At 56.6% G+C, this 42,735-nt stretch carries 37 protein-coding genes and 2 tRNA genes; 35 read left to right on the forward strand and 4 right to left on the reverse strand.

Translation table 11 applies throughout. The features are described 5' to 3' along the window. The 3 genes from EGK14_RS17775 to rsmC all read right to left on the reverse strand — a co-directional run bounded on the left by EGK14_RS17775 (position 1) and on the right by rsmC (position 1,484). Positions 1-87: transfer RNA gene (locus EGK14_RS17775), tRNA-Leu, on the reverse strand. A gap of 33 nt (positions 88-120) precedes the next feature. Further along, positions 121-207: transfer RNA gene (locus EGK14_RS17780), tRNA-Leu, on the reverse strand. A gap of 242 nt (positions 208-449) precedes the next feature. Continuing rightward, the gene (gene rsmC / locus EGK14_RS17785; RefSeq protein ID WP_125290431.1) at positions 450-1,484 is read right to left on the reverse strand and encodes a 16S rRNA (guanine(1207)-N(2))-methyltransferase RsmC; all 1,035 of its coding nucleotides are present in this window, start codon (positions 1,482-1,484) and stop codon (positions 450-452) included. A gap of 106 nt (positions 1,485-1,590) precedes the next feature. Here rsmC and EGK14_RS17790 point away from each other — a divergent pair, with 106 nt between their 5' ends. The 12 genes from EGK14_RS17790 (at position 1,591) to tssC (ending at position 14,995) form a co-directional block, all read left to right on the forward strand. Continuing rightward, positions 1,591-2,010, forward strand: a complete 420-nt coding sequence (locus EGK14_RS17790; RefSeq protein WP_125290543.1) for a DNA polymerase III subunit psi — start codon at positions 1,591-1,593, stop codon at positions 2,008-2,010. Continuing rightward, positions 1,973-2,413, forward strand: coding sequence for a ribosomal protein S18-alanine N-acetyltransferase (gene rimI / locus EGK14_RS17795; protein ID WP_125290432.1), 441 nt, complete (start codon positions 1,973-1,975; stop codon positions 2,411-2,413). The genes EGK14_RS17790 and rimI overlap by 38 nt, the downstream gene beginning before the upstream one ends. A 9-nt stretch (positions 2,414-2,422) precedes the next feature. Further along, positions 2,423-3,103 carry a pyrimidine 5'-nucleotidase gene (gene yjjG / locus EGK14_RS17800; protein ID WP_125290433.1) on the forward strand — a complete coding sequence of 227 codons (681 nt, stop codon included), beginning with the start codon at positions 2,423-2,425 and terminating at the stop codon, positions 3,101-3,103. 881 nt (positions 3,104-3,984) lie between these two features. Next, positions 3,985-4,482, forward strand: coding sequence for an SH3 domain-containing protein (locus EGK14_RS17805; protein WP_125290434.1), 498 nt, complete (start codon positions 3,985-3,987; stop codon positions 4,480-4,482). 32 nt (positions 4,483-4,514) lie between these two features. Continuing rightward, a complete protein-coding gene (gene tssJ / locus EGK14_RS17810; RefSeq protein ID WP_199746472.1) occupies positions 4,515-5,006 on the forward strand; it encodes a type VI secretion system lipoprotein TssJ in 492 nt (163 codons plus the stop codon). Positions 5,007-5,030: 24 nt separating this feature from the next. Further along, entirely contained in the window at positions 5,031-6,371 is a 1,341-nt protein-coding gene (gene tssK, locus EGK14_RS17815; protein WP_125290436.1) for a type VI secretion system baseplate subunit TssK, read from the forward strand. Between the two features lie 17 nt (positions 6,372-6,388). After that, complete coding sequence (locus EGK14_RS17820; protein WP_125290437.1) at positions 6,389-7,621, forward strand: DotU family type VI secretion system protein; 1,233 nt, start codon at positions 6,389-6,391, stop codon at positions 7,619-7,621. Between the two features lie 3 nt (positions 7,622-7,624). Further along, positions 7,625-11,221 carry a type VI secretion system membrane subunit TssM gene (gene tssM, locus EGK14_RS17825; protein ID WP_125290438.1) on the forward strand — a complete coding sequence of 1,199 codons (3,597 nt, stop codon included), beginning with the start codon at positions 7,625-7,627 and terminating at the stop codon, positions 11,219-11,221. A 14-nt stretch (positions 11,222-11,235) separates the two neighbouring features. Then, positions 11,236-11,922 (forward strand): type VI secretion system-associated protein TagF, encoded by a 687-nt coding sequence (gene tagF / locus EGK14_RS17830; RefSeq protein WP_125290439.1) that lies wholly within the window; start codon positions 11,236-11,238, stop codon positions 11,920-11,922. A 9-nt stretch (positions 11,923-11,931) separates the two neighbouring features. Next, entirely contained in the window at positions 11,932-12,939 is a 1,008-nt protein-coding gene (gene tssA / locus EGK14_RS17835) for a type VI secretion system protein TssA (protein WP_125290440.1), read from the forward strand. Between the two features lie 26 nt (positions 12,940-12,965). Then, the gene (tssB, locus tag EGK14_RS17840; protein ID WP_199746474.1) at positions 12,966-13,505 is read left to right on the forward strand and encodes a type VI secretion system contractile sheath small subunit; all 540 of its coding nucleotides are present in this window, start codon (positions 12,966-12,968) and stop codon (positions 13,503-13,505) included. Further along, the gene (tssC, locus tag EGK14_RS17845) at positions 13,502-14,995 is read left to right on the forward strand and encodes a type VI secretion system contractile sheath large subunit (protein WP_125290442.1); all 1,494 of its coding nucleotides are present in this window, start codon (positions 13,502-13,504) and stop codon (positions 14,993-14,995) included. Before tssB ends, tssC begins: the two co-directional genes overlap by 4 nt. A gap of 85 nt (positions 14,996-15,080) precedes the next feature. On the opposite strand, the gene EGK14_RS17850 is transcribed toward tssC, so the two are convergent. Then, positions 15,081-15,293: a hypothetical protein gene (locus tag EGK14_RS17850; RefSeq protein WP_125290443.1), complete on the reverse strand. Its 213-nt coding sequence runs from the start codon at positions 15,291-15,293 to the stop codon at positions 15,081-15,083. A gap of 255 nt (positions 15,294-15,548) precedes the next feature. Here EGK14_RS17850 and EGK14_RS17855 point away from each other — a divergent pair, with 255 nt between their 5' ends. The 23 genes from EGK14_RS17855 to EGK14_RS17965 all read left to right on the forward strand — a co-directional run. Continuing rightward, a complete protein-coding gene (locus EGK14_RS17855) occupies positions 15,549-16,031 on the forward strand; it encodes a type VI secretion system tube protein Hcp (protein ID WP_125290444.1) in 483 nt (160 codons plus the stop codon). 60 nt (positions 16,032-16,091) lie between these two features. After that, complete coding sequence (locus tag EGK14_RS17860) at positions 16,092-16,523, forward strand: DUF5675 family protein (protein WP_125290445.1); 432 nt, start codon at positions 16,092-16,094, stop codon at positions 16,521-16,523. 17 nt (positions 16,524-16,540) lie between these two features. Then, complete coding sequence (locus EGK14_RS17865) at positions 16,541-17,263, forward strand: hypothetical protein (RefSeq protein ID WP_125290446.1); 723 nt, start codon at positions 16,541-16,543, stop codon at positions 17,261-17,263. 225 nt (positions 17,264-17,488) lie between these two features. Continuing rightward, positions 17,489-18,358, forward strand: coding sequence for a glucosaminidase domain-containing protein (locus EGK14_RS17870; RefSeq protein WP_125290447.1), 870 nt, complete (start codon positions 17,489-17,491; stop codon positions 18,356-18,358). A gap of 122 nt (positions 18,359-18,480) precedes the next feature. Continuing rightward, positions 18,481-18,738: a hypothetical protein gene (locus EGK14_RS17875; protein ID WP_125290448.1), complete on the forward strand. Its 258-nt coding sequence runs from the start codon at positions 18,481-18,483 to the stop codon at positions 18,736-18,738. A 717-nt stretch (positions 18,739-19,455) separates the two neighbouring features. Further along, a complete protein-coding gene (locus tag EGK14_RS17880; RefSeq protein ID WP_233598531.1) occupies positions 19,456-19,800 on the forward strand; it encodes a hypothetical protein in 345 nt (114 codons plus the stop codon). 206 nt (positions 19,801-20,006) lie between these two features. Then, a complete protein-coding gene (locus tag EGK14_RS17885) occupies positions 20,007-20,858 on the forward strand; it encodes a hypothetical protein (protein WP_125290449.1) in 852 nt (283 codons plus the stop codon). A 122-nt stretch (positions 20,859-20,980) separates the two neighbouring features. Beyond that, positions 20,981-23,017 carry a type VI secretion system-associated FHA domain protein TagH gene (gene tagH, locus EGK14_RS17890; protein WP_125290450.1) on the forward strand — a complete coding sequence of 679 codons (2,037 nt, stop codon included), beginning with the start codon at positions 20,981-20,983 and terminating at the stop codon, positions 23,015-23,017. Next, complete coding sequence (locus tag EGK14_RS17895) at positions 23,017-23,808, forward strand: PP2C family serine/threonine-protein phosphatase (RefSeq protein ID WP_125290545.1); 792 nt, start codon at positions 23,017-23,019, stop codon at positions 23,806-23,808. Before tagH ends, EGK14_RS17895 begins: the two co-directional genes overlap by 1 nt. An 18-nt stretch (positions 23,809-23,826) precedes the next feature. Then, entirely contained in the window at positions 23,827-24,861 is a 1,035-nt protein-coding gene (locus EGK14_RS17900; RefSeq protein WP_125290451.1) for a hypothetical protein, read from the forward strand. Between the two features lie 21 nt (positions 24,862-24,882). After that, positions 24,883-25,692: a type VI secretion system accessory protein TagJ gene (locus EGK14_RS17905; RefSeq protein WP_125290452.1), complete on the forward strand. Its 810-nt coding sequence runs from the start codon at positions 24,883-24,885 to the stop codon at positions 25,690-25,692. Then, positions 25,685-26,236 (forward strand): type VI secretion system baseplate subunit TssE, encoded by a 552-nt coding sequence (gene tssE, locus EGK14_RS17910; protein ID WP_125290453.1) that lies wholly within the window; start codon positions 25,685-25,687, stop codon positions 26,234-26,236. Before EGK14_RS17905 ends, tssE begins: the two co-directional genes overlap by 8 nt. A gap of 2 nt (positions 26,237-26,238) precedes the next feature. Continuing rightward, positions 26,239-28,116 (forward strand): type VI secretion system baseplate subunit TssF, encoded by a 1,878-nt coding sequence (tssF, locus tag EGK14_RS17915; RefSeq protein ID WP_125290454.1) that lies wholly within the window; start codon positions 26,239-26,241, stop codon positions 28,114-28,116. Then, on the forward strand, positions 28,113-29,162 hold the full coding sequence (gene tssG, locus EGK14_RS17920) for a type VI secretion system baseplate subunit TssG (protein WP_125290455.1): 1,050 nt from the start codon (positions 28,113-28,115) through the stop codon (positions 29,160-29,162). The genes tssF and tssG overlap by 4 nt, the downstream gene beginning before the upstream one ends. Before the next feature lie 137 nt (positions 29,163-29,299). Then, positions 29,300-31,909 carry a type VI secretion system ATPase TssH gene (gene tssH, locus EGK14_RS17925; protein WP_125290456.1) on the forward strand — a complete coding sequence of 870 codons (2,610 nt, stop codon included), beginning with the start codon at positions 29,300-29,302 and terminating at the stop codon, positions 31,907-31,909. 25 nt (positions 31,910-31,934) lie between these two features. Next, complete coding sequence (locus EGK14_RS17930; RefSeq protein ID WP_125290457.1) at positions 31,935-33,365, forward strand: serine/threonine-protein kinase; 1,431 nt, start codon at positions 31,935-31,937, stop codon at positions 33,363-33,365. Positions 33,366-33,561: 196 nt separating this feature from the next. Then, a complete protein-coding gene (locus EGK14_RS17935) occupies positions 33,562-33,999 on the forward strand; it encodes a hypothetical protein (protein WP_125290458.1) in 438 nt (145 codons plus the stop codon). Between the two features lie 180 nt (positions 34,000-34,179). Further along, complete coding sequence (locus tag EGK14_RS17940; RefSeq protein WP_233598533.1) at positions 34,180-35,082, forward strand: hypothetical protein; 903 nt, start codon at positions 34,180-34,182, stop codon at positions 35,080-35,082. Between the two features lie 365 nt (positions 35,083-35,447). After that, positions 35,448-35,888, forward strand: a complete 441-nt coding sequence (locus tag EGK14_RS17945; protein WP_125290459.1) for a hypothetical protein — start codon at positions 35,448-35,450, stop codon at positions 35,886-35,888. A gap of 117 nt (positions 35,889-36,005) precedes the next feature. Further along, positions 36,006-36,443, forward strand: coding sequence for a hypothetical protein (locus tag EGK14_RS17950; RefSeq protein WP_125290460.1), 438 nt, complete (start codon positions 36,006-36,008; stop codon positions 36,441-36,443). Positions 36,444-36,844: 401 nt separating this feature from the next. Next, on the forward strand, positions 36,845-38,767 hold the full coding sequence (locus EGK14_RS17955) for a type VI secretion system Vgr family protein (protein ID WP_125290461.1): 1,923 nt from the start codon (positions 36,845-36,847) through the stop codon (positions 38,765-38,767). Next, positions 38,764-39,186, forward strand: coding sequence for a DcrB-related protein (locus EGK14_RS17960; protein WP_125290462.1), 423 nt, complete (start codon positions 38,764-38,766; stop codon positions 39,184-39,186). The genes EGK14_RS17955 and EGK14_RS17960 overlap by 4 nt, the downstream gene beginning before the upstream one ends. A 3-nt stretch (positions 39,187-39,189) precedes the next feature. Further along, positions 39,190-42,735, forward strand: a 3,546-nt coding sequence (locus tag EGK14_RS17965) for a DUF6531 domain-containing protein (RefSeq protein WP_148101257.1), incomplete at its 3' end; no start/stop codon positions are given.

The raw sequence follows: 42,735 nt of genomic DNA on the forward strand, positions 1-42,735 counted from the left end.
TGGTGCGAAGAGAGGGACTTGAACCCTCACGTCCGTAAGAACACTAACACCTGAAGCTAGCGCGTCTACCAATTCCGCCACCTTCGCGCAGATGCTGCGTAATATGAATAACGTGGTTTTTGGTGCGAAGAGAGGGACTTGAACCCTCACGTCCGTAAGGACACTAACACCTGAAGCTAGCGCGTCTACCAATTCCGCCACCTTCGCGTACCGTCAACATAACAACGTTATATTGCAACCACGGAGGCGCATTCTAGAGATTTTCCCCGACACGTCAACAGTTATTTAACGCGGCTGCGGCGATCGCTGCAAAAAGCGTCATCGGGTTGAGGCAGGCAGAGCAATCAGTGCGCAAAAAGCGGCATCTGGCTGGCGGGAAGACGGCAATTACCGTCCGGGAAAAGAAGAGGGCAGCGTCCCACACCGGAAAAGGTGCGGGACGGAATAAATTAGCGCTTCGTTTTGGCCGCGCGTGACCAGACGGCGCGATAGACTTTAAATCGGCCCGTCTGCGCCAGTACTTCGTGGCTGCCGAAGGTTTCATCCAGCACCTGTGCATAAGGCAGGAAGGCGTTGGCGACAATACGCAGTTCGCCGCCCATATTCAGATGTTTAGCCGCGCCGCGGATCAGCGTCTGCGCCGCGTCCAGGCTGGTCTGCATGCCGTCATGGAACGGTGGATTGGAGATAATCAGATCGAAACGTCCCTGCACGTCGGAATAGACGTTGCTGGCGAAGACCTCGCCTTCCAGCTCGTTGGCGGCCAGCGTGGCTTTGCTCGCTTCTACCGCTGCGGCGTTAACGTCGGTCAGCGTCAGACGCACCTTCGGCGAGAAGCGCGCCAGCATAGCGGAAAGCACGCCCGCGCCGCAGCCGATATCCAGCACTTTGCCTTTCATATGCGGCGTCAGCGTGGACAGCAGCAGGTTGCTGCCCGCATCCAGGCCGTCGCGGCTGAACACGCCCGGCAGCGTTTTGATGGTCAGATCGCCCAGCTCGTAATCGTTCCAGTACGCCTTAGCGTCAAATTCTGGCTGCGCATCCAGCCGCCCGTGATAAAGTCCGCAGCGGCGTGCGCTGTCGATCTTATTCAGAGTGGCCCAGCCTTCCACGATATCCGTGGCGCTGCGCACGCCGCTGCGGTTTTCGCCGACGATAAACAGCTCGCTGCCGACCGGCAATAAAGAGAGCAGGTTTTCCAGCTGGAACAGCGCTTCCGGCTTGTTTTTCGGCCAGAAATAGACCAGCGTGTCGCAGTCGGCGACCATTTCCGGCGTCGCCACCAGACCATAAAAGGCATTTTCACCCATCATGCGGCTGAGGATCTGCCAGTGATGATATTGCTGGGTATGTACCCGGCTCAGCGCGGTATCCAGTTGGGCGGGCAGGTCATCCTGCAGATCGCCAGCAAACAGCACGCGGCGTTGAGTAAATTCATCACTGTGGCGCAGTATCACTTCACTGGCCGGGGTAAATGCGGACATCGGTGGCTCCTTACAAATCAGAGCGGCGATTATAGTGGTTTGTTGGCGCAGATTCGATGGGTTTGCTAGCATAGCGTCGCAATTGGGCGACCAGACGGGAAAAATGATGTCTTCCAGACGTGACTGGTTATTACAGCAGATGGGTATTACGCAGTATACGCTGCGGCGTCCGCGCGCCCTGCACGGCGAAGTCTCTGTTTCGCTGCCGGAACAGACCCGGCTGATCATCGTGGCGGAAACGCCGCCGCCGTTAACCGATCCGCTGATCCGCGACGTGCTGGCCGCGCTGCTGATGCGCGAGCATGAGGTGATGGCGCTGACGCCGGAGCAGCTGGCTATGCTGCCCGACGACACGCGCTGCCCCAGCTGGTGCCTGGGCCTGGCCGAGCCGGTCGCGATCGACGGCGCTCAACTCGCTTCGCCCGTACTGGCGGAGCTTTACCATAATGCCGACGCCAAACGCGCGCTCTGGCAGCAGATCACCCATTATGAATCCGATTTCTTTACTGACGCCGCAAGATCTTGACCGCGCTTTCGCCATTGAGCAGCGCAGCCACGCTTTTCCCTGGAGTGAAAAAACCTTTGCCAGCAACCAGGGCGAGCGCTATCTGAACTACCGGCTGGATGTCGGTACGGAAATGGCGGCCTTCGCTATCACGCAAATCGTGCTGGACGAGGCCACGCTGTTTAATCTCGCGGTCGATCCGGCTTTTCAGCGTCGCGGCCTTGGCCGAACGCTGCTGCAACATCTGATCGGCGAACTGGAACAGCGCGGCGTGCTGACGCTGTGGCTGGAAGTTCGCGCCTCGAATCGGGCCGCCATCGCGCTTTATCAGCAGCTCGATTTCAATGAGGTATCGGTACGCCGTAACTATTACCCCACCGCCGGGGGGAAGGAAGATGCCATTATCATGGCGCTAACTATTTAAGGGTAACGAATGCTTAAAGAGTGGGACTGGATATTGTTTGACGCTGACGACACGCTGTTTCACTTTGATGCGTACGCCGGGTTGCAGCGTCTGTTTCAGCAGTATGACGTGGTGTTCTCAGCGGATGATTATCAGGAATACCAGTCGGTTAACAAACCGCTGTGGGTAGAGTATCAGAACGGCGCTATTACCGCGCTTCAGCTACAGCACCAGCGTTTCCAGGGCTGGGCCGACAGGCTGAACGTCACGCCGCTCGATCTCAACAACGGTTTTTTGAGCGCGATGGCCGAGCTTTGCCTGCCGCTGACCGGCGCGGTGAATTTGCTCAACAGCCTGAAGGGTAACGTGAAGATGGGCATCATCACCAACGGCTTTACCGCCCTGCAACAAATCCGCCTGGAGCGCACCGGTTTTCTGGACTATTTCGACCTGCTGGTGATTTCCGAACAGGTCGGTCACGCCAAGCCGCATCCGGCTATCTTCGATCACGCGCTGGAAAAGATGGGCAATCCCTCGCGCGAGCGGGTAATGATGGTAGGCGACAACCCCGATTCAGACATTCTGGGCGGGATGCGCGCCGGGCTGGCGACCTGCTGGCTGAACGCCGATAACCGTCCTTTGCCCGACGGCATAACCCCGACCTGGCAGGTCGCCACGCTACAGGAACTCGAAGAGATTCTGATTGCTTAAGTTTGGCTTTTCCGCAGCAAAAACCTCTCAATTTTTCTTTAGTCAGCGTAAGTAACTGGATGGGACGGAAATAATCGCCTCATCCGATACTTTATTTTTTTTATTTTCTCTCCGAAATTACCTTTCTCCCCTGTATTAAAGTTCAGTGCCAGCACGGACTGAGGCTATATAATATTTAGTTATTTATAATTAGTTTTTTAGTAACTAAATGCAATTGCAGGGTGAAGAAAACATCATCAAAAAGGGGCGCTTTCGGAAAAATGTGCGCCAGAACGGTCAAATTTTGTTTATTTTTTTTACATTAGCAAGGCTAAAGCTTTGCTGTGGCGGGGCATAACGTTGAATAATTGGAAGGACTCTGTAAACTTGCCGAAAAAAGGGAGGGTTAATCCCTGGGTTTTATACGGGCAGCCTGCTTCAGTACTGGCCCGTGCGGTAGCTATGGTGACGCAGAATAAATGACTAATTGGTTCATTTATCTGACGTTATTGTTTTTTTTGTCCGCATAATTGCTACGGACAATCAATAAAGAAAATCTGAAAAAACGGTTACCTGAACGGTTAATTTTCAGACGGATCGAGCACGGCATGCCGCAAAAAATCGCTGAATGTCCAGCTTTAAATGGTGCTATAACACGGTCAGCGCCTGTTTTAATCGCTGGCTTGCTTAATAATTAATCCGCTAACCAGACGTTGCTCTCCCGCTGGCGGGTAAACAGGAACGCTTCGGTTGTGTTAACCATTGTACTAATCGGGCGCGGCAGAGGCTGTTTTTCCACGTGGTGCGGCCAGCCAATAGCTGACTTTTGCTTCAGGCTGCCCGGGCCGCTTCCCGTCGCGCTTTCGCACACGCCTTTTTAAACAGAAATCATGAGGACCCGGGTGAAAATTCGAATTGCACTAAGCCTGCTTTTTGTTCTGACTGTGGCGGGATGTAAGGCGCCGCCGCCGCCAATGACCGACGATACGATCGTTTCCAGCACCGTCGACGGCGTTAAGCTGACCTATCGCCATGCGGTACAGCCGCCGCTCTCTTTCACCCCGGTGAACGAGGAATATCGGGCGCTTTACGCCGCTTCGGTGATGACGCGCCCTGACTTTGGCGGCAAGCTGGTCAGCCATCTGGAAAACGGCAAGCCCTATACCGTGCTCGGCTCGGTTGAAAACAACTGGTTCGCCATCGCCGAAAGCGGAGAAGAGCAGCTGATTGGCTACGTGCCGCTGCGCGCCGTAGTGAAAAGCGATCTTTACGATAAGACTGTAAAAGCCGATGCCCGCCGCAAACGCGTTCGCGCGCCGGCGAAAAAGACCTGCGTTGCGGTGGATGGCGACAGCAAAGCCTGCCAGAACAGCAACAGCGGAACCTGGGTGATCGACTAATCCGGTAGCTAATAATCCAGTAGCTAATAATCATGAACAGAAACGTTTTGCGCCTGAGCTTTCAGGCGCTTTTCCTGATGGCATTCAGCTTGCTGACAGGCTGCACTTCGCACAGCGTACCTTCTCACTACAGCCTGGCGTTCAGGCACCCTTCGCAGATTAATCATGGCGCGCCGCTGAAGGTGCGCGTATTGCTGCTCCGGTCCGACGCCGATTTCCTGTCCGCCGATTTTTATTCGCTGCAAAACAAAACGGGTGCTCTGCTGGGCGGCGCGTTGCTGAACAGCGAACAACTCTTCCTGATGCCCGGAAAAAGCGCCGATACCCTGAGCGGGCCGCTGCCGGCCGAGGCTCGGTATATAGGCGTGCTTGCAGAATACCAGTCGCTCGACGGCAAAAAGTGGCGCCTTGCGCTGCCGTTGCCGTCCGGCGCGGACGCCAGCACGATCTGGCAGCAGACGGACAGCCTGCTGCAGGCCACCCTCGTCGCTAACGACAGCGGACTCCTTGCCGTCAGTCACTGACGCCAGCCTGAAAACGGAAGCCTTATGAACAAAGCAGAAAAAGTGGTCTGGACCGAAGGCATGTTCCTGCGCCCGCATCATTTTCAGCAGGCGGAAAGCTATCAGCAAAGCCTGCTGAATCAGTGGGGCCAGGCGCAGCGACCCTATATGTGGGGCTTTCTCGACTACGAAATTGACGAGGCGCTGCTGCGCCAGGGTAAAGTCGCCCTCAGTTCGGCCAGCGGGCTGCTGCCCGACGGCACCTTCTTCTCGTTCCGTGACGGCAAAAACGGCCCGCCGCCGCTGGCAATACCGGACGGACAGGGCAGTGAAAAAGTGCTGCTGGCGCTGCCCGCGCGCCGCAACGGCCGCGACGAGGTGATCTTCAGCGAAACTGCCGACTCACTGGCGCGCTATATCACGTTTGAGCAAGAGGTAGACGACTGCAACGCGCTGTCGGTCAGCCCGGCCGCCGTGCAGTTCGGCAAGCTGCGCCTGCGCCTGATGCTGGAAAGCGAGCTGAGCGCCGAATGGACGGCGATGGCCGTGGTAAAAGTGCTGGAGAAGCGCAGCAATCAGGTGCGGCTGGAAAGCGGCTATATTCCGCCGATGCTGAACTGCGGCGCCAGCCCGCAGCTTGGCGACTACCTCAACGATATGCCAGGCCTGTTGCAGCAGCGCAGCCAGCAAATCGGCCAGCGGCTCCAGCAGCCGGGGCGTTTCAATACTGCGGATATGGTCGACTTTATGCTGCTGGCGTTGGTTAACCACCATCTGGGCCACGTCAGCCACCTGAAAAATCTGCCGCTGCTGCACCCGGAAACCCTTTTCGCCAGCTGGCTGGCGTTTGCCTGTGAGCTGGCGACCTACACGCCGCAGCGTTTTCCGGACGGTTCGCTGCCGGTTTACGACCATGACGATTTGGCGCGCTGCTTTGGCAGGCTGATGCTGATGCTGCGTCAGGGGCTGTCGCAGGTGCTGGAAGAAAATGCCGTGCAGCTGCCGCTGACCGAACGGTCGCACGGGCTGAACGTGGCGACGGTGCCGACCAGCTCAATGGTGCGCGAGTTTGGCTTTGTGCTGGCGGTGCGCGCCAGCGTGCCTGCCGATACGCTGCTGACCCACTTCCCTGCGCAGATGAAAGTCGCGCCTGTTACAAAAATCCGCGATCTGGTGCAGCTACAGCTGCCGGGTATGATCCTGCGTCCGATGTCGGTCGCGCCGCCGCAGATCCCGTGGCACGCCGGCTACAGCTATTTTGAACTGGATAAGGGCAGCGAGCTTTGGCAGGAAATGGAAAAGTCCGGCACCTTCGCGCTTCATCTCGCCGGCGATTTTCCCGGCCTCGCCATGGAATTCTGGGCCATTCGTAGTCATTCCGCCTGACGTCAGGAGCAAGAGACATGCAGCAACGACAGGCCGCCGCACAGGGCGACATTTTTTCGGGCGCGAGCAGCGTTAACCCGCTGGTTGCGGCGGCAAATCCCCTACTGAATGCAATCCCGCAGATCCGCCACTCGGTGACGCACGCCGATCCTGGCGGACTGCGCCAGCGGCTGATCGATGAAATCCGCCAGTTTGAAATGCACTGCCAGCGCGCCGGGCTGCCTTACGAGGTGATTATCGGCGCGCGCTACTGCCTGTGCACCGCTATTGACGAGGCGGCGGCGCTGACGCCCTGGGGCAGCGCCGCCTGGCCGGGGCAGGGCCTGCTGGTGACCTTTCATAATGAAACCTGGGGCGGCGAGAAGTTTTTCCAACTGCTGGCCAAGCTGTCGCAGAATCCGCGCGAACAGATTGTGCTGCTGGAGCTGATCAACTACTGCCTGCAGCTGGGATTTGAAGGGCGCTATCGCGTGCTGGATAACGGCCGTTCCCAGCTGGAGACGATCAAAAGCCGCCTGCTGCAAATGATCCGTTCGGTGCGCGGCGGCTATCCGCCGCCGCTGTCGCCGCATCCGGAAGATCATCCGGTCACGCGCAGGCTGTGGCGGCCGGTTGTGCCGCTGTGGGCCTGTGCCGCGCTGGTGGGTCTGCTGGCCTGTCTGCTCTACATCCTGCTGAACTGGCGGCTGAGCGACGCGACCAGCCCGGTGCTGGCCTCGGTGTATCAGACCTCGCTGCCGGAAGTAACCATTCACAATCCCGCGCCGCCCGCGCCCGCCGCGCTGAACCTGAAAGCCTTCCTGAAGCCGGAAATCGACGAGGGACTGGTGTCGGTGAAAGACGAAGCGGACCAAAGCGTGGTGACGCTGAAAGGCGACGGCCTGTTTACCTCCGGCTCCACGACCGTGCGCGGCCGCTATGAAGAGGTGCTGGATCGCATTGCTCAGGCGATGAACAACGTCAGCGGCCGCATTCTGGTAATTGGCTATAGCGACAACGTGCCGATCCGCAGCGCCCGCTTCGCCTCTAACTACGAGCTGTCGTTGGCAAGAGCGAAATCGGTGCAGGAACGGCTACAGCAGACGCTGAGCCAGCCCGCGCGCGTGAAGGCGGAAGGGCGCGGTGAAACCAATCCGCTGGTACCGAACACCACCGCTGCCAATCGGGCGCGCAACCGCCGTGTGGATATCACGCTGCTGGTTTCCCCTGACAACACCCGCGCGGAACTGACGTCGCAGCAAGGAAATTAACGGATGATGAATATTCTGTTTGCCATTATGACCAACCGGCTGATGTGGGGCTTTCTCGGCATTACCGCGCTGTCATTCATTATCTGGGTGATCGGGCCGGTTTTCTCTATCGTCGACTCGCGGCCGCTGGAGCCGGAAGTCAATCGCCAGATCAGTATCGCGCTGCTGTATATCGCCTGGGGCCTGAGCAACGTGGTGCCGCGTCTTTACAACGCCTGGCTGAACCGCAAGCTGATGGGTAGCCTGAATCCGGCCACGGAGGAGAACGATCCGAACGTCAAGCGCCTGACCAGCGAAGATCGCGTACTGGCGGAGCGCTTTACCGAAGCCGCCGAGCTGTTGAAAAAAGCGCACTTCAGCCGCGCGGGCAACCGCCGCTGGACGCAGCGCTTCAGCCGTCAGTATCTCTACCAGCTGCCGTGGTATGTGATTATCGGCGCACCCGGCGCGGGGAAAACCACCGCGCTGGCGAATTCCGGCCTGCAGTTTCCGCTGGCCGACCGCTTTGGCAAAGCCGCCCTGCGCGGCATCGGCGGCACGCGCAACTGCGACTGGTGGTTTACCAACGAGGCGGTGCTGCTGGATACGGCGGGTCGCTACACCACGCAGGAGAGCGAGCAGCAGCAGGACGCCAGCGAGTGGAGCAAATTTATCGATCTGCTGCGCAAGTACCGCGGTCGCCAGCCGGTCAACGGCGTGATCGTCACCGTCAGCGTCTCAGACCTGATGACCCAGTCGGCGGAGGCCTCGCGTCAGCAGGCGCTGTCGCTGCGCCAGCGGCTGATGGAGCTGCACGAACAGCTGGGCATTCGCTTTCCGGTTTATATGCTGGTAACCAAAACCGATTTGCTGAAGGGCTTTAACGCCTATTTCAGCAAGTTTGATAAAGCGCAGCGCGATCAGGTCTGGGGCTTCACCTTTCCCTGGGAGCGCGCGAAACAGGCCGATTTCGATCTGCTCGGCGCTTTCACGCAGGAATACGCGCTGCTGCAGCAGCGGCTGGATGCGGGCCTGCCGGATACGCTGATCCAGGAAAGCGATGCCCAAACCCGTGCGGAAAGCTATCTGTTCCCGCAGGAGTTCGCGGCGCTGCGTCCGCTGCTTAACGACTACCTGGAGACGGTATTCAGTCGCTCCAACTTTGAAACGCAGTTTTCGCCGCGCGGTATCTATTTCGCCAGCGGCACCCAGGAAGGCCTGCCGTTCGACCGGGTGATGGGCGAGCTGAGCCGTACGCTTCAGCTGCCAGCGTCCGACAGCGGCAACAGCGGTGCCTGGGATAAGGTGGATAAAGCCGCACCTATTCCCGGCAACAAAGGCCAGAGCTTCTTCTTAAAGGATCTGCTACAAAACGTGATCTTTCAGGAGGCGGGCCTGGCGGGAAGCAACCGCTGGTGGGAGCTGCGTAACCGCGCGGTGCTCTGGTCCGGCTACGTGCTGCTGCTGGGCGCGCTGATCGTCGCCACGCTGCTTTGGAGCACCAGCTACCGCAACAACAAAGCCTGGCTGGCGGAAGTGCAGGCGAAGGTGCCGAAAATTAACGCGCTGGGCCAGGATTTGCAGACGGCCGATCTCTGGTCGCTGTTGCCTTATCTGAACGGCGTGCTGCATCTGCCGGACAGCGCCGATTTTGACCTTAACGATCCGCCGATTACGCGCCGCATGGGGCTGTACCGTGGCGAAGAGGTCAGCGACGCCACCCAGGCGCTTTACCAGAAAGCGCTGAAACAGCTGGTGATGCCGCAGGTGGCGCAGCTTATCACCAGCTGGCTGCGCGCGGATAACGGCAGCGACGCAGACTATAGCTACGAAGCGCTGAAGGCTTACCAGATGCTCTATCAGCCGAAGCACTACGACGGTAAGTTCCTGCATGCGTGGGTGATGCTGAATATCGCCCGCAGCCAGCCGCAGAACGTCACGCAGGCACAGATCAAACAGCTTGACTGGCATCTGGCGCAGCTGCTGGAAACGCAAATCCAGGCATCACCCTATGCAAGGGATGATGCACTGGTAAAGCGCGAGCAGGCGCTCATTAATCAGATGCCGCTGTCACAGCGCGTCTATGGCCGCCTCAAACGCCTGCTGGAACGGGACGACAGCCTGAAGCCGGTTTCCCTGGCGCTGTTGGGCGGCCCGCAGAGCGAGCTGGTCTTTGCGCGCAAGAGCGGTAAATCGATTAGCGAAGGTATTCCGGGCCTGTTTACGCCAGAGGGCTACTGGAACAGCTTCGATAAAAATATCGCTTCCGTCACTAAATCACTGCACGACGACGACCGTTGGGTGCTGAGCGAGACGGTGCAGGACGAAACGCAGCAGCAGACCGATTACGCCGTACGCCAGCTCTATATGAGCGACTATATGCGGCAGTGGGACGGGCTGTTGCAGGATATCCAGCTGAACAACAGCGCAGATCTGTCGCAGCGCATTAACGCGGCACGGTTACTTTCGGGCAATAATTCGCCGCTGCGCAAGCTGGTGATTAATCTCAGCCACTATCTGGTGCTGGACAAGGCCGCGCCGGAAGCCGGCAAGGAAGAGGGAAACAAAGCGCAGGCCAGCAGCACGCTGGAGGCGCTGTTCCATGCCCGCCAGACGGCCACGGCAGCCAGCCAGCAGCAGCAAACGCCGGAGCAGTCAGTAACCGCTCACTTTGCTCCTGTTACCGAGCTGGCGCAGCCGCTGGAGAAGGGCGGGAAAACCATCGCCTTTGATGATTTCCTGCATCAGATTGATGACCTGTATCGCTACCTTACCGCCGTGCAGGATGCCGCCAACAGCGGCATGCCGCCGCCGACCAGCGACGCCATCAGCCGGTTGCAGGCCAGCGCAGGCCGCCTGCCCGGCTCGTTGCAGAACATGTTTACCAGTATGGCCGTTGGCGCCAGCAGCGACACCCAGCGCCGCGATTTAGACAATATCCGCAAGCGCATCAACGTTGAGGTCGGCAGCTTCTGTCGCCAGGCGATTGCCGGACGCTATCCGCTGTCGCATTCGGCGCGTGCGGAAGTGACGCCGGACGATCTGGCGCGCATGTTCGCGCCGGGCAGCGGGCTGATGGACACCTTTTTCCGCGACAACCTGGCGAACAAGGTTGATACCACCCAGGCCAGCTGGCGCTTTATGCCCGGCATCGATGGCAAAACGCTGCCGGGTGGCGAAAGCGTGCTGCGGCCTTTTCAGCAGGCGCAGAGCATTCGTGACGCCTTCTTTGCCAACGGCGCGACCACGCCTTCTTACCGCGTGACGGTGCGTACCGGCCAGATGGATAACGATATTCTGACCATGACGCTGGATGTGGACGGGCAGCTGCTGCAATACAGCCACGGCCCGCAGGCGGTGCAGCTGATGAGCTGGCCCGGCCCCGGCGGCACCAGCCAGGTGCGCATGCAGCTTGGCCTGGCTAACGGCACCACCGCCACGCTGGTCACTAACGGCGCCTGGGCGCTGAACCGGTTCTTCGACCGCGCGCAGCTCTCCGCAGGCGGCAGCAGCCTTAGCCGCCTGGCCTCTTTTAACGTCAGCGGCCATCACGTGACGCTGGAATTTACGCCGAACAGCATTCGTAATCCGTTCCAGCTGCCCGGTTTCGCCTGCCCATGAGCCGGGAGAACAACATGAGTCAGACGCCCGCACTCTGCTGGTATGGAAAGCTGCCGAGCGGCGGCGATTTTTTAAAGCGTCGCTTCCCGGACGCGCTGCTGGCGCAGTGGTCGCACTGGTTTCAGGTCGGGCTGCTGCATCGCCAGGAAAACACCGAGGGCGAACGGCAGTTTGCCGACGCGCCGGTCTGGAACTTTGTGGTGCCGCCGATGCTGGGCGGCCAGCAGATCCAGATGGGTTGCCTGGTACCCTCGCGCGACAGCGTTGGCCGGCTTTATCCGCTTTGCGCGCTGATCACCTTTTCGCCGCAGAGCTGGACGCAGGCGCAGCTGGCGCTGGCGGGCGACTGGTATCAGCAGCTGGGCCGTATCCTGCTGAATGCCGTACGTGAAGGTTGGTCGTCGGCACAGCTCGATGGCGCGCTGCTGGCGCTGAATCTGCCTCGGCCGCAGCAGTCGGCCATTCTTGACGCCATCGGCTACCACCAGCAGCCGGTTACGCTGAGCTGGCGACGCGCGTCGGACTGCTTTGATCCGCAGCACTACACCAGCTTCTGGTGGACGAATCAGGCCGACGGCAAGCCGCTTTATACCCACGTGCACAGCGGCAACTTCACCGGCCAGCTGTTTTCGATGCTGTTCGATCCGGCCGCTGGCGCAAAGCCTGGCCGCCACGGTCTTTATCCGCCGATGTTCGAGTAAGGAACTGCCATGAATCTTGACGAGCTACTAGCCCCCATCAGCAGCGATCGGCCGTGCGGGGAAAACCTGGAATATGACGCCGACTATATGGCGATGGAGCAGGCCAGCGCGGGCAAAGCCGAGCAGCAGTTTGGCGACACTATTATCCCCGCTGAACCGGCGGACTGGAACAAGGTGGCCAGGCTGGCGGGCAGCCTGCTGACGCGCAGCAAAGATCTGCGCGTGATGCTGGCGCTGACCCAGGCCTGGACCCAGCTGCGGGGCTTAAGCGGCTATGCCGACGGCCTGCAGCTGATCAAGCAGTCGCTGCTGCTCTACTGGGAGCCGCTGTGGCCGGTACTGACCGAAGACGGCGACTACGATCCTTTTTACCGTATCAACGCGCTGGCGGCTCTGGGTGATAAGTCAGCGCTTACTACGGCTTTGCGCCAGTCGCTGCTGCTGCGTAACGCCGCCGATCAGCTTTCTCTGCGCGACGCCTGTGCGCTGCTGGACGGCAGCAAAAGCGAGTGCGACGAGTTCCCCGGCGGCCGTGCAAGGCTGCTGGACGAGCTGGCCCGAAGCGAGCAGCCGGGCATTATTGCTATTCGCAGCATAAGTGAGCGGTTACAAACCATTCGCGAAACGCTGATGGAGCACCTGGGCGAAAGCGGCGTGCCGGAAATGGCGCAGCTGCTGAAAACGGTCAATACCGTCGCGCAGGCCTGCGAAATGACCGACGTCAGCGCTCTGCTCCCGCAGACCGCCAGTGAAGAGGTGGAAAGCGCCCCGACGCAGCAGCCGGTCAGGGCGACGCAGACCGACTGGCGCAGCGTGCAGCCCGCATCGCGCGCCGATGCGCAGCTGATGCTGGAAAAGGTGAAACAGTATTTTGTGCAGCACGAACCCAGCCATCCGGCACCGCTGATGATCGACCGCGTACAGCGCATGATCGAGATGGACTTTATGAGCATTATCCGCGACCTGGCGCCGGACGGCGTGCATCAGCTGGAAAACATTTTCGGGCGTCACGACTGAGGCGTCCTGATTAATCGCGCATACCAATGGAGAACATTATGGCTAGTAAATCCAGCGGGCAGAAATTTATCGCCCGTAACCGCGCGCCGCGCGTACAGATCGAGTATGACGTGGAGATCTACGGCGCAGAACGCAAAATCGAGCTGCCTTTTGTGATGGGCGTGATGGCCGATCTGGTCGGCAAGCCGGTCGATAACCTGCCGTCGGTCGACGAACGCAAATTTATGGATATCGACGTCGATAACTTTGACGAGCGCATGAAGGCGCTGAAGCCGCGCGTGGCTTTCCAGGCGCAAAACACGCTGACCGGCGAAGGCAATCTGAATATCGATCTGACCTTCAACAGCATGGAAGATTTTTCGCCGGACGCGGTGGCGCGTAACGTCGAGCCGCTGAACAAGCTGCTGGATGCGCGTACCCAGCTTTCCAACCTGCTGACCTATATGGACGGCAAAAACGGCGCGGAAGAGCTGATTGCCAAAATCCTCAAGGATCCGACGCTGCTGCAATCTCTCAGCCATCTGCCAAAGCAGGATGACGCGGCTAAAGAAGGAGAGCAGGAATGACCAATCCTTCCCAGCTTGAGCAGCAGGGCCAGCAGGCCTGGAGCCAGGATGAATTCAGCTCGCTGCTGAACAAAGAGTTCCGTCCGAAAACCGACTCTGCGCGCACGGCGGTGGAAAGCGCGGTGAAAACTCTGGCGCAGCAGGCGCTGGAAAATACCGTTACCGCTTCTGACGACGCTTACCGCACCATTCAGGCGCTGATCGCCGAGATTGACGAGAAGCTGTCTAAGCAGGTCAACCAGATTATTCATCACGAAGATTTCCAGCAGCTGGAAGGCGCCTGGCGCGGCCTGAGCCATCTGGTGAATAACACTGAAACCGACGAGATGCTGAAAATCCGCTTTATGAGCATCTCGAAGAAAGAGCTGGGCCGCACGCTGAAGCGCTATAAAGGCGTCGGCTGGGATCAAAGCCCAATCTTCAAGAAAATCTACGAAGAAGAGTATGGCCAGTTCGGCGGCGAGCCGTTCGGCTGCCTGGTAGGCGACTACTACTTCGATCACAGCCCGCAGGACGTAGAGCTGCTGGGCGAGATGGCGCGTATCGGCGCGGCTTCACACTGCCCGTTTATCACCGGCACCGCGCCGGAAGTGATGCAGATGGAGTCCTGGCAGGAGCTGGCAAACCCGCGCGACCTGACCAAAATCTTCCAGAACAGCGAGTACGCCGCCTGGCGCAGCCTGCGTGAATCGGAAGATGCGCGCTACCTGGGCCTGGTGATGCCGCGCTTCCTGTCGCGTCTGCCTTACGGCATCCGCAGCAATCCGGTCGACAGCTTCGACTTTGAGGAAGAAACCGAAGGCGCGAACCACGGCAACTACACATGGGCGAACGCCGCTTACGCAATGGCGGCCAATATCAACCGTTCTTTCAAAGAGTTTGGCTGGTGTACGGCGATCCGTGGCGTGGAGTCCGGCGGCGCGGTGGAAAATCTGCCTTGCCACACTTTCCCGAGCGACGACGGCGGCGTGGACATGAAGTGCCCGACCGAAATCGCCATCAGCGACCGTCGTGAAGCCGAGCTGGCGAAAAACGGCTTTATGCCGCTGGTACACCGCAAAAACTCCGATTTCGCCGCCTTTATCGGCGCGCAGTCGCTGCAGAAGCCGACCGAGTATCACGATCCGGACGCTACCGCCAACGCACGTCTGGCCGCGCGCCTGCCGTACCTGTTCGCCTGCTGCCGCTTTGCGCATTATCTTAAGTGCATCGTGCGCGACAAGATCGGTTCCTTCCGCGAGCGCGAAGAGATGGAGCGCTGGCTGAACGACTGGGTGATGAACTACGTGGATGGCGATCCGGCCAACTCCTCACAGGAAACCAAATCCCGCAAGCCGCTGGCTTCCGCCGAGGTGCTGGTGGAAGAGCTGGAAGATAACCCGGGCTACTACGCCGCGAAATTCTTCCTGCGTCCGCACTACCAGCTGGAAGGCCTCACCGTGTCGCTGCGTCTGGTCTCTAAGCTGCCCTCGCTGAAAAGCGATGACTAAAGGCTGAAGGGAGAGTTTACCGCTGGCTCCTGACAGAAGGTAAGTCGGGATCCCCTTACAAGCTGATTAATTAAAGCTAAAGCGGTCAACGCGCTTTTTTGGCCGCTTTCCTTATCAAAAAATAGAAGCCCAGGCAGAGCGCGGTGAACAGCAGTTCACCCGAAAGAAAGCCTGAGGCGTTTATATCAAAATTTTCATAGCGGGCTACCAGCCAGATGCCGCTGGCAAGCGTGAACAGAGCATAGATGGACAGCGCTAAAAAAATAACGCTGAGTAATGACAAAAAAGTTTTTTTCATTATTTAACGATGACCTTTTAAGTGCAGCGCCATGTGATAAGTCTCTAATTTATATCTGCCAATGCTATCTGTAAATTTAATTTACTCCGCCGGGATGCTCTCTTCCCGGGAAAATAAATTTACTTCCTGGCGACGGGTTAAAAGATTTCTGTACGGTCGGCTGAAAGATCGTCGGAAAAAAGACAAAAAGCATGCCTTTTTGTCTGTCGCTGCTTTGTCAAAAGCAAAATGTCCATCAATAAAGAGTAGAAAATAATGGCTATTGATATGTTTATGAAGGTTGACGGTGTAACCGGTGAGTCTAAAGACTCTAACCACAAAGGCTGGACCGATATCACTTCTTTCTCCTGGGGTGCCTCTCAGCCAGGCAACATGTCTGTTGGCGGCGGCGGCGGTGCCGGTAAAGTTAACTTTAATGACCTGCACGTTGAAGCGCTAATCGATAAATCTACCACCGCGCTGCTGAAGAACTGTGCAAGCGGCAAGCACATCGCCAAAGTTGAGCTGTCCGTATGTAAAGCTGGCGGCACTCAGGTTGAATACAGCCGCATTACGCTGGAAGACGTGCTGGTGACTAACGTGCAGTATGTTGGTGCTGATAATGGCGATACCGTAGGCATGAGCTACTCCTTCCAGGCTTCCAAAGTGAAGCAGCAGTACTGGGAGCAGAGTGCTTCCGGCGGTAAAGGCGCAGAAAGCAGCGCTGGCTGGAACATCAAAGAAAATAAAGAAGCTTAATGTTGTAGCAGTCCCCTCGCTGAGGGGATTGCATTATCATGATTAGAGAAGGGTTATTTTATGCAGGGAACCATTCTGGTTAAAAGGATACTACAAACCGAAAATTCAACAATTTCACGTTATAGTATCCCGGGAACAAAAATTTCTGGCTATATGTTAGAGAGACCGGGACCTGATACAACAACACCCAATAAAAGATTAAGAATTCCGGAAGGGGTTTATAACCTTAAATGGCATCAAACGGCTAAAGGATCGATAAGGGCATATAGTCCTGTCCCACTATTATATAACTCAGCTGTTCCTGTAACGCGTTATGTTTTAATACATAATGGTAACAAACCACAGCATACCGATGGATGCCTTCTGATTGGTAGTTCAAAAGCCGTAGATTTTGTCGGAGGGAGTGTTGGAAAGCTAAAAGAGCTAAAAACATTTTTGCAAAAAAACGGAATTGAAAACTTCAAAGTGATAATAAGCTCACAATATGAATAAATAATAAAGGACAAGTTATGAAAAAAATGATGCTATCAGTGGCAGGTATTTTCTTATTATGTTCCATGTTTTTTAGTGCAAACGCTTTTGCTGCTGCTCAAAAAAATATAACAGGTGTATTACAAGCTTACTGGTTTCCACAGTGGACAGATGAAGGAAAATCAAAACCCCCACTTATTATGATGCGTTTTTTTGAAACTGATGGCAAGGGCAATCAAACGTATTACCTTTACGATTTAAAAGAAAAAAATGGTGTGAAAGACTATTTTAACGTAGAGGAAACAGAGAAGTTCATTAAGAGTAATTTCAAAAATACTCCTGAAGAGTTTTTTAGATTTAAAGAGGGTCACACTGAACAGGTTGGTGTTTTATCGATCTCTAATCAGATGGTTATAGCTGAGTGTGATAATAAAAAAAACTACGCAAAATTTGATTCTTTCAAGCCGGTTTTAGGACGTGACTTTGATATAAAAAAATTAGAATTAAATTCTGGTTGTGATCCAGAGCCTTATTCAGTGATGTTCACGATTAAAGAAGGGCATGATGATGTTTTCCTTAAGTCAAAGCCTTTAATAACAAGTCAGAACGTTGTTAGTAAACCCATTTCTCAGCCGCTGGTAAAAATAAAAACTATTGATGACCAGTGGGTTAAAGTTGCTCTATACGATGCATCCCTGCCAGGCTCTCGTTCAAAAACTGAAGGCTACGTTAAATTTAGCGATCTGGATTTGGTTAACTGAAGTAAGGCAGGTAAATAACTCCCATAAGAAAAGGAGTGTGATTTTTTCCTTATGACAGATATGCCACTTAGGCATGCGAAAAGTGTTCCTCCCGGCAAAAGACATTAATTGCTCAGAAGAAGGAATACCTGCTGCTAAAAGCCGAGTTTTTCATGAAAGAAATCACTCAGTATTTCCCTCCGTTTTAACGTTAATTGGACAAATCTCTTTAATTAAGGAAATATTATGCGTTGGAAATTAACGGCCGCCGTGGGAAAAGGGCAGCCAAACCATCGTGATGATGTAAAAAAGGTGCAGGTTCTGTTAAACCGTGCAGCGCATGAGGATCACAGTGCAATCCTGCATGAAGACGGTCTGTTTGGCCCTAAAACCCAGGCAAGAATAGAAGAGTTCCAACGTAATCAGGTGCATCTTTCGCATGCGGATGGCGTGGTCAACCGCAACGGGCCCACTTACGGCACGCTTAACGCTGGTGGCAGGCCTGCTCAGCCGCATACGGCATCTGTACCGCGCCCGGCGGCACCCGCCGCGGCTGCTCATGTCGTTGAGCCTGATAGTGGACTGGCGAAATTACTGCAACAGCGGGCGGCTCAGCGTCCGGCTAACCGCAAAGTTGTCTGGTTTAATCGTGCCTTACCTGCAGCCATTAACGTTAAAGCACGCTGGGGCGTACCGATAGCGGTGACTCTTGCTCAGGGCGCGCTTGAGTCCTCTTGGGGCACGCACGCACCGGGCAATATTTTCTTTGGGGTAAAAGGGAAATCTCCGGACGGCAAGTCCATCAACGTGACCACCCATGAAAACTATGGCGGCAAGTCAACGGTAATCCAGGATGGTTTTCGGTCTTATGATACTCTCGAGCAGTCTGCGGATGACTACGGCCGCTTTCTGGCAAGCAACCAGCGCTATGCGGGGGCATTTGCTTATCGTAATGACCCGGAGAAGTTTATTCATGTCGTGGCGAAGGCTGGTTATGCGACCGATCCGCACTATGAGAAAAAAATCCTGAGCATCATTCGTGTTAACGGCTTGAAAGATTATGATGCGCCTGATGTGGCCACCTCTGCCACATTCCAGAACGCCCTTCATCAATAAATTACTCCTGCAGGTAAAATATGATAGTTAACACAAACGTAAAATCTCTTTTGCTCGCGTCCTTACTGGCAGTAGCCGGTTGTGCGACTGCCACCCCTGAGCCGGTAAGCAATCCGGTTATCATGCAGGTAAAAACTACGGTAGAAAAAGAGAAGCTGGTTACTAACCCTGCCTGTACGGACTATCTTCTGACCAAAAGTGCCCAGCCGGGCGTTGATCTGGTAGAAGTGATGGAAAAACACGGCGGCGCCTGCCCGGGCGATGCGCAGGTCCAGCATCGGTTATTCAGCGTTTATGTCGATCAAAAAACCAAACAGATGGCCAGCGATAAAGACGATCCGGAAGAGGGTAACCTGAAGCTTCTTTCTCCTGCTGGCTGAGTACGATTCCTGCTTGCGAAATGAGAGTGATAACATCATTGATACATAAGGTAAAAATGGAAAATCTTATAACAGTGGTTTTACTCCTCTCATTCCTTTCAGGATTGTCGACTTTTCTGCTGCTGATTTACCACGACGTCTCACGGAGAGAAATACACCGCAAAAATAACGTCGCATTTTGCTGAAGGGAACCTTTCCTGCGATGACGTAACTTTTGATTCAAAGAGTAATAAAACCGGAAAAGGTATTTCCCTTAAGGGGAAAACGGTAAATGTTAACTGCCCTAATGTCTGTAGTTTTGAGGGTTACGAATTTAAGAATGGTCTCTATAAATACTATTTTGTAGCAGGCAATAATGGCCTTTGGGAACTTGATCTATTTAAAAGCGGTAGGTGGTCTCATCAGATAAAGGTAAAGTGGAATAGCGTTAATGGATCTATTTTAATGAAAGTGATTCTGATTGCTAAGATATTATAAAGAAGGTTATACTTTCTGAAAGCGTACAATGCTAAATGGAAAATTATTCCTTTTTAATTTCACCTGAAATAGAGAAAAAATGATTTCTGAACTGAAATATTACAAAACTCATCTTTGAAAGATATAGCATCTATGTGTACAGAGTATGATAAGATAAAATCAGAATAAAAACTAAATTAAACTTTCTTGCGATCGTCCTGATTAAAATTACACCAGCTCTATTATTAATAAAGAAATATAATGAAAAATTTAAAGTCTTTTCTTTTTGCTTTACTCCCAGTGATAAGTTTTCACACCGTGGCCACCAGCACGGCAGAGTCAGCAGTCATACAGGTTGAAAATACCGTCGAGAAAAATAAGCTGGTTCCCGATGCGGCCTGTGTGAATTATTTGATAACAGAAGACGCTGAGCCTGGTCTGGATTTGGTTGATGTAGTAGAGAAGCACGGCGGTAACTGTCCGGGCGATCCCGAAACACAGCCCCGGCTATTTAGCGTCTATGTCGATCAGAAAACAAAACAGATGATCAGCGATAAAGACGATCCGGTAGAGGGTGATTTTACCCTTTTGGTACCGGATAAATAAAAAAACATCTTATTGCGGTTTCTGCCTTTTGAGAATAAAACCAGGGCCAGCATGCCGCTGATATTTTTATCCGTAAGGTAGAAATCTGTCAGCAATCTTAGCCAGACGAATGGCCTGCTGACACCATAATTTAACGGGTTATGCATTGACACGTGAAGGCAATATCATGCTTCTCGCTATGCCTTAATTTTTTACCGGAACTCAGTATGAAACGCCTTTTACTCTCGCTTGCCTTATTAACCAATGTCGCCGTCGCCAGTCCGCATCTGGTTAAGGCAGAGGCTGATACGTTCGCGCCTGAACTGGCGCAAAAAGCCCTGTCGCTGGATATCGCTGGCGCAGAGCCGTTCGGCCAGCAGACCTTTGCCGTACGGGACAGCGGCCATTTACTGGGCGTGATGGTGCCGGGCAAAGGTCTGCTGCGGGCCGATATGAACGCCTGTTTTATTGGCTGGTCGCGCGATGGTGAAAGCCTGGTAAACCTGGTGCCGACCATCGGCTTTAACCGTTTTGACGGTGAAGCCTGCGAAGACGTGAAGGGCGTGGGCGTGATTTCCTCCCCTGGCGACCGCGAGATCAGGATCGCCGTGATCTATACCGCCACTACGCTGGTAGAAACCTCGCTGGCCGCGGTGGTGCTGGCGTACGATCCGCACTCCCACTCGTTGCTGGTAGATAATGCGCTGTCGCAAAAAGTGAATAATGCCTCAATGGACAGCGTACCGAAAATCCGCCGTTTTTATGCGGCGCATCCAGCCAATACGGCCACTTTTGACAGCAAAAAATATCTGGCCCGTATTACGGCCTGGTGCGAAGAAGGCAATGTGGACTGCGATGATGTCACGCTTGATTCCAGGAGCAAGCTCAGCGGCAAAAGCATATTGCTGCAGGGCAAAACCGTTAATGTTAACTGCCCGGACGTCTGCGATTTTCGCGGATACGCTTTTGAAAATGCGGATTACACATACACCTTTATCACCAATGACTTTGAACGCTGGACAATGAATATCAGCAAGGGCGACCAGGTGATAGACAGCGTCGAAGGCACTATGCGCTGACGAAACCGTCCCTGTTTAAAGCTGTCGGGATAGCGCAATCCATGCCGGGCAGCACTCAGTTTCAACGCCCGCCGGGCCTACCGGCGCGGCCCGAATGCCGAAATCCAACGCAGGAAAACGTGATGCGATTTACGATAATAGCGACCAAAGCTGGCCAGCAGCCGCCGCAGAGCAGCTGCGACTTTCTGCCGCCGGGCGGCACTATCGGCCGTGGCGCCGACAATAACCTGGTGCTGCCGGATGATGACCGTACCATTTCTCGTCTGCAGGCCATTGTGCATATCACGGCCGACGGCGAGTGCCGCATTACCAACCGCGGCAACGTGACGCTGGTGCATCTGAACGATATTCCGCTGGAGCGGGGTCGGCAGGTGGATTTGCAGGATGGCGACATCCTTAGCATTGATGAGTACCGTTTACAGGTCAGCGAACTCAACGTGACGGCGCAGCCTGCGGCAAGGCCCGCGCCGGTTGCCCGACCGGCCGCGCCGTCGCAGGAAAGCGCGCCTGCCGCTATTCCCAGTGAAATCTGGGATAGCCTGGCGCAGGAGTTTTCCATCAGCGACAGCCTGTCCAGCCGCAGCAGGCCCGCGCCCACCGGATCGGATCCGCTGACGGAAAAAGCGCAGGATCGTAACCCGGTTGATCCGCTGGCCCAGTTTGCCGATAAGCCAGCGCCGCAGCTGGATCGTCGGGATCGCACGCCTGACTCTCTGTTCAGCAGCGAATCGCTGTTCGATCGGCAAAGCATTTTTGACGACAGCACGCCGGGCACGCTGACGCCGCAGCAGCAGCAGGACAAAAAGCAGCAGCTGGATCCGATGGCGCTGTTCGGCAGCGGCAACGGCACGCCAGCCGACGGCGACGATCCGCTGGGGTTGATGATGGGCAACGCCGTACCGCTGACGCCGATGGATGGACCGCAGCAGAAGCGCCCGCAGACTGCGTTCGCGCCGCCGTCGCCAAAGGCGCTGGACAGCCACACGCAGACGACCGGCAGCTCAACGCGCAATCCGCAGGCAGCCGACGATCTCAGCAAGTCTCCGCTGTTCGATACTAATCCACAGGCAGCTGACGATCTGAGCCGATCGCCGCTGTTCGATGCCGATCCGCAGGCGGCTGGCGATCTCAGCAGGTCGCCGCTGTTCGATGCCGATCCGCAGGCGGCTGACGATCTCAGCAGGTCGCCGCTGTTTGATGCCGATCCGCAGGCGGCTGGCGATCTCAGCAAGTCCCCGCTGTTTGATGCCGATCCGCAGGCGGCTGACGATCTCAGCAAGTCCCCGCTGTTTGGCGAAAACGCGCAGGCGGCTGACGACCTCAGCAGGTCATCGCTGTTTGCTGAAAACCCGGCGAGCGACGCCGATTTCAACGAGCCGACCACCGCCGTGCGGCCGCCGCAGCAGGACTACAGCGGCATCACGCTGCCGACGCCGCAGGCCGTCGCGCGCAGCACCACGCCGCCGCCTAAAGGGCGTCTGCGTATCGATCCGGTTGCCAATACGGCTTCGCAACAGCACAGCGCTTCCGGCGACGGACAGCGGCTGGACGGCGAGCTGCTGGAGGCGCTGATTGGCGGCATGGGGCTGAACGATCTGCAGCCGACGCCGCGCTTTGACCGCGACTCGATGCAGGAGCTGGGCCAGATGCTCAGCATGTTCTCGCAGGGAACGGTGGCGCTGCTCTCCTCCCGCTCGATCCTCAAGCGCGGCGTAAAAGCGGAAATGACGGTGATCCTCGACGAGGCCAATAACCCGTTCAAGCTGCTGCCCTCCGGTAAGTCGGTGCTGATGCAGATGTTCGGCAGCCGGATGCCGGGCTTTATGCCGCCTAAGCAGTCGGTGCGCGACGCGCTGGTCGATTTACAGGCGCACCAGCTGGGCATGATCGCCGGGATCCGCGCGATTATCGCTTCGATGCTGCAATCCTTTAACCCGCAGCAGCTGGAAGAAGAAGCGCGCGAAGAGGGCGCCATCTCCCGCCTGTCGCTGCCCAACAGCCGTAAAGCCGCGCTATGGGAGCACTTCGCCAAACGCTATGGCGAAACGGCGGGCGAAATTGAGGATGACTTCCATACGCTGTTTGGCGAGGCCTTCCTGCACGCCTACGACATGGAAGTGAACCAGTACAAAGATTCTCAAATCAGATCGGAAGAATGATGAATATCACCATTGCCTCTATGTCGCACCAGGGCGCCCGTGACAGCAATCAGGATCAGACCGGCGAGCGCATCGGCGAACGCTCGGCCTGTTTCGTGGTTTGTGACGGCGTGGCGGGGCTGCCGGGCGGCGACGTCGCGGCGGAGCTGGCGCGCGACACCATTCTCGAACGCTTCGACGGCGAGCAGCACCTGGACGCGCAAAGCATCCGCCGATACGTCAACGACGCCAACCGTGCGATTCGCCAGCAGCAGGCGAGCGGCGACCATAAGCGTATGGGCACCACGCTGGTGAGCCTGTTTATCGACAGGGATTTCGATCTGGCCTACTGGGCGCACGCGGGCGACAGCCGCCTTTATCTTTTTCGGCGCGGCTACCTTTATCACGTCACTACCGACCACAGCCTGGTGCAGCAGATGAAGGATGCCGGTCACCAGACCGAAGGCATCAACGGCAATTTGCTCTATTTTGCGCTCGGCATGGGCGATGAAGAACGGGATGCCAGCTACAGCGACGTAGTGGAAATTGAAGACGGCGACGCTTTCCTGCTTTGCACCGATGGGTTCTGGCACGGGCTTTCGCAGGAAAACATGCAGGAGTCGCTGCATATGGTCAATACGCCGGACGAATGGCTGACGCTGATGCAGCAGGTTATCCGCAAAAACGAGCGGCAGTCCACCGCCAGCCAGGACAACTACAGCGCCGTTGCCGTCTGGGTCGGCGATCCGCAGGACACCACGCTGCTGCATTCGCTGGAAGCCGCAGCACAGTTTTTCCCTCTTCGTGATTAAAATAAGGCTTTAACCCTCATGAAATATTGGCTAACGGCTGTCACCCTGCTGATTACATCCGGTGCCTGGGCACAGGATTACCGCGTCGTGACCGCTAAGTCACTGCAAATGGATGTGTGGATTGATAACGTTAAAGATCAGAAGCCTGCCAGCTGGTGCAGGCGTGAGATCCCGCTGCGCATCGTGGCTAACGGTGACAAAGATCCGGTAAAGGTAAACGACCTGCTGCCGCAGGTGGCGGGCCTGATGTCCCACAGCTGTACGAAAATAGCGGCGTTTCAGTGGCAGCTGACCGACAGCAACGGCAAGGCGCTGGCGCACGGCAACGCCACTAAAGCACAGGGCTGGCAAAGCAAAGCGGAAGCGGAAACGCCAGCAGCTGCCGCCGCACCAGCGCAGGCGGCAGTCCAAAACACGCCTGCTGCTGCGTCAGTTCAAAACACGCCTGCCGCTGCGCCGGTAGAAACCGCGCCGGTTAATGCCGAAGATCTTTCACCGCCGGCGGATACCACGCCGTGGATCCAGTTCAGTCTGTTGGATGGCTGCCATTTTCGCACCTACTGGAACAGCAGCAGCCATACCAGCGCGCTGTTCGTCCCGGCAAAAGGCGGCGTTGTCTGCGGCAGCGACGGCTGGCTCAGCGGCGACAGTCAGCTTGCGCAGCTGGGTAAAGGCGCGGCCCAAAAACGTCAGGTCAGCTTCGTGCAGGGCTTTCCGGTTTCCGGGCTGAACGGCAAAGCGATTGGTCGCGATACGCAGATCACCACCGTTAACAACGAGCGTATGGTACTGAGCGACGAGCGCTCGCCGCAGAGCTGGATGATTGTGCCTTACGCGCCCGCGCTGAACGGCTGGCAGGCTGACGGTACCGTGGTGGTGGCGATAAGCCAGCAGGAAGCCAGCGATGAAAATATCCTGAAGGCGCGCCTGGACGAAGTCCGCAAGGTCTGGTCGCCTTATCTGGCCGACGGCGCGGTGGTAGTCAAGCTGGTGGATGACATCCATCCGCAGCTGAAAGATCCGGCCGCCGGTGCTTACCGGACGCTTAACTGATCCCTGTGCCCGAGGAAAGCTATGAAATCTCTGACTCAACTGATGTCCGGCGCCACGCTGTTGGAAACCCTGGCGCGCGTCGAAAGCGATATCAAAAGCCGCCCGGCGGATGCCGACCTGCGCGCCGCCTTTGTCCAGCTGCTCTGCCTGGCGGGCCACTGGCCGCGCGCCAAAACCCAGCTGAAATCCTGGCTGGCCCTAAAGCCACAGGCTAAACCCACCATCACGCTGCTGGAGCAGACCATTACGGCGGAAATCCAGCGCGCGGCGGTCTTTGAAGGCCTGGCGATGCCGAGAATGCCCGGCGAGGCGTTCGCCTGGGCGGAAGCGTTACTGAAGGCGCTGCGTAAGGAACATGCCGAAGAGGCCGAGGAGTTACGCGCGGCGGCTTTTGCGGCGGCGCAGGCCATTCCGGCCCGCGTCACCATGCAGGACGAGCAGGCGCAGACCGTGGCGTGGCTGATCGACGGCGACGGGCGTCTCGGCCCGATCTGTGAGCTAATCGTTAACGGCCATTACACCTGGCTGCCGTTTGCCGCCATTCGTGAAATGCGTTTTCAGCCTCCGGCGAGCGTCACCGATTTGGTCTGGCGGCACACGGCCGTCACGCTGATCGACGGCAGCGAGCAGGTTTGCCAGCTGCCGGTGCGCTATCCGTTTGCGGATACGGCCGAAGACAACCTGCGGCTGGGCGCCGTCACCGAGTGGACGCCGCTGGGCGATGAGCAGTTTATCGGTCACGGTCAGAAAACCTGGCTGAGTGAAGAGCAGGATTTTCCGCTGCTGAGTCTGACGCATATTGTTTTTGCAGCGGAAGTCGACGATGAGTGACGGTCGCGATTTGCTGCACGGCGGTTTTCGCCAGCGCGGCAGGGAGACGATGACGGCGCGCGATAAAATGCAGCCGTCGCTGCTGGACAGGCTGACCGACAACGCGCCGGATAAGCCGCAGGAAGCCCCCGGCAGCCGCGTGATTTCGCACGCCACGCTGAAGCGCAACGTTCTGCGTGATTTGCAGTGGCTGTTTAACAGCATCAACAACGAAGCGCAGCAGGATCTTTCGCCGTTTCCGCACGTGCAGCGCTCCGCTTATAACTTTGGCGTTGCGCCGCTGGCCGGACAGCGTATGTCCGATATCGAACTGGCCGATATCCAGCGCAAAATCACCAACTCTATTTTGTATTTTGAGCCGCGCATTCTGCCTGCCGGGCTTCAGGTGCGCTGCATATCAGACACCAGCTCGCTCAGCCTGCACAACATGCTGTCGATTGAAATCAAAGGGCGGCTCTGGTGCGTGCCTTATCCGCTGGAGTTTCTGTTCCGCACCGATCTGGATTTAGAAAACGGCCATTTTGAACTGAAAGACGTAGGGTAATTATGGACAGCAAACTGCTCGATTATTACAACCGTGAACTGGCGTACCTGCGCGAAATGGGGGCGGAGTTCGCCGAACGCTATCCCAAAGTCGCCGGACGGCTGGGCATGAGCGGCATCGACGTGGCCGATCCCTATGTCGAGCGGTTAATGGAGGGCTTCGCCTTTCTGACCTCGCGCGTGCAGCTGAAAATGGACGCCGAGTTCCCGCGCTTTTCGCAGCGGATGCTGGAGATGATCGCGCCCAACTATCTTTCGCCCGTGCCTTCTATGGCGATTGCCGAACTGCATCCCGACGGTAAAAAAGGCGATATCAGCGGCGGTTTCCTGGTGCCGCGCGGTACCATGATGGACAGCCAGATGCTGAAAAAAAGCGGCGTCACCTGTAGCTACGCCACGGCGCATGACGTGGTGCTGCAACCGCTGCGCATCGCTCAAGTAGAGCTGGGCGGCGTGCCGGCGGATATTCCTCTGAGCAGCATGGGGCTGAGCCAGCGCGGCGCGGTCAGCGCGCTGCGTATTCGCCTGGAATGTTTCAGCGAAGTGGCGCTCAGCCACCTGACCCTGACCGATCTGATGTTTTTCCTCAGCGGCCCGGATATTCAGGCGCAGCAGCTGCTGGAGCTGATGATGCAGCACAGGGTCGGCGGTTTTTGCCAGACGGTGGAGCCGCAGCCGCAGCGGATGGTGCTCAGCGACGACGCGCTGAAACAGGAAGGCTTTGCGGCTGACCAGGCGCTGCTGCCGGAGGATCTGCGCAACTTTGACGGCTACAGGCTGCTGCAGGAATACTTTGCCTTTCCGGCCCGCTTTCAGTTTGTCAGCGTCAGCGGCCTGGGCGAGCTGCCTTCGCGCTGCGGGCCAGAGGTCAAAGCCTTTGAGATTGTGCTGCTGCTCGACAAGGCCGATGCGGCGCTGGAGCGGACGATCGACAAGAGCCATCTGGCGCTGCACTGCACGCCGGTTATCAACCTGTTTCCGAAAACGGCGGAACGGCAGAAAATCAGCGAGAGCGTGCACGAATATCATCTGGTGGTCGATAACATTCGCCCGCTGGACTACGAAATTTATGCGGTCAAAAAGCTGTACGCCACGGGCGACAGGCAGCAGGGCGAGCAGGTGTTCAGACCCTTCTGGAGCACCTTCAGCCGTGACGAAGGCGACTATGGCGCTTACTTCTCGCTGCGCCGCGAGCAGCGCACCCTGTCTGAGCGCGCGCAGCGTTACGGCACGCGTACCGGCTATATCGGCTCTGAAGTTTTCCTTTCGCTGGTGGACGAACGCCAGTCGCCGTGGCGCGACGATCTGACCCATCTGACGGCGGAAGTACTGTGCACCAGCCGCGATCTGCCGCTGATGCTGCTGGCGCAGGATCAGGGCAACTTTATGATGGCCGATTCGGTGCCGGTCAGCCAGCTGACGCTGCGCAAAGGCCCGACGCCGCCGCGTCCCGCGCTGGCGGAAGGTATGGCGACCTGGCGGCTGATCAGTCATCTGCAGCTGAACTATTTAAGTCTGATGGACAGCGACGACGGTCAGGGCGCCACGGCGCTACGCCAGCTGCTGGCGCTGTACGCCAACCTGGCTGAAGCGCCGGTGGCCCGGCAGATTGAAGGCATTCGTCATTGTCAGCTCAAACCGGTCAGCCGCCGTGTGCCGGAACCCGGCCCCATTGTATTCGCTCGCGGTATCGGTATCGAGCTGAGCGTCGACGAACAGGCATTTTCCGGGGCCAGCCCCTGGCTGCTGGGCAGCGTGCTGGAGCAGGTTTTCGCCAGGCTGGTCGCCATCAACAGTTTTACGGAGCTGACGCTGACCAGCCAGCAGCGCGGTGAAGTCGGCTACTGGCCCGCGCGCATGGGCAAAAGGGCGCTGATATGAACGTGTTGCGTATTCGCAAAGCGCGGCGGCTGCCGGAAACCTTCTGGTCTGACATCACGCAGGCACCGTGGCGCTACGATCTGTTTCAGCTGCTGCGCAGGCTGGACGCCCAGGGCGGCGAACGCTACCCGCTGGGACGCTCGCCGCTGCCGCGCCATGAACCGTTGCGTATCGGTCAGGAGCCATCGCTGGCTTTCGCCCCCGCCACGCTGTCGAAAGTCGCCCCGCGTGAAAACAGTCCGCTGCACGATATCTCGATTTTAAGCTTCGGTCTGTTTGGCCCGAACGGCCCGCTGCCGACCCACCTGACGGAATATGCCCGCGAGCGCATCACCCATCATCAGGATGGCAGCATGGCGGCCTTTGCCGACCTGTTTCACCACCGGCTGACGCTGCTGTTTTATCGCGCCTGGGCCGATGCGCAGCCCACGGTGTCGCTGGATCGGGAAGACAATCAGCGCTTCGATCGTTATCTGGCGAGCCTGATTGGCATGGGCCAGCCGGGCCAGCTGGCGAAAGGCAGCCTGAGCGAGCATGCGCGCTATGGCGTGGCCGGGCATTTAACCCGTCACGCGCGCGACGCCGAAGGCCTGCAAAAGATCCTCAGCCACTATTTTAAGGTGCCGGTCAGGCTGGTGGGAAACGTGCCGCACTGGCTGCCGATCGACAGCCGCGAGCGGGCGAAGCTGGGCGCAGGCCGATACGCGCCGAAGCTTGGCGAATCAATGTTTCTGGGCGTGGCGGTGCGCGACGTGCAGCATAAGTTCCGCATCGAGCTGGGGCCTATGCCGCTGGAAACCTATAACCGCTTTCTGCCGGGCGAGGCCTGGACGACAGAGCTGCGCGACTGGGTGCGGCAATACCTGGGCATTGAATATATCTGGGAGCTGAAGCTGATCCTGGCGGCGGAAGAGGCCAAAGGGATCCGGCCCGGCGACGCAACCCGGCTCGGCTTTAACAGCTGGCTCGGCCATTTAAAAAGCGGCGAGCCGCTGCGCGATTTGACCTTCAGCCCTGAACCGGCGGAGCAGGTCGCCGCCGGATAACGTTTTGTTAAAACCTGCACGACCTCGACAGAGAATGTCACTTTTTCCGGCCGCCTTGCCGAACCGGGCCGTTCGCTTATCGGGCTTGTTCTTTACGGCTTCCTGTTTTATCCGTCATCTACTTACCGGGAACAACCATGTCAGAAATCAGCCGCGCCGTACTGTTCGGCAAACTGGACACGCTGTTATTTACCTCGCTGGAAAGCGCCACCGCCTTCTGCAAGCTGCGCGGCAATCCCTATGTGGAGCTGGTGCACTGGCTGCATCAGCTGATGCAGCAGCAGGAAGGCGATCTGCAACAGGCGATCCGCTTTTTTTCACTGGATGAAGAGGCGCTGACGCGTGATATCGTTGCCGCGCTGGATCGTCTGCCTCGCGGCGCAAGTGCGGTGTCGGATCTGTCCGAACATATCGACAGCGCGGTTGAGCGCGCTTGGGTGTACGGCTCGCTGAAGTTCGGCGTACAGCAGATCCGTGGCGGCCATCTGCTGATCGGCCTGCTGAAAACCTTCAATCTGGCCAACGTGCTGAAAAGTATCTCGCCGCAGTTTGGCCGCCTCAGCGCCGATACGCTGCTGGAGCAGTTCGACAGCGTGTTTGCCAACAGCAAAGAGAGCAGCGTCACCGCCGCGCCGGTACAGGATGGCGCCGTGCCGCAGCAAAAAAGCACGCTGGCACAGTATGCGCAGGATCTGACGGCGCGCGCGCGCGAAGGCAGGATCGATCCGATCGCCGGACGCGATGAAGAGATCCGCCAGATGGTGGATATCCTGATGCGTCGCCGCCAGAATAACCCGCTGCTGACCGGCGAAGCGGGCGTGGGTAAAACCGCAGTAGTGGAAGGCCTGGCGCTGCGCATGGCGGCAGGCGACGTGCCTGAACCTCTGCAGAACGTGCAGCTGTGGCTGCTGGATATCGGCATGTTGCAGGCCGGCGCGGGCATGAAAGGCGAATTTGAGGCGCGCCTGCAGGCGTTGATCAACGAAGTGCAGTCCAGCCCGACGCCAATTATTCTGTTTATCGATGAGATCCACACGCTGATCGGCGCGGGCGGGCAGCAGGGAACGGGCGATGCCGCCAACCTGTTAAAACCGGCGCTGGCTCGGGGGCAGCTACGTACCATCGGTGCGACAACCTGGGCCGAATACAAAAAGTATATCGAAAAAGATCCGGCGCTGACCCGTCGTTTCCAGACCGTGCAGGTGCAGGAGCCGGACGAAGAGAAAGCGCTGCTGATGCTGCGCAGCGTGGTCGCCCCGTTGGAGAAGCACCATCGCGTCCTGCTGCTGGATGAGGCCGTCGCGGCGGCCGTTAAGCTTTCCCATCGCTATATTCCTGCCCGCCAGCTGCCCGACAAAGCGGTAGCGCTGCTGGATACCGCCTGTGCTCGCGTTGCTGTCAGCCAGAGCGCGCAGCCGCCGCAGCTGGAAGACTGTCTGCATCGCATCCATGCGCTGGAGATTGAAAAAGAGATAGCGGAGCGCGAAGCGAAAGTGGCGATTGGCGATCCCGCCCGCGTGGAAAAAATCCGCGAGCAGCTTGCCAGGCTGGCAAGCCAGCGTGATGAACTGCACGCACGCTGGCAGGCAGAACGTGCGCTGATCGATACCATTATCGCGCTGCGCGTGCAGCTGCACGAGGACAAAGCGGAAGACATTGCCGCCCTGCACCAGCAGCTTGCGGAGCAGCAGCAGCAGCTGAAAACGCTACAAGGCGAAGCGCCGCTGCTGTTTGCCGCCGTGGATGCCAACGTGGTCGCCGCCGTAGTGTCAGACTGGACCGGCATTCCGCTGGGCCGCATGGTGAAAAACGAAATCGATGCGGTACTGAAGCTGGCAGACACGCTGAACGAGCGCGTAATTGGTCAGCGCCACGGCCTGGAGCTGATTGCCAAACGCGTCCGCACTTCCCGCGCGCGGCTGGACGATCCCAACAAGCCGGTGGGCGTCTTTATGCTCTGCGGCCCGTCCGGCGTCGGCAAAACTGAAACCGCACTGGCGCTGGCGGAGACGCTTTACGGCGGCGAGCAGAACATTATCACCATCAATATGAGCGAGTTTCAGGAAGCGCACACCGTTTCCACGCTGAAGGGCGCACCTCCGGGCTACGTCGGCTATGGCGAAGGTGGTGTGCTGACCGAGGCCGTGCGTCGCCGTCCTTACAGCGTGGTGCTGCTGGACGAGATCGAGAAAGCGCATCCCGACGTGCATGAAATCTTCTTCCAGGTGTTTGATAAAGGCTGGATGGAAGATGGCGAAGGCCGCCATATCGATTTCCGCAACACGCTGATTATTCTGACGTCCAACGTGGGTACGCAGCTTATCAGCGCCATGTGCGCCGATCCGGAACTGGTGCCGGAACCGGATGCGCTGGCCGGTGCGCTGCGTGGGCCGCTGCTGGAAGTCTTCCCGCCAGCCCTGCTGGGCCGCCTGCTGGTGGTACCTTACTATCCGCTGAGTGATGAGATGCTGGCCAGCATCGTGCGTCTGCAGCTAAAACGTATCCAGCAGCGTCTGGAACAGAACCACGGCATCGTCTCTGAAGTGGATGACAGCGTGATTGCACGCATCGTTCAGCGCTGTACTGAGGTAGAATCGGGCGGCCGTATGGTCGATGCCATCCTTACCAACACGCTGCTGCCGCAGATGAGCCAGCTGCTGCTGGATGCACACCGGCGTGAAGAGCAGTATCAGCGCCTGAAGGTGACCCTGCACGACGGCGAGTTCCAGTGTCAGTTTGAGGCGTAAGCCGCAATTAAGAGAGTTGTCCAATATGTCAGAACAAGATATTCCGCGAGCCTTTCCTAACGCTCTGCCGGTGGGCTACCGCTTTAATGAGTTTGAAATTAAAGAGGTGATCGGCGGCGGCGGCTTCGGCATCGTCTATCGCGCCTGGGATCACCAGCTTGAACGCACCATCGCTATCAAAGAGTTCATGCCCGCCTCGCTGGCGGTGCGCAATGACGACCTGACGCTGGTGCTGCGCAGCGAACGTTTCAGCAAGACGTTCGCCGCCGGGCTGAACAGCTTTATTCAGGAAGCACGCCTGCTGGCCCGCTTTAATCATCCTAACCTGCTGCACGTGCTGCGCTTTTGGGTGCAGAACGATACCGCCTATATGGGCACGGCCTTCTATACCGGCACCACGCTGTCGCAGCTGCACAGCCGCCGTCCGGAGATGATCAGCGAAGCCTGGATCCGCTGTCTGCTGCCGCCGCTGTTTGGTGCCATCAACACCATTCACCGCGAAGGCTATCTGCACCGCGATATCTCGCTGGATAATATCCAGATCCAGGAAAACGGCGTGCCGGTACTGCTGGATTTCGGTTCCGCCCGCAAAGCTATCGGTAACCTGTCCGACGAAACCGAAACCATGCTCAAACCGGGCTTCGCACCGATTGAGCAGTACAGTGACGATAACGAGAGCGAGCAGGGCACCTGGACCGATATTTATGCGCTGGGCGCGGTGCTGCATACGCTGATTGTTGGCTCGCCGCCGCCGGTCAGCGTGGTGCGCAGCATCGAAGACAGCTACAAGCCGCTGGTGCAGCAAAAGCCTGCAGGCTACTCGCTGCCGTTGCTGCACGCCATTGACCGTGCGCTGGCGCTGCAGCCGGAAGATCGTCCGCAGACCATAGACGAGCTGGCGGCGCTGATGGCGCTTTCTCCCAGCGAGATCAACGAAATCGTTGAGGTGAAGGTCAGCGGGCCGGGCACGATGCTGGTGCCGGTGGAAGAAGAGCCGGCCGCGCCAAAAGCCACCGGCCTGAAACGGTTTATGGTGCCAGGGCTGATTGCCGCGGGCGTGCTGGTGGGGATTGGCGTGGGTGCGCTGATGGCGGGCGGTGGCGGCAACGATGCGCCGCAGATGGCCGCGTCTGAAGCGCCCGCGGCAACCACAGCGCCGGTGGCTGCCCAGCCGCCAGCGGAAACCGCTAAAGCGCAGCCGGAAGCCGCGCCACAGGCCGCCGAGCCTGCGCCACCGCCGGAACCGGTCGCGCAGGTCTACATCAAGCTGCTGCCAGGTGACAAAGTGGCGATGAACGGCAATCCTCAGGCGCTGGTGCCGTCGCCGAACGGTTTTGCCATGCTGCAGCTGCCGCCGGGCGACTACCGCTTCAGCATCAGCAACCGGGGCCAGACCCGCGATCAGAGCATTACCGTCGATCGCGAAGGCGTATGGTTGCTGAACCCGCAAAGCTGAGGCCGCGCGCTGCTCAATTCCTGTCCATTCCTTATCCGCCCGGCGTTCCGCCGGGCCTGCCAGTCCGGGAAATTATTCTTTGGTAAGGATGAGCATAGGGAGGTGGGCGAGAAGAGCGGTGGTGGTGGTGAAGGTAGCATTATCGATGGGTGTAAGACGGTTTTGATGAGTAACTAATTTCTCGTGGGAATTTTTTATGAAAATGATAGCTTTATTGTTTTTTTTAGCTATCACGCTTTATTTTGTCTGGCGCGCTAACCTATCCTCCGGGAAAATAAAATTAGTGAGCGTGGGTAAGGGATTGATCGGTGTATTTCTGGGGGTTATCGTCTTGGGGTTTTTTCTTAAACTTCTGGTGGCCGTCATTCCTGGATTTACTAATGATGCTGCCGGCGATTTAATGGAGGAAATAGGCGCCTCATTTATAGTGGTATGGGGGATGGGGTTTTTAATTGTAGCAATATCGGTTATATTTGGCCGGATCATGGATTTTCACAAGCACTATAATTTTGAAAATTATAAAAAATTTTCGCCAGTTACCAGTAAGTTGGCCCCAGGTTTTCTGATTTTTGCTAAGTGTTTAGTATCTTTGGGGGCTGTATTGATGCTTTATGGTATTTGGCTTACGAATTAAATCAGAAGGAGATGTTCTATAGGTTTTAATATCGAATATAGATCCCCTGTTGCTCCTGGTTTTACTAAGTAAGAGATTGAACGGCATTTCTGGAAGTGCCTTTATACTTCTTCAGAACAAGAGACGCTGCATTACTGGATGGTATTACCAAAAAACCTTAAGCCAGCATAATTGGAACCGGTGGCTTTTCCCGGAACGGGATTAACAAATATTGGCCGCTATTTTACTACTGACGAATCGCCTTACCTTGAAGTCTGGGCAGCTTATGAGCGCTGTCAGTGGGAAATGAATGCATCCGACTGGTTATTTAAAAAGCTCGCTTTGGCGGGTGAAAAAGTTCTTCATCGCCGTCTTGTGGGCAAAGCCGTAGAAAATGGTATTTTTGCTGATGTTTTAACTATCAAGGTGCACTCTTCCGGTGATGAGGTGATCTCACTATATACTGTGCAAAAGGATTATAATAAAGATAAAGGTGGCGGGAATTATTTTTCTCTAAAAGTTTCCTGTGCCTCTCAGAATTATACCGCACTGGCGCATGATATTTATTTTATGGCAGTCAACTGGGATCTTTTGCATTGCAGTAATTTAGCTATGGCTGAATTGATCACCTCAGTAGCTCTGGGAGGTGAAAGTGCTTTTAAAATCCCTCTTTCCTGGCATGCTAAAATCATTGAAAAAAATAGAATTGTTGTCGGTCATACAACTGATAATCCCAGTGCTGGTGTTATTAATTTCTATTTCTATTCTGTCGGCGAATGCCATGCGCCTCAAGCTGTCTTTGATAAATCAACAGCTCGTTTTGTTCAGCATGATGATTCCGTAATCCTTACAGCAAACGAGCTGGAGGATTTTCCGAATGGCATTAATCCTGAGCTGGGCTCAATACAAACCTGTACTGGTGAATTATATAGCGAGAAGGAAAAGATACGAGCCTTCTATCAAAGCTATATCTTTAATGATTCAGGTGTATGGTGCTATATTGAGCTGGTCGGCCAGCAGCGTAATAATGAAAACTATAAATTCAAAGCTAACAAACGCTGCCTGGAGATAATTTTGGCCACTTTAAATATAAAGGCCAGCTAACTGAGGCAGATCAGGGTTGTCTTTGTAAAGAGGCTTTACAGCGAGTCGGGTTTATTTACAGGTCAACTTTTTATCCGCTATAGCTAAGACATATTAACCAGCTATTTGGGGGCAGTGGCCATTAACAGCGCTGCTATCTTGCAGATTATCAATCAGCCCGGTACTGCCGGTCCGGAAAATCACTACGTTTGATCGTATCAACGTCATCCTGCTGGTCGAAGGCATGCTGTTCTGGAAGTATTCTTGGGAAAGTTATTGATTATCGTGTTGATGAAGACTGGATTAATAAAGTAGATAATGTCAGCGATGGGCGTTTTCTGGTGGTTGTAATACGGTTTTGGTAGGGGGGTAAAAGGGGGTATCTGATGAAGTATGTAAGCTTTTTATTTTTTGTTTTAATTTCAATCGGATATATATGGAGCGGGAAAGATGTTTTTGTACGAAAGGATTGGATTAAATTTGGTCAGCATTTTATTAGTGTTGCAATAGCTATTACTATTGTAGGCTTTATTATAAAAGGCTCGCTTGCTGTTTTTCCCGAGTTCTCCCGTTCTACGGCCAGGTTCATTTTAGCTGGTTTTAGTCTTTCATCCATAATGGTGTTAGGATTAAAATTTTTAGTCGTGATGATGTGCGCTATTTTCGCAAGAATTATGAAATTCCACCAGGTGAAAAATCAAAACAATTATAATAATTTAAGTGTTTTTACGAGCGGGATTTCTTTGCCTATGTTAAATTTTTTTAAATTATTGCTGTCCGCTGTTGGTGTAATAATTTTTTATGGTATCTGGCTTGCTCAGCCATAAAGCATAAGGGAATGCTATGATTTTTGACGCCAGCTACAATTTTCATCTTGCATTTCCTTTACTAAAGAGGAAATGAAGTAATAATATTTTATTGAATTTAAACATAACGGGTAGAGTATGTCCTGGTTAGGTTTCTTTTTTTTTCTGACTTTATCACTATGGTACGTATGGAATGGTAAAGATAATTTTTCTAAAAAAGAATGGGTTCTTTTTTTTGCTAAAATAGTTTCCGTTTTGATTGTTACGGCTTTATTTGGCAGGGTTATGTATAATATGATAATGGTGTGGAATTTTATGTCTATACCAGAGGCGAAAAAAATCACTGCTTCTTTGGGGGGCGCTTTTATTGCCGTGCTTGGAAGCAAGTTTTTAGTAGTGGCAATTTTTTCAATATTTTCAAATGTTCTGGGCTTTCATAAGCAGAGTAATGAAAAAAATTATGAAAAAATATCCTCTTTGTCGAAAGCTATATCGCCGTCACTTGTTCTTTTTGTTAAATGTTCAGTTTCTGCAGTGTCGGCAATGATGCTTTATGGGATTTGGTTAGGTAGATAACAACAGGATGCTATGAAAAATCACATCGGCTACAATTTTCCTTTTGCCTCTCCTTTTACTAAAAAGAAAATGAAGCAACGCTACTGAAAGTGTCTTTACACATTTTCAGATGAGAAAATGCTGCATTATTGGGTAGCATTGCCAAAAAGCCTGAAGCCAGCTGAAGTAAAGTCGATAGCATGCCCGGAGGCAGGATCAGTAAATATCGGGCGCTATATCACTTCGAAGAAAATAAAAGGTGTATTGAGATCATTTTTTCCACCATGCAAATTTTAGCCAGTTAAAGCCATAGCTTTTTGATTGAATTACAATAATCCTGCTTCGGGAAGTATACTACGTCTGACCACCCTAATCCTTATCCGCCCGGTTTACCGCCGGGCCTGCCAGTCCGGGAAATCACTATGTTTGATCGTATCACCGTCATCCTGCCGGTCGAGGGCCTGCTGTTCTGGAAGCTCAGCGGCCGGGAACGCCTCGCCGGCGCCTTTGAGTTCACCGTGGAGCTGCTCAGCACCGACGCGCGCATCGACCGCAAAACGCTGCTGGGCCAGCCGGTTACCGTCTGCATCCCGACTCAGGGCACGGGCACGCGCTACCTGAACGGCAAAATCACCCGCGCCGGGGTCTACAGCCAGGAGCTGAACGGCACGCGCTACGCGGTGTACCGCCTGAGCATGGAGCCGGACCTGTGGCCGATGAAGCGCGACCGCAACCTGCGCATCTTCCAGGGGCAGACGGTGGTGCAGATAATCAAAACGCTGCTGGAGGAGTATGGGGTGACGGTGGAGGACCGGCTGACGGGCAGCTACCGGGTGTGGGAGTACTGCGTGCAGTACCAGGAGAGCAGCTTCGACTTTATCAGCCGGCTGATGGAGCTGGAGGGGATTTACTACTTCTTCCGCCACGAGGCGGACCGGCACACGCTGGTGCTGGCGGACAGCGCGCGGCAGCACCAGCCGTACGCGGGCTACGAGGTTATTCCGTACCACGCGACGCCGTCGGGGGGCAGCACCTCAACGGAGGGCATTAGCGTGTGGGAGATGGAGGACAGCGTGACGCCGGGCATCTACAGCATAGACGACTACGACTTCCGCAAGCCGAACGCGTGGATGCTGCAGGCGCGGCAGAACCCGGCGTCGCCGGCGCCGGGGCAGATAGACGTGTACGACTGGCCGGGGCACTTCGTGGACCACGACCACGGGGAGCACTACGCAAAAATCCGCCAGGAGGTATGGCAGGTGGAGCACCGGCAGATAAGCGCGGTGGGCACGGCGCTGGGGCTGGCGCCGGGGAACACCTTCACGCTGCTGAACGCGCCGTTCTTCAGCGACAACGGCGAGTACCTGACGGTGAGCGCGTACTACGACTTCGAGGAGAACCGCTACGCCAGCGGGGGCGACGGCGGCACGAAGCACAATATCGCCATCGGGGTTATCCCGTCGGACGTGACGTTCCGTGCGGCGCCGAAAACGGCGTGGCCGCGCACGCACGGGCCGCAGACGGCGAAGGTGGTGGGGCCGAAGGGCGAGTCCATCTGGACGGACAAGTACGGGCGCATCAAGGTGAAGTTCCACTGGGACCGGCTGGCGAAGGGTGACGACACCAGCTCGTGCTGGGTGCGCGTGTCGAGCGCCTGGGCGGGCCAGGGGTTCGGCGGCGTGCAGATCCCGCGCGTCAACGACGAGGTGGTGATCGACTTTATCAACGGCGATCCGGACCGGCCTATCGTGACGGGCCGCGTGTACAACGAGGCGAGCATGCCGCCGTGGGCGCTGCCGGCTGCGGCGACGCAGATGGGCTTTTTAAGCCGCTCGAAGGACGGCACGCCGGACAACGCCAACGCGCTGCGCTTTGAGGACAAGGCGGGCGAAGAGCAGGTGTGGATCCAGGCGCAGAAGAATATGGATACCAATATCAAAAATGATGAAACCCGAGCGGTGGGTGGTAATCAGACGGTATCCATTAATAAAGATTTTACCAGCACGGTGAGCGGCGCTTACGTGCAGAAAACACAGAAATCACGTAATGAACTGGTGGGAGGAGACTACGAGCTTTGGGCGCAGGATGGCTTGCAGATCGCTGCCGGACAAGGCATCAGCTTTGTTTCGGGCGAGAGCGTGCTGACGCTCGATCCCAACGGCACGATTTCGTTGCAATGCATTCAGTTCCAAATCAACGCCACCGGCAACGGACAAATCAATACCGGCGGCACGCTGGATCTGAATATCAGCACGCCAACGCCGGGCATCACGCCCGATCCAACACCGATGACTATCGGCTATGAGGTTCTTCAGGCCTTCGATAAAAAAGGAAGCAATTCATGAATTACATTTTATCCGAAGGCACGCTGACGTTACCTGAAGCGGTCCAGGAACAAAGTATTACCTTACTGAAACTGCCCAAAGCTCGTGCCACGCTGGTCGTGACCCGGGCATGGGATGTGCAGGAAGGCGAAGAAGTGCGCTATCTGCAACAGCAGTTGGAAAAAGTGAAACGCGATATGAAAAAATTCGCGGCTGAAAAAGTGCAGGAGGCGCTTTTCGGCGGCCTGCCTGCGCAGGAAGTCGCCATGCGATTTGAAAACCAGGGCGTGCAGGTGGTGCAAAAACTGCTGGTTGTCAGAACCGCTACGCATCTGATGACGCTGACCTTCAGCCGGGCAGGCTCTTTCGATCCCGCTTCCCTGACCGTCTGGCAAGATATTAAGAAGGGATTTATTCCTGCCGCAGGATCGGAGGCCTGAGTAATGTCCGAGTCGATCGCAGCTCGTTTAGACGATCCTTTAGTGCACAGCTCTGCACTGGCGGATCTTGTCAGCGGATTAGTCGAAGGAGCTATCTATACCGGCATTTTAGCCGGCGCTGGCCTGCTGTTTGCCGTTAATCCGGTGGCTGGCGTCGCGGTTGGTGCTGCTGTCATGCTGGGCGCGATGGCGTCCGGCTATCCTGAAAAATTGGGCAACAAAGCCAGCGACGCTGTGGATGGCCTGCTGGATACGCTGGGTATGCGCGGGCCGCCGGATGCGGTTATAACCAGCGGTTCTGATAACGTTAAGATCATGGGCAAGCCGGCTGCACGCGCGGCAGGAACCGTAAGCCGTGCCTGGCTGGCTTCGCCGTCTGTTGGCAGCGAAGAAGCGCCGGGGCTGAAAGATATTGCCATGGCCGTGGCAGGCGGGATCGCTTCCACTATCCGCCATCCGGGCGATGCGGTAAGCGCCGCGCTGGACAAAGTCAGCCATCTCAGCGCCGCATCGGTGGGCAGCTGGTTCGGTAATCTCTGGGACGACCTGATTCAGCCGACCGTTGCCAGCGCCAGCCCTTACGCTACGCCAGCGAACAAAGACACCGTCGCCTGTACCAAAGGACATCTGGCCGAGAATGCCAACTTCCTGGCGGAAGGGTCAAAAAAGGTCATGATCAACGGCCATCCTGCGGTGCGCAACGGTCACCGCAGCACCTGTGAGGCCACCGTTCAGGTCAGCGATAACCCGCGCGTACGCATCGGCGGGGACAGCGTGGTGGTGCGCGATATCCGTAGCGGCAAAAACATGCTGGCCTATTTTGTCGGTGGCCTGCTGAGCGGCGGTATCGGTAAAGAAGGGGCAAAACTGCTGGAACAGCTTTTTACCCGCGTTGCGGCGCGGCGCGCGCTGCGGCAAATCACCTGTACGATCGTTTCTGAAGCAGGAGGAACGGTTGCCGCAGGCGCCATCTCCTCCGCGGCGATGCAGAGTTTTCACCCGGTTAACTATGCTACCGGGGCCAAGATCCTGGCCGGTCAGGACGATCTGGATTTTGTGCTGGAAGATCGTATCCCGCTTTACTGGCAGCGCATCTATCACAGCCGCAATCTGACGACCGGCCTGCTGGGCACGGGCTGGATGCTGCCGTTTGAAACGCGCCTGCTCCGCTTTCGTCATCCGGATGGGACTTTCCAGTTTGCCTGGCGCGATATAACGGGTCAGGAGCTGGGTCTGGGCGAGATTACGCCAGGCGACGTGGTGCGTTTTGATGAAGAGGGCTTTACGCTGTTCTGCTCGCTGCAGGGCGTTATCGTTATGCAAACCGCGCAGGGCGAGTTTCATCTTTATGAGCCGGATCCGCAGCGCGAAGGCGAGTGGCGTATTGGCCGTATCTACGATCGTCACGAAAACTGCCAGCACTTTAGCTGGAACGAGGCCGGACAGCTGACCGCCATCGCTGGCGATAATGAAGCGCTGGACGTGCGGCTGAGCTATGAACCGCAACACGGCCGGCTGGCGGCGCTGCATCAGGTGGTCGCCGGGGAATTACGTCCTCTGGTGAACTACCGCTATAACCCGCAGGGCCAGCTGATTGCGGTTCAGGATGCCGACGGTGTTGAAACCCGCCGCTTCAGCTGGGATCGCGCCAGCGATCTGATGGCGTCGCACAGTTACGCCACCGGCCTGACCGTGGCCTACCAGTGGCAGCCGGCCCGCGATCCGCGCTACTGGCGCGTATATGAATATCAGGTTCTGGACGACCAGCAGCATTGCCTGGAGCGCTGGCTGATCGATGCTGATGAAGAAGATCGCAGCGCCACGGTGACCTGCTTTTCCGGCGGCACCACACAGCATCGGTGGGACGAGCTTTGCCGTATTACCGATTATATCGACAGCTATGGCGCGCACTGGCGATACCGCTGGGCGGAGCAGGGCGACCTGCTGATGGCAACCCTTGCGCCGGGCGATCGGGTCTGGGCGTATGACTACGATGAGCGCGCCAATCTGTCGATGGTGCGCGATCCGCTGGGTCAGACCACCACCACCCTCTGGCATCCATCCTATGCTTTTCCGTTAAAAGAGGTGCAGCCCGACGGTGCGGTGTGGCAATACGAGTACAACGACGCCGGAGATGTTATTGCGGTAACCGATCCGCTGGGCGGTACCAGCCGTTTTACCTGGAACGAGCAGGGCGATTTACTCACGCGCACCGACGCGCTGGACAACACGCATCGCTTCTGGTGGAACGAGCGCGGGCAGCTCCGGCGCGACGAGGACTGCTCCGGCAACCAGAGCCATCGTCTGTATGATGACGCAGGAAGGTTGCTGAGCAGCACGGACGCGGAAGGCAATACCACGCGTTATCGCTGGAGCGCGGCGGGTCGGCTGCAGTGCCTGACGCGGCCTGACGGACGTGAAACGGAATATGAATACGATCGCGCCGGCATGCTGGTGGGCGAGAACGTCGACGGCTTTTCAGAACGGCACGTGGCCCTTAACGTGCGCGGGCAGGTTGTCAGCCAGACCGATCCGGCAGGGCATATTACCCGCTATCAGTACGATCGCTTTGGACGGATGACGGCGTTAAGCAATCCAAACGGCGATCGCTGGCAGTTCGAGTATGACAACAGCCAGCGCCTGCTGGCGCAGATTGACTACGCGGGGCGTCGCAAAAGCTATGGTTATGACGAGCTGGGCCAGGTTACGGAAGTCGTACAGCATCCGTTGTCTGTTGAAGGCGAAAACCTGCCGCCTCACCGCACGCAGTTTGAATATGATGAAGTCAGTCGCCTGACGGTGAAAACTACGCAGCAGCACCGTACCGAATATCACTACGGCCCGGACTGCGTGGAAGTCAGAAAGATAGCGCTGACGGAATGGGAGAAGGCACGAGCTGAAGGCCGTGAGGCAGAAGCCGAAGTACTGACCTTAACCAGCGACGCGCTGGGCAACCTGCTCAGCGAAGAGAACAGCGGCGGGCTGTTCACGCATCAGTATGACGCGCTGGGCAACCTGACCGGCAGCACGCTGCCGGACGGGCGCGAGCTGAACTGCCTGCGCTACGGCACCGGTCATCTGCTGCAGATGAACCTGAAAATGCACGGTAAGCAGAGCGAAATCGCGGGCTATCAGCGCGACAGGCTGCATCGTGAGATCGATCGCACCCAGGGCGCGCTGCATCAGGAGACGCGCTACGATCCTGTCGGGCGGATCGTGATGCGCCGCAGCGGCTTTATCGATCGTTCAGGCGTGGTGCTGGAGCGCCGCTATCGCTGGGATCGTCTGGATCAGGTGATGCAGCAGCTGGTGTCGGACAGCGCAACGCGGCAGAACGAGTGGGCAAACCAGCAGCAGCGCTTTGGCTATGATGCAACGGGGCAGGTCACGCGTGAAGTCCGCACCTATAAGGAAGAGCATTTCAGCTGGGACGCTGCCGGAAACCAGACCGACAGCCCGGGCGAAACCGTCTGGCGCAACCTGCTGCTCAGGCTGAAGGGTGCGCGCTGGCGCTACGACGGCTTTGGTCGCATGACGTGGCGGAAATCG

The sequence above is a fragment of the Erwinia sp. 198 genome (assembly GCF_003937915.1).
In the GTDB taxonomy this organism is placed as follows: domain Bacteria; phylum Pseudomonadota; class Gammaproteobacteria; order Enterobacterales; family Enterobacteriaceae; genus Erwinia; species Erwinia aeris.

What these genes read in the sequence shown, in the direction of transcription:
- rsmC (WP_125290431.1), bottom strand. Translation starts at nt 1,484, where the DNA reads ATGTCCGCATTTACCCCGGCCAGTGAAGTGATACTGCGCCACAGTGAT.
- EGK14_RS17790 (WP_125290543.1), top strand. Translation starts at nt 1,591, where the DNA reads ATGTCTTCCAGACGTGACTGGTTATTACAGCAGATGGGTATTACGCAG.
- rimI (WP_125290432.1), top strand. Translation starts at nt 1,973, where the DNA reads ATGAATCCGATTTCTTTACTGACGCCGCAAGATCTTGACCGCGCTTTC.
- yjjG (WP_125290433.1), top strand. Translation starts at nt 2,423, where the DNA reads ATGCTTAAAGAGTGGGACTGGATATTGTTTGACGCTGACGACACGCTG.
- tssJ (WP_199746472.1), top strand. Translation starts at nt 4,515, where the DNA reads ATGAACAGAAACGTTTTGCGCCTGAGCTTTCAGGCGCTTTTCCTGATG.
- tssK (WP_125290436.1), top strand. Translation starts at nt 5,031, where the DNA reads ATGAACAAAGCAGAAAAAGTGGTCTGGACCGAAGGCATGTTCCTGCGC.
- EGK14_RS17820 (WP_125290437.1), top strand. Translation starts at nt 6,389, where the DNA reads ATGCAGCAACGACAGGCCGCCGCACAGGGCGACATTTTTTCGGGCGCG.
- tssM (WP_125290438.1), top strand. Translation starts at nt 7,625, where the DNA reads ATGATGAATATTCTGTTTGCCATTATGACCAACCGGCTGATGTGGGGC.
- tagF (WP_125290439.1), top strand. Translation starts at nt 11,236, where the DNA reads ATGAGTCAGACGCCCGCACTCTGCTGGTATGGAAAGCTGCCGAGCGGC.
- tssA (WP_125290440.1), top strand. Translation starts at nt 11,932, where the DNA reads ATGAATCTTGACGAGCTACTAGCCCCCATCAGCAGCGATCGGCCGTGC.
- tssB (WP_199746474.1), top strand. Translation starts at nt 12,966, where the DNA reads ATGGAGAACATTATGGCTAGTAAATCCAGCGGGCAGAAATTTATCGCC.
- tssC (WP_125290442.1), top strand. Translation starts at nt 13,502, where the DNA reads ATGACCAATCCTTCCCAGCTTGAGCAGCAGGGCCAGCAGGCCTGGAGC.
- EGK14_RS17850 (WP_125290443.1), bottom strand. Translation starts at nt 15,293, where the DNA reads ATGAAAAAAACTTTTTTGTCATTACTCAGCGTTATTTTTTTAGCGCTG.
- EGK14_RS17855 (WP_125290444.1), top strand. Translation starts at nt 15,549, where the DNA reads ATGGCTATTGATATGTTTATGAAGGTTGACGGTGTAACCGGTGAGTCT.
- EGK14_RS17860 (WP_125290445.1), top strand. Translation starts at nt 16,092, where the DNA reads ATGCAGGGAACCATTCTGGTTAAAAGGATACTACAAACCGAAAATTCA.
- EGK14_RS17865 (WP_125290446.1), top strand. Translation starts at nt 16,541, where the DNA reads ATGAAAAAAATGATGCTATCAGTGGCAGGTATTTTCTTATTATGTTCC.
- EGK14_RS17870 (WP_125290447.1), top strand. Translation starts at nt 17,489, where the DNA reads ATGCGTTGGAAATTAACGGCCGCCGTGGGAAAAGGGCAGCCAAACCAT.
- EGK14_RS17875 (WP_125290448.1), top strand. Translation starts at nt 18,481, where the DNA reads ATGCAGGTAAAAACTACGGTAGAAAAAGAGAAGCTGGTTACTAACCCT.
- EGK14_RS17880 (WP_233598531.1), top strand. Translation starts at nt 19,456, where the DNA reads ATGAAAAATTTAAAGTCTTTTCTTTTTGCTTTACTCCCAGTGATAAGT.
- EGK14_RS17885 (WP_125290449.1), top strand. Translation starts at nt 20,007, where the DNA reads ATGAAACGCCTTTTACTCTCGCTTGCCTTATTAACCAATGTCGCCGTC.
- tagH (WP_125290450.1), top strand. Translation starts at nt 20,981, where the DNA reads ATGCGATTTACGATAATAGCGACCAAAGCTGGCCAGCAGCCGCCGCAG.
- EGK14_RS17895 (WP_125290545.1), top strand. Translation starts at nt 23,017, where the DNA reads ATGAATATCACCATTGCCTCTATGTCGCACCAGGGCGCCCGTGACAGC.
- EGK14_RS17900 (WP_125290451.1), top strand. Translation starts at nt 23,827, where the DNA reads ATGAAATATTGGCTAACGGCTGTCACCCTGCTGATTACATCCGGTGCC.
- EGK14_RS17905 (WP_125290452.1), top strand. Translation starts at nt 24,883, where the DNA reads ATGAAATCTCTGACTCAACTGATGTCCGGCGCCACGCTGTTGGAAACC.
- tssE (WP_125290453.1), top strand. Translation starts at nt 25,685, where the DNA reads ATGAGTGACGGTCGCGATTTGCTGCACGGCGGTTTTCGCCAGCGCGGC.
- tssF (WP_125290454.1), top strand. Translation starts at nt 26,239, where the DNA reads ATGGACAGCAAACTGCTCGATTATTACAACCGTGAACTGGCGTACCTG.
- tssG (WP_125290455.1), top strand. Translation starts at nt 28,113, where the DNA reads ATGAACGTGTTGCGTATTCGCAAAGCGCGGCGGCTGCCGGAAACCTTC.
- tssH (WP_125290456.1), top strand. Translation starts at nt 29,300, where the DNA reads ATGTCAGAAATCAGCCGCGCCGTACTGTTCGGCAAACTGGACACGCTG.
- EGK14_RS17930 (WP_125290457.1), top strand. Translation starts at nt 31,935, where the DNA reads ATGTCAGAACAAGATATTCCGCGAGCCTTTCCTAACGCTCTGCCGGTG.
- EGK14_RS17935 (WP_125290458.1), top strand. Translation starts at nt 33,562, where the DNA reads ATGAAAATGATAGCTTTATTGTTTTTTTTAGCTATCACGCTTTATTTT.
- EGK14_RS17945 (WP_125290459.1), top strand. Translation starts at nt 35,448, where the DNA reads ATGAAGTATGTAAGCTTTTTATTTTTTGTTTTAATTTCAATCGGATAT.
- EGK14_RS17950 (WP_125290460.1), top strand. Translation starts at nt 36,006, where the DNA reads ATGTCCTGGTTAGGTTTCTTTTTTTTTCTGACTTTATCACTATGGTAC.
- EGK14_RS17955 (WP_125290461.1), top strand. Translation starts at nt 36,845, where the DNA reads ATGTTTGATCGTATCACCGTCATCCTGCCGGTCGAGGGCCTGCTGTTC.
- EGK14_RS17960 (WP_125290462.1), top strand. Translation starts at nt 38,764, where the DNA reads ATGAATTACATTTTATCCGAAGGCACGCTGACGTTACCTGAAGCGGTC.